Consider the following 57,419-nt stretch of genomic DNA (forward strand, 5'->3'; position numbering starts at 1 on the left):
ACGCCCGCAAGCTCACCAAGCAGGACCTTCTCGATTGGAAAGATGCGAGCCTGAAAACTCTCGCCAGCAAGACTGTCTCTGACGTGTATTTGGCGTCGGTGCGGACCGTCTTGAAATGGGCAGTCAACAATGATCGGCTCGAGACGAACGTGGCCGAAAACGTTCGCATCAAGGTCTCGAAAAAGCAGCGTTCGCGCGAACAGGGCTTTACCCTGGACGAGGCCGTTGAGGTTTTGAAGGTCGCTCGCGATCATCAGCCGAAACACTCTGCCAATCCGCAGACGCGGGAAGCACCCGAAACGACTGCTGCGAAACGATGGTCGCCGATCTTGTGCGCCCATACGGGAGCGCGAATTGCCGAGATCACTCAGCTTCGGAAGCAGGACTTTCGCTATGAGAACGATGTGCCGGTAGTTCGCATCCGGCCCGATGCGGGTTCCGTGAAGGCGGGCAACTATCGCGATGTTCCATTGCACCAGCAGTTAATCGACCTGGGCTTTATGGATTTTGTGAATCGCGCGGCCGGCGGCCCGCTCTTCTACCCGGCTTCCAAAAAAAAAGACGGGACGCTGCCGGCGCGAACCGTGGCAGGCAGGGTAAGTGACTGGTTGCAGGATAAGGAGGTCATCCCTGAAGGTGTGAGCCCTAGCCATGGTTGGCGCCATCGGTTCAAGACGGTTGGTCGTGAGATCGGCATTGCCGATCGGACGCTTGACGCGATCCAGGGCCATGCAGGACGGACCTCAGGCGACGACTATGGGGACGTGACGATCGCCGCGAGGGCGTCCGCCATTGCGCGGATGCCGCGGTATGAGTTTTGAGAACTATCTCACACCGAATTGTAAGACGGCCGCTGTCCCTCATTTTGTAGCAACACGCGACAGAGAACTCGCGCCAGTCGAGGCAATTTCCACTGCTGCTCATTCAACGACCGTTATCTAAGCGGCGCACTAGTCTCTTGATCGGAGTGAGCTTACCCCATAGACCTCGGTTGGGGACCTCAATTTTGGACAAACGAAGCCTCACCGAACGCGATATCTGCACGAAATACATCCTGCCGGCCGTCAGGCAGGCTGGCTGGGACGAGATGTTGCAGGTTCGGGAGGAGGTCTATTTCACCAAGGGCCGGATCATCGTGCGCGGCAAGCTGGTGACACGAGGCAAGGCGAAGAAGGCCGACTTCATTCTCTACTACAAGCCGAACATCCCGATCGCGCTGATCGAGGCCAAGGACAATTCCCACAGCGTTGGCCACGGCATCCAGCAGGGCCTCGACTACGCCGCGACGCTTGATATCCCCTTCGTGTTTTCCTCGAACGGCGACGGTTTCGTGTTCCACGACCGCACCGGCCGGAGCGTTCCGATCGAGACGAATCTCGGGCTCGACGCATTCCCGTCGCCCGCCGATCTGTGGGCGCGCTATCGCGCCTGGAAGGGCCTGGACGGCGAGGCCGAACAGATCGTGCTTCAGGACTATTTCGACGACGGAAGCGGCAAGGCCCCACGCTACTATCAGGTGAACGCCGTCAACGCTGCGATCGAGGCGATCGCCAAGGGCCGCGACCGCGTGCTGCTGGTCATGGCGACCGGCACGGGCAAGACCTACACGGCGTTTCAGATCATTTGGCGCCTGTGGAAGGCGGGCCGCAAGAGGCGCATTCTGTTCCTTGCCGACCGTAATGTGCTGATCGACCAGACGATGGTGAACGATTTTCGCCCGTTCGGCGCGGCAATGGCGAAACTTTCGACCAACGCCAAGACCATCGAGCGGCAGGACGGCACCACGGTCGATCTGACGCTGGCGCTCGACAGGAAGCGGCGGATCGACACTGCCTTCGAGGTCTATCTCGGGCTCTATCAGGCGATCACCGGGCCGGAGGAGCGCCAGAAGCTCTATCGCGAGTTCTCGCCCGGCTTCTTCGACCTGATCGTTATCGACGAATGCCACCGCGGCAGCGCGGCCGAGGATTCGGCATGGCGCGAAATCCTGACGCATTTTTCCGGCGCGACGCAGATCGGCCTGACCGCCACGCCTAAGGAAACCGAATACGTCTCTAACACCGACTATTTCGGCGAGCCCGTTTTCACCTATTCGTTGAAGCAGGGGATCAGCGACGGCTTCCTGGCCCCATACAAGGTCATCAAGGTTCACATCGACCGCGACGTGGAAGGCTATCGTCCGGAACTCGGGCAGCGCGACCGAGATGGCAACGAGGTCGAGGACCGCATTTACAACGCCAAGGATTTCGACCGGAACATCGTGCTCGACGACCGCACGGTGCTCACCGCGAAGAAGATCACCGAGTTCCTCAAGGAAAGCGGTGACCGTTTCCAGAAGACCATCGTGTTCTGCGTCGATGAGGAGCACGCTGCGCGGATGCGGCAGGAGCTTGTCAACGAGAACGCCGATTTGGTCGCCGACAACCAGCGATATGTCATGCGCATCACCGGCAGCGACAAGGAAGGCCAGGATCAGCTCGGCAACTTCATCGACCCGGAGTCGAAATATCCCGTGCTGGTGACAACCTCGCGGCTTTTGTCCACCGGCGTCGATGCGCAGACCTGCCGGCTGATCGTGCTCGACCGCGCAGTGGGCTCGATGACGGAGTTCAAGCAGATCGTCGGGCGCGGCACCCGCGTCCACGAGGACACGAAGAAATTCTTCTTTACGCTGATCGACTTTCGCGGCGCGACCAGCCATTTCGCCGACCCGGATTTCGACGGCGATCCGGTGCAGATTTACGAGCCGCGCGACGGCGACCCGATCACGCCGCCCGATGACGCGCCGCAGGGCGACGATACGATCCCGCCGACACCTGGCGCGGACGAAACCGTGGTTGATCAGCCGGGCCTGCCGCTGCCGCCCGGTGGCCCGATCCGCAAGATTTACGTCGATGGCGTCGGAGCCCGCATCCTCGCCGAGCGCGTCGAATATCTCGACGAGAACGGCAAGCTCGTCACCGAATCCCTGCGCGATTTCACCAAGACGGCGCTGAAATTGCGCTTCGCCAGCCTCGACGACTTCCTCAAGCGTTGGAAATCGGCCGAACGCAAGCAGGCGATCATCGAGGAACTGGAAGCCGAGGGCCTTCCACTTGACGTCATTGCGGAAGAACTCAGCAAGGACCTCGATCCATTCGATCTGATCTGCCATGTCGCCTTCGACAAGAAGCCTCTCACCCGCCGCGAGCGCGCCGAGAACGTCAGGAAGCGTGACGTATTCACCAAATACGGGCCACAGGCCCGTGCCGTGCTCGATGCGCTCTTGGAAAAGTATCGTGACGAGGGCGTGCTCAATCTCGATGACGCCAACGTGCTGAAGGTGACGCCCTTCACCGCAATGGGCAGCGTCGTGCAACTCATCAAGGCGTTCGGCGGCATGGAGGGCTTCGAGAAGGCCGTCCACGAGATGCAGGACGCGCTCTACGAAGCTGTAAGCTAGCTAATGGAGACAATTGGTAGCCAGACAGTCTGGGGCTTGTTCGATACGAACTCCGAGCCGGAAGTGGCCTCAAACACGCTCGTTCGACGTAGTCCTGGACACAAGGTGAGTTCCTACGTTGATCTGGCGCAGAAGGTCGCAGCGCTTCAATTTCTAAACCGAGAACACGTTTTGCTTTTTAGAGGACAGAGCGCCGACCATCTGACCAGCGCTGGCCTGTCGACGATGAAACCGACAATCTTCCGGTCGCGCAATCCCGGAAAGGTGCCATCGCGTGATACGCTCCGAGGCCGATTTGCGACCTTGCGGGAAGCCGAGGAGAAACTCCTTTCTCGCTATACTGAAGAAGGTCTTTTGGGCGCAGATCGACTAGCTCGACACCGACTCCTGCGCTGGTCAATCTTGCAGCACTACGACGTATGCGCGACCCCATTGCTTGATGTATCCCAGTCCTTACGAGTCGCGGCGTCGTTTGCGACAACCAATTTGCTCCGTGAGGCCTTCGTCTTCGTGCTTGGCGCGCCAAACCTGAGCGGTGCAGTCACTGCGAGTTCGGAAGCGTCGATGCAGATCGTCCGGCTCTCAAGCGCATGCCCACCGTCAGCTATGCGGCCGCATTTTCAGGAAGGCTACTTGCTCGGGGAATACCCCGAGATTGCGGATGTTTCACCACCAGGTCGATATCAGCACTCGGAAATGGATTTTGGGCGAAGGCTGGTCGCAAAATTTAGGTTCGATCCGGCCAAGTTTTGGAGAAGCGACACCTTCCCGAAACTGGCGGACAAGGCCCTATATCCCACCGGCAGCAGAGATCCGCTAGAGCGGACAATGCTCGAACTAAAAGCAGAACTTGAGGAGCACCTCGTTTGATCATCCGCACCACCGTCAAATCTATTCAGGACATCATGCGCCAGGACGTGGGCGTCGATGGCGATGCCCAGCGCATCAGCCAGCTCACCTGGCTGTTCTTCCTCAAGATCATCGACGATCAGGATCAGGAACTCGAACTGACCAAGGACGGCTACCGCTCGCCGATCCCGGAGAAATTCCAGTGGCGGAACTGGGCGGCGGACCCGGAGGGCATCACCGGGCAGGCCCTGCTCGATTTCATCAACGACGAGCTGTTCCCGGCTCTGAAGCGCTTGCAGCTTTCCGCCACGCCCGGCGACCGCCGCCGCGTCGTGCGAGACGTGTTCGAGGACGCCTACAACTACATGAAATCCGGCCAGTTGCTGCGGCAGGTGGTCAATAAGATCAATCAGGTCGATTTCAACAATCTAGACGAGCGGCGGCACTTCGGCGAGTTCTACGAGCAGTTGCTCAACGATCTTCAATCTGCCGGCAATGCGGGAGAATATTACACGCCGCGCGCCGTGACCGCCTTCATGGTCGATCGTATCGACCCGCATCCCGGTGAAATCCTGTTCGATCCGGCCTGCGGCACAGGCGGGTTTCTGACCTGCGCCATCCGCCACATGGAGGCCAAAGGCTACATCCGCACGCCGAAGCAGCGCGAGACGATGCAGGCGAGCTTGCGCGCCGTGGAGAAGAAGCAGCTTCCGCACATGCTCTGCGTCACCAACATGCTGCTGCACGGCATCGAGGACCCGAGTTTCGTGCGCCACGACAACACGCTGGCCCGCCCGTTGATTTCATGGAGCAAGGACGAGCGCGTCGATATCGTCGTCACCAATCCGCCCTTCGGCGGAAAGGAGGAAGACGGCATCGAGAACAATTTCCCGACCTTCCGCACCAAGGAAACCGCCGACCTGTTCCTCGCCCTGATCGTGCGCCTGCTGAAACAGGACGGCCGCGCCGCCGTTGTTCTGCCGGACGGCACGCTGTTTGGCGAGGGCGTGAAGACGCGGCTCAAGGAACATTTGATGGAGGAATGCAACCTCCACACCATCGTCCGTCTGCCCAATTCGGTGTTCAAGCCCTATGCCTCTATTGGCACGAACCTGCTGTTTTTCGAGAAGGGCACGCCGACGAAAGACATCTGGTTCTACGACCACCGCGTGCCCGAAGGCCAGAAAGCCTATTCGATGACGAGGCCGATTCGGCTGGAGCATTTTCAGGGCTGCATTGACTGGTGGGGCGGCAAGGACCGGCAGGGCCGCGAGGAGACGCCGCAGGCGTGGCGCGTCACCGCCGAGGAGGTGAAGGCGCGCGGCTACAATCTCGACATCAAGAACCCGCACACGATCGCCGACGACCACGGTGACCCGGAAACACTGCTGGCCGATTTGGCCGCCGCCGAGGCCGAGACGGGCGCCTTGCGCAATCAGCTTAAGGCGATCCTCGCCGAGGCTCTGGCGCGATGAACGCCGATCGCCTGCTGGCGCACTATCACGAAATCGACGACGCGCCCGACGCGATTGCCCGCCTGCGCCGGTTCATTCTTGAACTAGCTCTGCGCGGCAAACTCGTGCCGCAGGATGCGAACGACGAACCGGCGTCTGAACTCTTGAAGCGGATCGGACTCGAGAAGGCGCGGTTGGTGACGTCGGGTGGGATTAAGAAGTCACAACCGATCGCCGACCTTACCTCTTCGGAACATGATATTCCAACGCCTCGCGGATGGGCCGTTACAGATCTCCAGTCGATTTGCAACTCTGTTACGGACGGGGACCACCTTCCGCCGCCGAAAGCCGAAACAGGCGTTCCTTTTTTGGTGATTGGGAATGTTCGTAGCCAACGGATCGACTTCGAAGGAACAAGGTTTGTTCCATCATCATATTATCACGCTCTCGATCCAATTCGTCGCCCAAGGAGCGGCGATCTGCTTTACACGCTAGTCGGATCGTATGGGATACCGGTCATTGTTCGCGACGATCAGCCATTTTGCGTTCAACGGCATATTGGCATCTTACGACCGTCGGAATTGATTGACGTGAACTTCCTAGCGCGGGCCATGGAAAGCAAACCGGCGTTTGACCAAGCAACGGCGTGCGCCACGGGCATCGCTCAAAAAACCGTTCCGTTATCTGGTCTTCGAAGACTTTTAGTTCCTCTCCCGCCCCTTGCCGAGCAGCACCGCATCGTCGCCAAGGTCGAGGAGTTAATCGGCCTGTGCGACCGGCTGGAGGCGGCCAGAGCGAACAGGGAGGCCACGCGCGACCGTTTGGCGGCGGCGAGCCTCGCCCGCCTCAAGGCGCCCGATCCCGAAGCATTCCAGGCCGATGCCCGTTTCGCCCTCGACGCGCTGCCGGCGCTGACCACGCGCCCCGACCAGATCAAGGAACTTCGTCAAACCATCCTCAACCTCGCCGTGCGCGGCATGCTTATAGAAGGCACGACGGCTAAGGCCGCTTCGATCGGCGAGTATCGAACGCTTCAAAACGGCTACGCCTTTAAGAGCAGTTGGTTCTCAAAATCGGGCGTGCGTCTTCTCCGCAATGCGAACATTGGACATGACGAAATTCGATGGAATGACGTTGTTCATCTGCCGGAAGATCGCCGTTCCGAGTTCGAGCGCTTTCAACTGAACGAAGGCGACATCGTGCTTACACTCGACCGCCCCTTCATTGTGACTGGAACAAAGGTGGCCCGTGTAACTGCGGCCGATCTACCTGCGCTGCTGCTCCAACGCGTGGGCAGGTTCGTCGAAACATCACCGGGCCTTGATGACGACTACTTGTTTCTCTGGATCAACTCCCCGCACTTCAACGACCAAATAGACCCTGGCCGCAGCAATGGCGTTCCGCATATTTCCTCAAAGCAGGTGGAGGCCGCTGAAATCTTCATTCCACCCCTCGCCGAACAACGCCGCATCGTCGCCAGGGTCGATGCACTGATGGCGCTGTGCGACCGGCTGGAGGCGAGCCTCACCGCTACCGCCACCACCCGCCGCCGCCTGCTCGACGCCCTCCTGGCCGAGGCGCTGGCGCCGGTCGAGGATCGCCAACTGGAAGCGGCGGAATGAGGTGCTCCCTGACTGACTGCCGCGCTGGGAATTGAGATGGCAAACCTGACCAAAAAGACAGATACCGAAATCGACCAATGGATACGCAACCACGAGCAAAAGGGTGCGACAAGCGCGCTGCTTTACCTGCAATTGCTAGAGGAGCGCGCACGCCGGAGTCAGGGGAAAGGTCACCTCAGTATCGACATGTCTCTGGAACTGCTCGCCCAGGCGGCAATCGAACAGCGGTGCGTCACCTATGGCGATCTGGCAAAGGCAAGTAACGTCGAATGGAGCCAGGCCCGGCATCGAATGAGCGGTGCGAATGGGCACCTGGATCGGCTCCTTGATGTATGTCATGCACGCGGCTTGCCCATGCTGCCAGCAATCTGCGTCAATGAGAGCGGTCGCGTCACCGGAGAGCTAGAGGCAAGCGCATTGGGTGGCTTTGCCGCTGGCGCCCGGCGGCTCTGAGTCGCAGTCGCAGAAGAGCGTTCCTTTCATCGCCAGGCGCGCGATGCCTGTTGGCATTGGGGTAGAGAGCAAATCGCGAACGGGGTGAGGTGATGCCGTGGGAACTTCATTCGCACAGCGAAGGGACCCCCAAATGCCGCCCGCACGACCATGGCGAATGGGGTCCGGGAATGAGCCGGCAGTCACGCGCCGGCAACGCCCTATAGCTCTTTTCAACAAAGGTGGGCGGTGTTGCGCGGAATTGGAACTTGGCAGGTTTTTCCCACCAGAAATTCTATCCGTAGGCTTATGTGGCTGCGAGGAGTCGCTTTCGGAGCAAGGGTCCGGCGCAATCGGAGGTTTCGGCGACCTAATAATTTGGTCAGTCTGGATACGCCTCTAACCCCTCACTCACCCTCCCGATGCCCCAGCTTCTCCAGCGCCATTGCCGCACGCCTGTTCAAAGCCTCGTAGGCGAGGAAGCTACCTGAAGCCCCGCTGCCGACCCTAGTCGTGGGCCGGACCTTCTGCCCCTTAGCTCGCAGGAACTTCTTGAGCGCAGGCCTGGCATCGTCTCGGAACAACTTCCTCGCCCCCTTCATGGCAATTACACCGACGATGCCGGCGTTGACGAACCTCTTCCATCGGTCTGCCTCTAGTGCCCGGTGGCCTGGGTGCTTGCCTGCGAACCGGTTCTCGAACGTCGGGACCATGAACTGGAAGTATCTGCCTTGGAGCCTGGCGAAATTGAATCGTCGCAGATCGTCTAGGAAGTTGATCCCGAGGTCGATCAGCTCCCGCCGAGCTAGGGTCACTTCGATCCTGGCCCGGTGCTCGCTGACTGGCAGATCATCCCTGGTGCCGGCTTCGACGTTCTGGTTGTCGATGAGTTTCTCCATCACTCGCCACCTGACTTGCCCATCCCTTCGGCCAACGTAGAACGTCGCGTCGATGGGGCCAAGCTTATCAGCATCCGAGGACATCAGGCTTCCAGCTGCCATCAGAAAAGTAGACTCATCTCGACTCCATAGGAAACGTGGTCGGTCGAGACCGACGGTCATAAAGTCCCGTTCGGATGCAGATGCCGAGCCAGCACGCCTACCATTCGTCCGATCTTTTCGGATGAAGGCGCCTTCGGTTTGAAGTCCACGCTGATCTCGATCGACTGGATTACCCCCTGCAGTTCACGGATGAACTTCTTGTCCAGCTCTTCCTCGCACTTGGCCAGAAGGTCCAGTTCAGGGTCCTGGAACCTAACACGAAACATAGTGCTTTCATCTCCCATGCCCGGTTCGATGGGATCCACGCGTGGTTGTCGACCAATGATCGGGCGCAGCACGTCTTGGACGAATCGGAACTGTGTCGTGTGCGCGAACCAGAAGTTGATGTCGACCCAATCAATGACCGCTCGGCAGGTGTAGTCATTGAGATCGATCACCGGGTGAACGACTGTCTTTCCAGCTAGCCGCCGCTGCACCGCTGCCGTTGGAGCTGCGCTGTATTCTAGCACGACCTGGCGCTTCGGATCTTTGACGCCCTTGAGGACGACGTTGGTCGAGTAGTTCATCTGTGGCGGCCGCCCTTCGAGCAGCCGGTCGACCACACCGGATGGCCTTTATCCGAGTCGCGTCAGCCTAGCGACAGACACTTCCGCTCAAGGCCATTTCCACCTCGCTACCTTTGAAGCCAGCGGACTTCAGGTGCTCACCGCTATATCCCTGAAAGCAGTAAGTCATACATTACTTAGGTATCTGCAAAAGACCACACATTGTAAGCTTAAAATGATGCGTATTGAGTGGTATTCGTAATAAATATATTACGGTCGCCTAAACGGTTCTCGTAACAGTCGATGGGAAGCCAAAATCCCCTACAATATTCTGATATATATTAAACAAGATCATAGATTCATAGAAAGAGACCCGCATGAGCAACGATAGCAGGGATGCACCTGGTAAATCCGAAATCGCCAAATTCCTCGACAAGCGCATCTCCGAACTAAGGCACCGAAAGAGCCAAAGAGACATGGCCAGGGAGATCGGCTTCGCTAACGACAACGTCATCACAATGCTGAAGTCCGGCAGAACCAAAGTGCCGCTTGATCGCGTCGTGAGCATTGCGAGGACGCTAGAAACCGATGCACGCCAGCTGTTCATCTTGGCACTCATGCAGGACGGCCATGAAAAGGATCGGGCAGCCTTTGAGGAAATCGTCGGCGAGCCCGTTTCAGCCAATGAGAAAGAGTTCATCGGCGTGCTGCGCAAGATGTCGAACGGAACGGATCCGAAGCTATCGGTTGTGTTTAGAAAAGTCCTACGCGCTCTCTTTGGTGGCGCGAACGGCAAGAAGGAGGAAGAATATACTGAGCGCCATATGGCGGTCCAATCCGGATCAGCGTGGCCTTCGTGCGTGGAAGATGGCCCCACAACCTAGCACCGCCCCCGCCAAACCAAGGGGGGTGCGATCATCCTCCAGAAGCGTGACTATTTTATGGACGGAGTTCAGAGTAAGTTGGTAGGGGCGCCACTTGATTATGGACACAACCGATGAGGATCTGGGCCGTCATTGTCTGGTTGCTTTTGCTGAGCGCAGCCGACTTGCGGACAACGGTCTTGGCCGCCGACGGCAATCGGGTTGCCCTGGTAATCGGCAACAGCAAATATGTCTATGCGCCCACGCTCACCAACCCTGCCAGCGACGCACGGCTGATGGCCGAAACACTGCGCAAGGCCGGGTTCAAGGTCGTCGAAGGCATCGACCTCGACTATTTAGGGATGCATGACCGGTTGAACCGCTTTACCGAAGCCTCATATGACGCGGAACTGGCGGTGATCTACTATGCCGGCCACGGCATGCAGGTGAACGGCAAGAATTATCTGATTCCGGTCGATTCCGAATTGAGGGCTCCGGCTCATCTCAGGACCCGCACCATTCAGATCGATGAACTACTTGCCGCCCTTCCTCCCGATCCGGGGGTCGGCGTCGTCATCCTGGATGCCTGCCGCGACAATCCTCTCGCCAGGACTATCGCGACTTCGCTGCCGAAGAGCCGTTCGACCGCCGCGCCTGGGCTGGCACCTGTCGATATCGCCTCGACGGATATCGGCACTGGCGGCGTGCTGATCGCCTACGCCACCGACCCCGGTGCAGTCTCCTATGACGGCACCGGCGCCAACAGTCCCTATACGACCTCTCTTGCAAAACACCTGGCCGAGCCCGGCGTCAATATCCAGAGTGCGCTGACCCGTGTGCGGGGTGAGGTGACGGCCGAGACCAATGGGCGCCAGCGGCCCTGGTATAATGCCTCGCTCGGCCGCGAGGTCTTTATCGGGCCGGCAACGGCTGAAACGGCGGCTGCGCCCGCGCACGCTCCGACCAGTAGCTCGGCGAACCAGTCCACTGAGCCGGACTCGCGAGAATGGGAAGTCGAACAGCGCGTTTGGGACGAAGCCTCGAAACGCAATACGGTCGCACACTACGAAGCATATCTGCAGCAGTTTCCAAGTGGCGCGTTCGCTGCTCTGGCCCGTCTCAACCTGAATCAACTCAAGAAGACCCCGCCCGTTGTCGCGGAGGTGGTAAACGATGCGTCGAGACTCGGCACCGCGGCCGAATCTTCGGCAGCGACTGCCGATCGCGACAATGAAGCCGGCACGGAATTGACCGAAAGCGCCATTGGGCTCGACCGTCAGAAAAAAGTCGACCTGCAGGAGAGGCTGCTGGCGATCGGCTATGACCTGGGCGATGCCGATGGAACTTTGGGGGCCGCGACGCGCCGGGCTATTGGCCTTTGGCAAAAGGAAAACGGTCTGTCCTCGACCACCTTCCTTACACCCAACCAGTATGTTCGCCTAAAGCTCGATTCCGACCTCGCCGTGAAAGGCTATCGTGCCCAGCGAGCGTCGGAAAAGCAGAAAAGCGCTACGTCCCTAAAGACACACAAGTCTGCGCCGGTAGTCCGCGCGAAGCCGAGACGTGAACAACGACGCGAAGCGGTAAAGCCACAGCCGGCAGCTAAGTCAAAGGAGGTCTCGCAGGCGCCGGCGGCGCGTCAGCCCAAGTTCCGCACCTGCAGCAACCACTTCGGCAACTTCTCGGTTCCCGCATCGCAGAAATGTCCGGTGAGCGGGAACGTGGGCGGGAACTATTGAGATTCTGTTCGATAGCGAGGGAAGGCGGGATGCGGACGCATCGGCACCAGCTGCTAGCAGTTTATCTCGACCGATAAGTCGATATGACTTACCGAAGGATGACATGGTCAAACACACAGTTCTCCCATCTAGGTGATCTAACTGTTGGCGAGCTCGATCGTCCACCTGCCATAACCGTAGGTCTGGAGACGGCGCTATCATCGACGAGACGAATAGCAACACTCCACACATCTGAACCGTTGGCGGCCAACTAACTTCAACCCTACTGCCCTCAAGCTCAAGTGCGGACCGCCAGCATGGAGCGCATGTTCGGTCAGTCCCGCTAATCGAGCGGAGTCGGGAGAAAGTGTAGTTAGCTAGGATCCTAATACGCCTACGCGGCTCTCGATTTTGCATGACAGCAATCGAAGATGACAATGCTCACGGGGTTCCTAGGAACCAATGGACATTATTTGCGAGAGGGGATGAACCCGATAGATGGAAGTCCTAGGATTTCCGTGATGAGCGGTGGGGATGCCTTTTGTTGCGGCAGACAAAATTTCGCCAATGCTCCGCTTCTTGTGGGAGGGGCAGGTGGGTGCAGCACGAATCCTTCACTGGCTAAGGTCGCCTTTTGACCCTCTTCCACGCCGCGAATGGCAGCTTGCTGCTTCAAATAAATCAGTCGGCGACAAATTAGCGGAAATCTCGGATTTTGACTTTGATAGTATTACTACGATGAAGGTAGGGGATATAGATGTCGACCGTCCTGAGAAGAAGGGGGCAGCGGGGGAATGCTGAACAGGGGATCGGAATGGCGGCGGTGGGAACCGCATATCCACGCGCCGGGCACAGCGATGAACAACCAATTCACCGGCCCGACCGCATGGGACGACTATCTGCGCGCGCTGGAGCAGGCGACACCGTCGATCGAGGCGATCGCAGTGACCGACTATTATGTGACGGACACTTATCAGGAGATCCTTCGCCAGAAGGCGTTGGGGCGCCTTCCGGCTGCTAATCTCATCTTTCCAAATGTCGAGCTGCGGTTGGACGTCGCCACCGCCAAGGGCGGCTTCGTCAACCTTCACCTGTTCGTCAGCCCGGAAGATCCCAATCACATCGATGAGCTGCACCGGCTGTTGTCGCGCCTTCAGTTCAATGTGATGCAGGACCGTTTCGATTGCACGCGGGCGGATCTGATCCGTCTTGGAAAGAAGGCCGATCCGAACATCGCGGACGATCGTGCCGCGCTCGCCTACGGGGCAAACCAGTTCAAGGTGAATTTCCAGAAGCTGCGCGAGGTGTTCGGCGAGAGCGCATGGGCAAAGAAGAACATCCTCATTGCTGTTGCTGGGGGCGCGAATGACGGAACCTCCGGCGTGCGCGAAGCCGCAGACAAGACCATCCGGCGTGAGATCGAGGGCTTCGCTCATGTGATCTTCGCCAGCAGCGCGGCCCAGCGTGAGTTCTGGCTTGGCCAATTGCAGTTGAGCCCGGCGGAAGTGCGCTCGCTCTACGGTGGCATCAAGCCGTGCCTGCATGGCAGCGATGCCCACAAGCTGGAGGATGTCGCTAGCCCGTTCGGCGATCGTTTTTCATGGATCAAGGGCGGGCTCGAGTTCGACGCATTGCGCCAGGCTTGCATCGACCCGGAGGGGCGCGCCCATGTCGGCGCCGAGCCTCCTGCCTCGGCGACGCCCTCCCAGGTGATCTCGCAGATCGAGATTTTCGACGCGCCTTGGGCTACCACGCCGGTAATTCCGCTGAACCCCGGGCTTGTTGCCATCATTGGGGCGCGAGGCTCTGGCAAGACCGCGCTGGCCGACATGATCGCGGCAGGATGCGACTCCATCACGGACGAGGCATGGAACGCCGATGAGTGGGCGAACCCTTCGTTTCTCGTGCGGGCTCGACCGCTGATCGGTGATGGCAAGGTCAAGATCGATTGGGCTGCGGGTGAACCGAGTGTGCGCTCGCTGGATGGCTCAGACGCGAACGGCCCATATGCCTATGAGCGCGTGCGCTACCTGTCTCAGCAATTCGTCGAGGAGCTATGCTCTTCCAGCGGGCTTACCGATGGGCTGCTACGTGAAATCGAGCGGGTGATCTTCGAGGCGCATCCCGATGATGAGCGGGACGGTGCCTTGGACTTCGAGGAGTTGCTCGAACAGCGTGCGACCCGACATCGTCTTGCGCGTGAGCGCGAGGCCGAAGCCGTCGCGCAGATCTCGGATCGGATCAGCACCGAGTTGGAAAAGGAGAAGTTGGCGGCGACCTATGAGTCGCAGGCAGCGCAGAAAAAGAAGTTGGTCGACGCCTATACTGCCGACCGCGCCAAGTTGGTGTCCGCCGGAAGCGAAAAGCGCGCTGAGCGTCACACCGAACTAGCTGGCGCGGCGAACACGCTCCGAGCGAAGCTGCGGAGGTTCACCGGGCAACGGCAGACCTTCCTCGCGCTCCAGGATGAGGTGAAGGATCAGCGGCGCAATCAGGCGCCGGAGACGCTGAGGCAGGCACAGGCAAGGCACTCCAACAGTGGAATGTCGGATGAGCAATGGGCGGCCTTCCTGCTGGACTACAAGGGGTCCGTCGACAACGATCTCGCCGCCTATGTCACATTGGCTGACGGCAAGATTGCGGAGTTGAAGGGGACGCCGCCCGTTCCGTGCGATCCCAACACGCCGCATTTCGCCGACGACACCGACTTGAGCACGTTATCCCAAGCGATGCTCGACGCGGAAATGGCGCGGCTCGAGAAGCTGGTGAGTGCCGACAAGGAAACCCAGCGTCGCTACACGGCGCTGTCGGGAAACATCGCGACGGAAACGGCAGCGCTGCAAACGCTGACGGACAAGCACAAGGATGCCCAGGGCGCCAAGGATCGGGCTATGGAGTTGCAGGCCGACCGCGAGGAAGCCTATGGCCGTGCGTTCGACGCGCTCGTAGCCGAGCAGTCGGTGTTGGAGGCGCTGTATGCTCCGTTAATGGCGCGGCTGTCGGCGGCGTCAGGCACCCTGAAGAAGTTGTCCTTCTCCGTGGCGCGCGTCGCGAACATCGAGCAATGGGCTTCTGACGCGGAAGATGGGCTGATCGATCTTCGAAAGGCCGGCGCGTTCCGTGGCAAGGGGACCCTGGTGCAAAAGGCAACTGAAGTCCTCAAGGGAGCTTGGGAGATCGGCGACGCGGCTGCGGTGCGTGCGGCGATGGTGGAATTTCGGCGGCTCTATCAAAAGGATTTGCTGTATCACTCGCCGGTAGCACACACGGACCAAGCCGAATTTCGTGCGTGGTCGAAGCGGTTCGCGCAGTGGCTTTTCAGCACTGATCACATCTCGATCCGCTATGGTATCGACTATGATGGGGTCGACATCAGGAAGCTGTCGCCCGGCACGCGCGGCATCGTCCTCTTGTTGCTCTATTTGGCGCTAGATGACAGCGACAACCGCCCGCTGGTCATCGACCAGCCCGAGGAGAATTTGGACCCGAAGTCGGTGTTCGACGAGTTGGTCCATCTCTTTATCGAGGCGAAGGCTCATCGGCAGGTGATCATGGTCACGCACAACGCAAACCTCGTGATCAACACCGATGCAGACCAGATCATCATCGCTGAATCAGGGCCACATCCACATGGGGCGTTGCCGCCGATAACCTACAAATCTGGAGGGCTAGAAAACGCCGAAATACGCAAGGCGGTTTGCGATATTCTCGAAGGTGGCGAAGGCGCGTTTCAAGAGAGGGCCCGCCGACTTCGGGTCCGGCTGGAGCGTTGATGGTCGCCGACTTGGCGCTGGTGGGCAAGTCTTAGGGGTAATCTCCTGCTTCGTCCCCTGGTGATGCCGCTTCGCCTGGAAAATCGACACCTGACACGTAAAGCTTCACGGTGTTGCCCTCGATGAAGATGCAGTCGGCGCCATTGGTGATGAAGCCGGTCGCAGCATCACGGCTTCCTTTGATCCGGCCGTGCGCTGTGTTGAAGGCGATGGACTCGCAGATGACGTAGCCGTAACGGACGAAGTCAGAGCCGTAGAGGCCGTCCGCGCCTCTGGGATAGTTCGCGAACTTCACCACGTTGTATTCAGGCTTTAAGAGGCTTACGAACGCCTTTTCGGCGTCGGCGACGATGCGCTTCTGATCGTAGGCGCCGCTGAAATCTTCGTCCTCGAAATCATGATCTAGCTCGAAAGTTTTCATGATCAGCGGTTGGACGTTGAAAAGGAAGAGATAGATCTCGTCCGTGACTCGGGCGCCGGGATAGCGCTGCGGCTCGTTACCGAGTATTCCCATGCGAGCCTTGTGGCCGTTGTTGATGAGGCGGTCGAAGCTATCCCCAACCTTGGCGATGCCGACATAGAGAAGATCGTAGGTGGCGGCTTCGCGATGGCGATCGAAGCGCTCGATCCCGGCACGCCCCCGCGAACGCTCCCAGATTAGCTTTTCGGTCGTGAACCACTCCAGCACGTTGGAGCCCGGTTCGCCGATCGGGCCGTCCCACACGCGGATGACCTTTTCGCCCGCCTCGATCCAGAACGATGATACATCTGATTCCTCAACTGCCGGCAGGTCGCGGATGTGGATTTCAACGGGGTCGCGGAAGTCATCACCGATCGCGAAGTCGAATGTCGCAACGGAGGTCTCGGGGTCGATGACCAGGTTGAGATACTTCGCCTCGGTGCGGCCTCCGATCATGTAGAAGTCGCTTTGCCGGAGTAGCGCCTCAACCTGCGGATCATTTTGAAGCCAGACGGCCTCCTGGTTGGAAATCGGCGGATAGACCGTTTCCAGAAAAGTGAGCTTGGACTTCGTGCTGGTGGCGCTTGCGGACATGGTCAACGGCATAGAGACGGCGGGGGAAGGTCAGACGGTGGCTGTTGTTGGCTCCATTCATCTCGGCTAACCGAATGACCGCCTTTTGCCAATTGTTTTTTCGGAAAGCTGAGGGTGCGCTTCCGGCCCCTGACCGTGAGAGTATCGCCAACGTCGGGTCGGACCCGAATCGGCGTAAGCCGATGAAAATCACCTATAGCGTTCGCGCCATCCAGTGCAGCACTCCAAGCGCAATCCGAAAGGTGCGCTCGTCCCGACAGTAGATCAGCGGCGGACGTCCGTCGAGCTTGCCATCTACCGGCTGCCTCACAACACGTGCAGCGGTTTCCCCGAAGAGCTTCGTGGCTTCATCGCCCAACTTTGACCTCCACTCCCTGGCGACGCGCTCCGCACGCCGCGACTGCGCGAACGTTCTCAATGCCTCTTCGGCCTGCTCAAGGCCGGCGGAGTTCCTCTCGGCGAGATCCAGCGGGAGGATTCCGTCCTGATCGGCGAGCGGGGTGCGAAGGAAATCGATACGATTTTGCCCGTCCAGCGCCTCTTCCGAAAGCCTGATTATCGATTGCCGGCGACTGTCCGCTTCTTCCACTGCACGTTTGGCTTTGGCTTTCGCATCATTCTCGGCTTTCCGGGAGATCGCCTCCTTGATGGCGCGTGCCGCAGGCAGGTCGTGTAACGTGCGTGGTGATGTGCTGCTTCGCAAACGCAGCACATCGAGTAGGCCTTCCAAGTCGCTGTCGATCGAGGAGTCTGCGTCGAACGCCGGCTGGCGCAGCCTGCCTCTCTTCGTCATCTGCCACCAGGATTCGACCGTCATCGATCCGCGATCCTCTGCTGGAATCAGATCCAGGATTCGCGAGACGAGGCTCGAAACATGATTCCGGTGACCAATTCTCTTCCGGTCAGCTGCCTCCCAGTCGTGCCATCGGCCTGACAAGCCGGTGTTGAGCGCGAAGGAGAGGTGTTTCTGTTCGGTTAGCCGCACCTCGGCCAAGGCCTGAAGAAACCGGTGGACGGCCTCCCACGGTGTAAGGAACTCATGGTCGAGATGGCGCATCGCATCGGCAAGCTCTTTCGTCAGCGTGACAAAGTCGCTGTGGACATACCCCTCCTCGACGAGGCGGGAGATGATGTGGTCTGTCGATAGGAAACGATGATGATAGAGCCTTGGTCGCAGGATTGTTGCAAGGACCACCGACCGCCACGTCTCGCTTCGGACCGTGAAGCAACCTGTTCCTCCGAACTGGATCCCGAGATGTTGGCGCATTCCGAGAGCACGCATTGCGGCCAGATCTTTGATGCGAAGCTTCTGCTCGCCAGCACTCCGACGGGTCTCGCGATATGCCTCGATCTTCTGCCCCGCAATGGATGCCAGTCGTTCATCGTAGGCATCGGCGTCCTGTCGCGCGCGGAGGCGCATCTCCTCAACCGCGAGCTCGATCCTTGGACTGAACAGCCAAGTGCGTGGCGCGGCCGAGATAACGGCGCGTCGCACTTCTTCGGGCAGAGCGTTGCGGGGCACAGAGGACATGTCGATCTCTAAGGCCGCCGTCCCCAACTTCTTCAAACGGGAAATCTTCTCCTCTCCGCACGGGTGAGTCACGGCAATCTCAACGAAGAGACTCGACTCTCCGACTTCGAGGCGGAGGTCCGGTATCACTTCGATATGATCGCGGAATTCTAGCGTCGCATGATCGACGGTGATCTCGCGTTCTTCGGCGATTAATTGTTCATAGTCGCCATATGCTGCGTGCTCACGGGGAATGGTAAGCCGCAACTCATCCCGGATGATTTCCTTGCAGAGGAGATGAAGTGCGGTCTCTGGTCCGCCCCTGCAAGCAGGGCCGTGGTGGGCGAAGTGCGCGGCCTTCAGGTCATCCTTGAGGTTGGCGACCAGCGCTGCGTTGCAACGCGGGCAGACTAGGCGACAGGCTAGACCGCGGCTCGCCCTCGAGATGTGGTATAGCTTCCCGGTTTCGGGGTTCCGGCCGTAAACCAGCCGCGCGCTGTCGCTGCCAAAGTGCCGGCGAATCTCAAGGTCGTCGTGGCCCTGATTGATTAACATAGGTGGACAGTAGCCGCCGGCATGGGACGGCGGCTAGTCCTTCTCGCAGAGGCTGGCCCGTAGGAGGATCTAGCGGCGTCATCCTCTCGATGCTGACCCGACCTGATCCCGGTTGACAATGTCAACTTGCCGCCTGAATGGCGACGTTTTTACGCTCAGTTCTGTCAACCCGAAACGTGCGTTCTCTTAGCTCGGTAAGAAAACGCTTTACATTAAGTTTACACTAAGTTGACAAAGACGGGCAAAAATCGCCTTTTCGAAATCCTGTCAACTTACGGCTTTAGTCGCGGCGGAGCTGCCCCGAGGGTAGGCGCGGACCAGAGCGCGCCGGATCATTTGTCCCAAGCCTCGGCGTCTACCAAGACTGAAAAGACTATTTCATTTTGCGATTCAATCGCCCTCGCGGCTGTCTCTCAACCCGCTGAAGGGACAGGGTTAAATAGTGGTGCCGTGGGGACTGGGAGAGGCCGGCGAAGGTGATGATCCAGCTCGGCTCCGTTCTTTTCACTAGCCTCCCTTACTTGGGGAGATTATTCAGCCGCTGCATCCTGGTTTCACGCTTCCCGACATGAGTTCCGCCTCCGATGGCCAAACATGCGCGGCCTGTTGCCCGATGCAGCATGCGCGCCGCTTCCCCCAGCACCTGCCCCTGTGAGCGCCGGAAGCCGTCCTTCGGCTGATTGGCCTTCAGGGTGCGGTCCGCATGCTCCGCGATTTGGCTGGCAAGGTGCGCGTCCTGTCGGGGTTTGCCGGAACCGCTGACGTTGATGGCGAGGTTCGGCGCATAGGTGTTGGCGAAGTTGTTCCTGCCGACGATGCCGCCCGTGGCGAAGGCCGGTGCCTTGCCGATCTCTGAATTCCATCGGCCGGCGAATGGCGATCACTGGCAAGGCTAGTTAGCCACTCGCGGAGTGCCGGAGGTGGCACAGGCGCACGCGGAAACGAGACCCTGTGTATCACCCCTTCGGAGCAACATTTTTCCGGCCTGCTTCGTCACTCGCATTCTGACACGCCCAGCAGAATCGCGTGGCCCATCGACGACAAACGGACGTTTGAGTGCAACAAGCAGATCTCTCAATCGAACATGTCCGTAAGTTCGCGTATCGAAATCGGTGCTTCGGCGCTCAAGTTCGCGCTCGAGAAGGTCAATCGCCACCCAGTCTGCGGGATGATCAACAAGGCTGGCCATTGCACTCTTCACGATAAAATGGGCCTCGCCGAGCGGGCGTAGCGGCTTCATTTTGGAATGAGGTGCATGCAGCAGATCGAACCTCAGGTTCTCCAGATACACGAAGCGGCTACAAGCTCGCCTTAGCCGTTCCGGCGTGCTTTCACCGCCGAAAACATAGCATTCAAGATTCTGCTCCCGAATGCGGATCGCGAGGTGGGCGAAATCGCTGTCGCTCGATACGATGCAAAGTCCGCCGAAGGCGCCACCGTGCAGAAGATCCATCGCGTCAATTACTAGCGCGATGTCGGCAGCATTCTTGCCCCTGCCGGAAATCGCCAGATGACGCGGCACGATTGCGTGCCGGACCAACGTCTCCTCCCACACAACGCCTTGTGGTCCGGAAAAATCCCCATAAGCTCGCCTCACTACTAGCTGACCGTGTTTTTCCATCTCTTTGATGACTCGCCCGATCATCTTCGCCGGGACATTATCCGCGTCGATCAAGATAGCGAGGCGAGCGGAGCGCGGTTCTGTGGGCATCATGGTCTCCAATGCATCGACGCTTGCTAAACGCCAGCCCTTACAGAGAGGGATCGCATCTTCGGCGATCAGAAAAACAATCGAGCAGGCACCCCTGCCAACAGCGGCGTTCGACAAATGGCAGGGCCCAGGACCATCCTGGGGCCGTTCAAAGTGTCCATAGTCTGGAGTGATGCAGTGGTTACGCTACAGACAGGGGTAACATGTTTCAACTGCCGGTCAATTGCAAAATCTCCTGAGATCATTCAGTCATAGGAATGTCATCAATAGGGAGAATGCACGATGGACGATGAACCTGATCGCGTTAGCGAACGGACGATAGCCGACATGAGCTTCAAGATGAGTAAGGAGTGGCGCTATGGATTTAAGCTCAGGGCGCTCAAGGAGGGTATTTCGATGACAGAACTTCTAAAGAAATCGTTCGCCGAATATGTCCTAAATAATCCTTTGTAAGACAGGATCGGCTAGGGTCATGCTAGGTCGTGCTGGATAAAAGATCGTGTATGTTCAGTAATCGATGACTTATTTGTCTATATTCCAGACAGACGCAAGGCTTGTTCGCGAGAAGTCCAAGCCTAACCTAGTCGCAGATAGTTCACTGCGCCGGCATCAGTAAGGTCGCCCAACCCTCCCTGTAATCCGACCGGAACGACCATCAAAATCGACCTGCGCCCCCAGGCCGTCAGCGACGCTCCTGGAAATTTCATTCGAGGCTGATGATCGGCGCAGGCGCGAAGGTCGTCATCTTCTTGAGACCGCTGATCATGCCATCGGCGTATCTGGGGGTGCCGACTGCACCTTTGAGCCAGCACTGGCTCTTGCGCTTCATGTAAGTGAAACCGATGCAACGATCGTTTGCGACGCAGGCCATCCTGCACTGTTGCGCGGTCACGTTCCGCCCATAGGGCCTACGTGACAGATCTCCCCCAGGGAGGTCGACATTTTCGAACAAGGCCGTCTTTGGGTCGATCACTCCCATCGAGAATGCATTGGGATCGGGATCAACGCTGCTGAGAAATTTCCCAGAGATCGCAGCCGAGTTGCCGTCCGCTCTACCTTGGCTGGCCTTCAGAAAGCAGTTTGGGCCCGTCCCGACGTGCGGGTCGACGTTGAATGTGAATGCCTTGCACTGACCACCCATGGATAGACATGCTCTCGCGCAGTTCGCAGCGTCGGCGGTTCGCTGAGAGCTGATGTCATCGCCGTAAAGATCCAGGCCGGTAAAGACCGCCATTCGTGTTGGGCGGCGGGTGTATTCCTCGATCGACGAAAGTTTGGACAGTGACGGGCCGTCGACTGTATCCGGATCAGGGGCGGGGGCTGCTGCCGGTGCGGCCGCAGCCGAAAGCGGTTCCGCCGATCCTGCTGACGGGGTTACCTCTTTCGAAGCTGCGGTTGTGTGGTCGTTCTGCTTGCGATCAAGCCCATAGCGCGCGACTTCGTCGGGAGTGAAGATATGCATGTCCTTCGGAGGTGTCTTGAACATCACCGTCAGCACTTCGACCGGCGTATTGAAGCGGTTGAGAACGTCGATGATGTCCGAGATAGAAAGCTGAGCGCTGACCAGATCAGTGAGTCAGACGAGATCTGATGGACACCGAGTTCGCCATCGACCTAGCGTTCCACACCCGCAAGGAAGATGAATGCACATGCGGAGTAGCAACCTGCCTTTTTCGGGATGTAGGTCGCGAGCTTCCGCTCATGCACGTCGTCTGCGATCAAAAGGGCGATCTGAACCACACCGCCAGGGCTATTGAGAACGACCAGCTTGGCATTGGAGGCAGCCTCGGCCGCGCGGCGGAAGTTGAGCGCCGCCCCTGCATCAATCTCACCATTGAGAGAGATGATGTCCGAATGGGCGTCATCGACCGTAAAGGGGCCAAACGACTTCACAGCAGCATGGGCGGAACACAACTGAACCGCCAACATCCAAACGACCGGGAGCAACCGGCTCACGCAATACGAAAACGAACTCAGCACTTTTCGCCCCCCATGGCGAGCTTCAATATATGAAACACTCCGCGGCCTAGGGAGCAAGTGCGCGCGATAGATCTCTGCTAACCATCGGCTAACACTGCACCCTCGGCGAGGGTCTCGGTCTCATCCAGTCGAGACAATGCCACGATCGAAGATGCTGCCGTGGGGAAAAATCAGTCCGGCGGGCCACTTTCCATCTGGTGCAGCCAGCGAACCGCGTCGTCGAGGCGATCGTCCCCCCAGAATAACTCGCCATCGACGACGAAACTCGGGGAGCCGAAGATGCCGAGGGCCTTGGCTTGCTGAGTGGCGTGGACAAGATCGGCTTTCCCTTTGTCGGAATCAGCGAGCCGCAGCACACGCTCCGCGTCCTGCCCGGCAGCACTAATGCTGGCGGAAAGGTTGGGCTCGCTGCCCGCAGGCTCCCCCGCTTCGAACCACCGCCGGTAGGTCTCCCGCGCATAGGCCGGGCACCAGCCCTCGGCGGCCCCGATGAGAGCGACGCGATTAGCACGTTCCAGTTCGGCGAGCGGGTATGGCGCAGGCAGCCTCGGCAGTAAACCGTAGAGCGCTGCCCGCCGTTCAACATCCCGCCACATATAGGCGGCCTTCACAGGCTTCGTGCGGAAAGGAATGTTATCCATCTCAATCATGATGGTGCGGACATTGAAGGGCCGCCAGCTGAAGCGCACCCGGGTCGCCGCCTCTACCTGGGCCAGGCGCATTACCGATAAGTAGCTGTAAGTGCTGCCAATGCAAAACCAGAACTCGATCATGGGATGCGTCGTCGCCCCAATCAGATAATGCTCCAACCCCGTCAAATGACCTTACCATATTTCAAGGATGGGGGGGTCGAGTTCCAACGCACATGAACCGTCCGCATGACCGGCCCGTTCGGTAGGATAATGCATAGGGTTGAGGTGCGTTGGTGGTGTCTGCACACTGGCCGCGTAGACCATCAGGGTGAAGTCCCCCGACGGCATTGTGCCGAGCTGGTCGGCGCTGAGTGGCTCGCCGTCTATCCGTAGCCAAGGGTCTCAAGTCGTGTGGCGACGGCGGGGCGTGCTACCCGCCGAGCCCGCAAGAGTGTGGGACATTGATCGGGATCGATCCTAGCCGTTTGCCATCGTAGCCTTCCGCGACCGTAGCTATCACCGCGGGATTCCAGCCGTAACCGCAGTGGGCGGTGTCCGGGCGCTCCAACAGACCGAGGTATGTCTGATCGTTTGAGACAATCACGTTGGTAATTTTCATGTCCTCCGGCAGATACGCTTTGGGGAAGAGCCGATAGCTCAATAAATCATTTGGATCCGTGAAGGCGACAAAGCGGATGGGGCCGGACGGCTCCGCCACAAACGTCTTGTTTTTTCGAACTCGCGCGCTGGCGAACACGTCGAGGAGCGATCCGCTGGCGCGATCCACCGATCTGTCAGCTGCAATCTTGGCTGTGCCTGGAGAGTAGGTTGCGGCGTTCAGGAGAGGGATCTGGTTTGCCAGCAGGAACACCATCTGGACATCGCCGAGGCGCTGGGCAATCCGCGGCTGTTCCCATGCCGGGGTGGTTTGCCATATCGATACGATCGCGTCGGAGAGTATTTTGCTGCCCAAGCTTTCGGCGACCAGGATGGTCTTTCGCCGCGGCTTGCTATCATCGATCAGGCAGCGGCCGGCGGCTGAAATATTGCCGCCCAGAGCGTCACAGACTTCGGATCGCATCCAGGATCTGATCGGGTTGCCAGCAATGCCCGTGTAGATGACGGCGTCGGAAAAGCAGTCGTCGATTAGACCTTTCTTGAGATCCCTGTTCAGGCTGGCACGCTTCAATTCATCATTGTGATCGAGCCCAATCGCGATTTTTGCGCCGGCCGCGAGCGGTGACCAGACGAGAAAACGGAGTTCGAGTGCATGCCCGTTCACATCATGGTCGAACGTGACGCGCGCGGCGCGCTCTGGGCCATACATAGTGTTTCGACTAGACGACCCAATTGCGATTGCCTGTTGGAGAAGCGCGTGACGATTACCTGCCCAGTCTTCTTCGTGAGTGCACATCCCATGCACCCATACAACCCGTAGGTCTTGTTGCTTGGCAAAGCTCATTATGCCGCCAAAGCTAGACGCGTTGTTCTGGCCAGGCTCTTCAATCTTCGGGGGGATGTAAGGAGTAGCGCACCCGGAAATCAGCAGTGCAGCGCCGAAGAGGAATGCAGAAAATAGCTCGCACAAAGGGCGCTTTAATATTGGTGCCATTTCTCTTCCCCCACTCACTCATCAGTGAAGCTGAGAACGGGACAAAAAGCGAGTCGTTCAACGTGCAAGGACTATCTGGTGGAAGACGCTTTGGGCCGCGCTCCTGGCAGCGGAATGCGCAACCCGCTAAGCCTAGCGTCGATTATCGCGCCAAGCCTGGCGTCACATCGGTGCGAGTCGCCGTCGATGTGCTTCTCTGGCCTTCAATTCCGAGGCAGCTTGTGAATTTCCAGCCTTACCGGTCCACCTCTGTCACAACTGGTGCAGAAAAGCGCTCTCTCGACCGTGCTAAACAGCGCATTCTTGCCATAGCGCCGAACAAGCGCGGTTGGCTTTACCTCGGCGTGATGCGAGCAGTTTTTGCACCAGGCACGCAGCTTATGCCACTCGCGCAGGTCGCCAAGGGCGACATCGAGGCCTGCGTGCACGCTGCCATCGACGATGGTCTGCGGGTCGGCCTTGGCCTCGCCTGGTGTCAGGATCCTCTCCATCACATGTCTACTGTTGTAGTGGATCAAAAGCATCCCCGGGCGGCGCCGGATTGCGGCCTGCCAGGCGGCCTGGCTGACCATGGAATCGGGGGACCGACAGATCGTCTCGACAAGTTGCTTTTCGTCGCGATCCCAAACTTCAATCCGAAAATTGTCTTCTGCCCTTTTTGCCATCGCTTCGCCGGTCGATGCTTTTCAGCAGCGCACTTGTCCCTTTTTTCAATCTCCGATACGTGACGAATAAGGAACATATTCCTGTTCCGTCAAGGGCGCGCTTGACTCTTTTGTTCTCATTTCGTTCACTGGCGGTATGAGCGACGAAAGTAGGCATCCCATGCAAGAGCACGTGACGGCGCCCGGCATCCAGCATCATTTCTGCGAACAACCAGGCTGCGGCAAGGATGCGGGATGGGGCTTTGCCAAGCCGAAGCAGGCACCACGTTGGTTTTGCTTCGAACACCGTGCGGAGGGCGAACTCTTCCTTCGACAGGAGACCAGCAATGACCCGCTTGAGCATCGCAGAAGAGCTTGAAATTGCTGCCGATCAGATTGCGGACGTTTCGCGAGCTGATCTTCAGGTCATGCTTCGCAGGGCAGCGCTCGTGCTCAGGAACGTCACAGGCATTGTCTTGGAACCGAATGTTGATGAATCACTTGTTGGCCTCGCGGCCGAAATGGGGGCCTCAAAATCGGATCTGATCAAGACGATTGTGGGCGATTGGCTCGTGACCAATGCCTATCTGCCAGTCCCCTGCGCTCTGGATGAGGAGAGCAGCGTGGATGGAAATGCATGATCAACCGTCCCAGGCACCCAAGCGTGACAAAAGAACGGCCGAATGATCTGGTTGGGATTGTTCTGAATCGCGCGCCAATGCTGCAGCAGCCGCCGGGTGGTCGGCATGAGCTTCCATTGCGACGGGTTGGGCAGGCTGCGCCCGGTCTCAAGCTTCTGCCGAAGTTCATTGACGATCGGAGATGGGTTGAAAGCCGTTGCCTCGGTCGCAAGGTCGGCGTTGAACACCATACTCGTCTGCGCTGAACGACCCGTGACGGATGACGCCCGGCAGTGCGGTCCAGAGCGCTGAGCGGCGGCGTGCCTCAATGATCACGTCCGTGGGTCGCCCCTCGCTCTGCCTGATGTCTCCGTGCCGGGCCGGCGACACAGTCGAGTTCAAGAAAGCGTCCAGGGCGCTCTTTCTTTCATGCGTGGTGTATCTCGCAGGGAATGTGGCGCATGGCGTTGGTGAGGCTCCCAGACCGGGTTAGAGGCATTACGATTACGGCATGTCGGCGCCGATCTGCTGGCCCGCCGGGACCACATCGAAATAAGCTCTATGAACCAACACCAATTGCGCCTATGGGCGCGGACTTATCCTCGACATTCCGCTTGATTCAGTTATGGGCATGACCTCGCATTCCATCGTTCTGCCGGCCGTCAAGTCTTCTGCGGCCCACCGTCTCTCCTACGTGGAGCAGCAGGTAGAGAAGAAGCAGAAGCGGTTTCAGGACCGGGTCGTCCTGCAACCGCAGATCGACCTGAAGGCCTACACATGCCGAGCGATCATCGACTGGGCCGATATCCGCTTCCAGACAGTGAAGCATACCCAGTGGAGATGGATTAAACACTATATCGACAGAGCAATCGGGGAGAGGGTCTACGTCGAGAAAAAGGCGCTTGGCGATGACGGAAAATACCGGGATTTCCGGGTGCGCATCCAGGAACCGACCACCAAGGATCTGCTGCTTGCGGAAGAAGTCGTCAGGGCGAAATGGAACCTGTGCGAGCCGGTCACAATCGTTGGCCTCGAAGTCAGTGTCGATTTCAAGCCGCGAAGACCGTCCGACGAGGCACTTGCGCTGATGTTCGGTGTCCTGGTGCGCAGCCACCTACCCAGCCGGGATGTCATTGACGAGCCGGCCGACCGCCCGAGGTTCGCTTGGGACAAAGGCGACGACGCCACCAGCTACGTGCTCGGTTATGATCCGAGACATCCCGACCGCAGCGACGTTTTCCTGCTCGATCCAACGAAGGACAAACCGGCAACAATCGACTCCACCTACTACGCCGGCGCCAAAGGATCGCAATGTGCGTGGCGAACCATGATCAAGCTGCTCGACAAACAGAACATCGCCACTGGTGCCAGGGAGGTTCTGCCGGAAGCGGAGCGAAGGGTTCGTATCGAGGTCACCGTGGACAAGGGCGAACTCAACGAGATGAGCATCCGCTCGATCGAGGATCTTGCAGGCTTCAAGTTCCAGCGCTTCCACGGCCGATACTTCAAATTCGTCCTGCCTACCTTCCCGGACGTAGCCTACGAGCCGGAAGAGAAAAGGCGACTGCCCTTGGAGCTGCTCCGGAAGACGCGGCTGCAGCGGTTTCTGAACGCGGGTGTCGTGGGACTGGAAGCCTGGGACGAGGCATGGCGAAGGAAGAAGAAGCAGACTCGGAAGGAGACCCTCAAGAGCGACCTACCTTTGGCGCTGACATCCATCATGGCCGGAAGCTCCAGCTCGTTGAAAGATTACAACGAGATCACAAGAAAGGTGATACAGGCCCTCCGTCATATCGATGACCGGATGCGGCTGAAAGGTCCATCCCCGAGCTCGGGCGCCGGCAATTCTTGAGGACCTGGAGTCCTCTCACTCTCTTTGTATGTTGTATGCTTATGGTGGTGAAGAAGGGTGGCTCGTCTATGCCCTCATGTCATGAAACAAGTTATTAGAGCCGAAACGTGAGCCACGATGCCCGTGTCAGCGTCGGCAAGCAGTTCAGCGCTTGCACGAGAGTCGGTAGACGCACATTTCCGTGGAGAAAAGCTGAAAGTGCGTTCTACCCGTCGGCCCGCGGCGATCGCGCCGGTTGGGGCATCAGGGCCGATCCGGGGGTCATCGCCGAACAGCGCCACGCTGCCGGCCCCACGATATGACCCACGCGCTCTAGGTAAGACCCAAGTGGCTTTTCACATTACTGACGATCGCGCGATACAACAGCGACATTGCTGTTCGTTTCAGATACGTGCCCTTGTCACAGGGGCGCTCAGGGGTTGGTGCCGACGCTGTCAATGCATCAATGACGCATCGGGCGCGCGGAACCAGCCAGTGACGCGCCCCCGCAAGAATCTATTTCATTCTCATCCGCATTGAGAACACTCGACAGGGTTTAGAAAAGTCAATGAATGAAGCTTGCCCGCTTGTCGCCTACAGTTTTGCGTATGTGAGACGACAGCTTCGATCCGCGGTCGAGGTCCATGCCAACGTCACGCTCATGCGCCAGCTCGCAGCCCAGCTGGACTTCGAGAGAAGAAGCGGCAGGCGCATCCTGGAGAAGGCGCCCGATTGGAGCACTTGCCGGACGACTCCTTTCGTTTCGCGAGAGAAGTTTCGGCATGCGGTCCAGGTAGCACGTAGCGCAGGCGCCGACCTGCTTTTGGCTGACATCCGCGAACTCATTGGACGCACGAGATGTGACCGGATGATCAAGTGCGTCGATGTCTTAAATGCTCTCGATGTTGAAGTCTGGGATGCATCCTTGAATCGCACATGGAAATCGATGTCGGAGGACGAACGACGCCCTCTCATCACTGACGCCATGCGGATGAATATATCGCGGTCGGAATCGGTGAAAGCCGGAATTCGGCTATCCCGGACTGAGAAGTCTGGGCTTCCGAACGCCAACTACAAGCGCGGCAACCGCGCCAACCGCCGTAACGCCAATCAGCGTGCGCATCGCCTTCAGGATTTCGTCCTGGAGGAGATGGCCAAGCTGCCGGCTGGCAAGAAGCTCTCTCCATCGGCCCTGGCCGCGGCGCTGAACGCGGCTGACGTTTCCTCCGCTCGAGGTGGGCGCTGGACCCATAACACTGCAAAGGACCTTTTGGCCCGCATTGGCACTTTGGCGGAGAACCCGACGTCAGCGAGTGGAGCCCGCCGGAAGCTGCGCGATTCTTAGTGACGGAGCAGCCATCACTCGGAATAGGCATGTGCAGGTATTGACCGTCATGCAGATAGCTACACGTGTCCCTGAAAGCGTCGAGCCAATTCGTGTCTTGCTCTGGCCCGATCTGTGCCGCAGGCGCATTGTCACCAAGCGTGGGTAATCGCGACGCCGCTTTCCCGCTCCACGGGCGCGGCGATGATTTTTCCAGCATGGCAACACCAGACCCACGCTGCCTGTCGAAGGGACCGAAGCCTCGCCACATCGTCGATCCTTATGATCACATCGACCAAATCAAGGTCAGGACGCGGGATTTTCGGTAACTAGGGACCGTTATCCACCGGTTGCATTGTCAGGACGTGACCCGATGCGGACGCTTGATCATTAGGAGCGTATCGTCCGCTTTGCTGCCAGAAGCTGTCACCGCCGCGGTAAGCATGTCGGACTACAGCATTTCCCTGGCATCTGAGTTAATATGGCGGCTGAGGGACCCGAATTCAGCCTTGGGAGAGCTGTGTGGACGTTGCCGCTTGGTTGCGAGGCCTCGGCCTCCAGCAATACGAGCAGGCATTTCGCGACAACGCGATCGACGCGGAAGTCCTGCCGGAGCTGACCGATGCCGACCTCGAGGAGCTCGGTATGCTCCTCGGTCATCGCAAGCGATTCCGCAAGGCGGTAGTGGGGCTGGGGCCGTCGTCAAGCCATCCCGACGCGAGCACCGATGACATCGCGGCTCAGAGCCGCACCCGGCAGCAAAGCGCGGAGCGTCGACAGCTGACCGTCATGTTCGTAGATCTCGTCGGCTCGACGGCGCTGGCGACGCGTCTGGATCCCGAGGACCTGCGTGAGATCATCGGAGCGTATCACCGCTGTGTCGCTAATACGGTCGCCCACTTCGGCGGCTTTGTCGCCAAGCACATGGGCGACGGAGTCTTGGTGTATTTCGGCTACCCGCAGGCGCACGAGAACGCCGCCGAGCAGGCGGTGCGCGCTGGCCTTGCTCTCGTCGATGCCGTTAGGCGACTCCCAAAGCCCGAGCCATTGCGGGTTCGTATCGGCATCGGCACCGGACAGGTCGTCGTCGGCGATCTGATCACCGCCGGCGACGGGCACGAGCGCGGCGTGGTGGGCGAGACGCCGAACCTCGCCGCCCGCCTGCAAGCTCTTGCCGAACCCGACGCGGTCGTGATCGGGCCGCAAACGCGGCAGCTGGTCGGCCATCTTTTCGAATATCGCGATCTTGGCGCCGTCGAGGTGAAAGGCTTTCCGGAGCCGATCCATCCCTATCAAGTGGTTCGTGAGAGCGCTGTCGAAAGCCGGTTCGAGGCGCTGCATGGGACGACGCCGACGCCGCTGGTCGGGCGTGAGGAGGAGGTCGACCTGCTGCAGCGCCACTGGCATCGCGCGAAAAGTGGTGAAGGTCGTGTGGTGCTGCTCTCAGGCGAGCCCGGCATCGGAAAGTCGCGCCTCACCGTCACCTTGCAGGAGCGGATCCAGAATGAGCCACACACCCGCTTGCGCTATTTCTGTTCGCCGCACCATCAAGATAGCGCGCTCCACCCGACCATTGCGCAGCTAGAGCGTGCCGCCGGGTTGGAGCGCGACGACCCGCCTGAGAGGAAGCTGGATAAGCTTGCGGCCCTGCTTGCCCCGGCCTCGCCGGAGGACGGGGCGCTGCTGGCCGAGCTGCTGTCGTTGCCGACCGAAGGCCGCTTCCCGCCTCTCCAACTGACGCCCCAGCGTAAGAAAGAGAAAACCTTCGATGCGCTGCTCCGGCAGCTCGAAGACTTGGCGCGACAAGGTCCGGTGCTGATGCTCTTCGAGGATGTGCACTGGATCGACCCCAGCTCGCGCGAGCTGCTCGACCTTGTCATCGAGCGGGTGCCGCTCCTGCCAGTGCTGCTTCTCCTCACGTTCCGCCCCGAGTTTCAACCGCCGTGGACCGGGCAGGCGCACGTCACGGTTCTTGTCCTCAACCGGCTCGACCGTCGTGAAGGCGCCGCGCTGGTCCAGCGGGTCGTCGGCACCGGGGAGCTGCCGAGCGACGTTGTCGCGGAGATCATCGAGCGCACTGATGGGGTGCCACTGTTCGTCGAGGAGCTGACCAAGGCGGTGTTGGAGGGCGGCAACACCAGGACAGTGCTCTCAAGAGCTGCTGCGACGGCCTTGAATGTCCCCGCCACGCTGCATGCCTCGTTGATGGCGCGGCTCGATCGCCTCGGCTCAACCGTTAAGGAGGTCGCACAGGTCGGCGCGGTTCTCGGTCGGGAGTTCTCCTACGAATTGCTGGCAGCGGTCGCACAGCGAAATGCCGCTGATCTAAATGGCGCACTGGATCAACTCGTCGGCGCCGGTCTGGTGTTCTGCCGCGGGACGCGGCCACTGGCCACTTACCTCTTCAAGCATGCGCTCGTTCAGGACGCAGCGTATGGCACGCTGCTGCGCGCTAAGCGCCAGGAGCTACATAAGCGTGTCGCAGATGTGTTGGAGGAAAAGTGGACCGAAATCACTGAAGCGCAACCTGAGCTCCTCGCGCACCACCTTCAGAAAGCTGGGGATTGGGCGAACGCGCTCGATCACTGGCAAAAGGCGGGAGGGGCCGCCGTGGCGAGAGCTGCCACTCGGGAAGCCGTGTCGCACTTTGCCAGTGCGATCGACTGCAGCAGGAGACTTGGCGATGTGTCCGGCGGTGCCGAACGGATGACACGTCTCCACCTTGCGATGGCCAATGCCTTGATGCAGGCTGAAGGGTATCGTTCTGAGCGCCTTGGGAAGACGCTTGAAGATGCACGTCTTGCTGCCGCGAACACTGCGTTGGTCGAATTGCAATGTGACGTTGCGCTGTCACTCGCTCCATTTTTTTATGCCACTGGGCGCAATCACGATTACCTGACCCTGGCCGAAGAGCAGCTCGCAAACTGTGCCGATCTCCTTCCAACGGCCTATCTGAGTGGTCTTTGGGCAACCAAAGGGATTGCTCATTTCAACCGGGGAGAACAACCGCAGGCAGCGGAGGCGTTGCGGAATGCCTTAGATCTGATTGATCGTGTTGACCCAAGTCGTCGTATTTTGTTCGCTGGTGCGGATCAACGTGTCTCTACCCAGGACTATCTTAGTGGTTCGCTGATCATTTTGGGCTTCATCGATGCTGCAGTCAAAGAGAACGAGCGCTTGGTTCGAAATGTTGACCAATTCGACAAGCCCTTCGACTTAGCCTGGCGTCTTCTCGCTCAGTGCCTTTTGTGTGCGCTAATCGGTCAATACGAGGAACTCCTTGAGAACGCTACGAAGATCGTCGAGATTTGCGAACGGCATGGCTACACGGCACGTCGAAGCAGCGCCATTAGATGGCGTGGCCATGCCCGCTCGCATTTAGGTGAACTGGATGCCGGCATCGATGACGTCCGGGAGAGTATGCTTCTTTGGCGTGGGCAGGGCGTTGTATTTCATACCCCTGAGAAAGCATGCGAACTTTGTGATCTACTCCTGCGGGCCGGTCGCATCGAAGACGCATCGCAAATGCTTGATGATGTCGATACCCTCGTTTTCGATACGGACGAGGCGAGCTACCTAGCAGAATGTATTCGCCTTCGTGGCCAAATCGCCGCGGGCAGAGATGACCTGATGGGTGCCGCGCACCTATTCGAAACAGCAATTGCCACTGCCCGTCGGCAGCAAGCGAGACTCTTCGAGCTTCGCGCCGCAACGCAACTAGCACCAGTTCTGGCACGTCAAGGTCGTGTCCATGAGGCCGCGACGCGCCTGCAAGCGGTGGTCCACACATTTAACACTAGGTATCCAATCGTCGACCTCATCGCGGCGCAAAGGGCGCTGGACGCCCTGAGTCGTTGAGGTCGCATCATCTGCGTCGGTTCCGACAACGTAGTTTCGTCGATTTGATGCAAGCTTGTGCTCATTGCGCACCCGAGACGCGCGTTCGCCCGTTTGGACTGGAATGTAACGGAATGGTTGAGATAAGACGTTCACGCTTGTCCCCGCGTAGGTCCGAATTATTGGCTCCCTTGCCGCACCGTCTCGACCCCGAGTGACCCTCTCGGCAACGGTCGCAAAAGTTCAGCTTCGGGCTTTGTTAGGTGGATCCAGGCTGCCCAGTCCGCCGGCTGGAGCACAACGACTTGTCGGTTGTGGTAAGGAGCCACGTCCGGCCCCGGCTCAGTCGTCAGCATGGTGAACGTAGGCGGCTTGTTGCCGGCGCCTTCTTTCCACAACGCGGCGATCGCCATCAACGGAGAGCCATTAAGCGCGAACCTGTGTTTCGCCTTGGGATACTTCGTTCCCGTGAATTCGAAGAACGCAGATGCCGGAACAAGGCAACGCTTGCTGCCGCCGAATTGACGGCCCTCAGAACGGAAGTTGAATCCGGGTCCGCCCTTTGGTCCCGTTGGCGGAAATCCGAACGTCATCGAAACCAGTTCGATAGTGTCGCCGGCGGCGCGCATTACAGGGCCGGGATCGTTGATCCGGATGTCATCCGCCTGCGGCAGATCAAGCTCGGTCTGATGGCTGGGGATGCTGAGCGCCAGCGATTGCATCATCCGGCAGTATTCCGTCCAGGCGATATGCTGCTCGTAGTCGTTGCACATAAATGGCTCCGCACGTCGTTTCGGGTGTTCGATTCAAGATAGCGTATAACTCTCGTGCCGACGGGTCACTTGACTCAATGTTCTCTTTTCGTTCACTATAACGCGAAAGGAGCCGATCTTTGAAAGGCACGCAAGAACCGGTCGTTCCAGTCGAGTTCGCTGGCGTCTTTTTCTCTGTTCATGAGATGCCAAACGGTCGATTTCGAATTGATTTCGAGGGGCAGGCAATACCGTCACTGCCCGGTGCTACCTACGGTTTGGCTATTAGGGCTGGCGCCAGCAAAGAGCGGGTGGAGAAGCTCCGTGAGTTACTCGAAGAGCTCTGCCCCGAATACTACGCTGGGTTCCTGGATCGAGTGAATGATGAGGAGTTCCAGGACTGGATGATGGAAGGCTATGACATCGCCGGCTATTTGAATCCGGGCCGCGTGCTGGGTCCAGGCGATGAACTGGGCCGCGACCCATTCGCATACGATCGAAAGTGATGAGCGACGAGATCAGACTCCCAAGGCCAGAACACGTAACAGCGCCCGGCGTTCAGCATCACCGATGCGAGCATCCTGCCTGTGGCAAGGATGCAGGATGGGGGTTCGCCAAGCCTAGGCAGCCTTCTCATTGGTTCTGTTTCGAGCACCGCTCCGACGGCGAGCGGTTCCTCTGATTCCCAGAGATGTAGTGATCAGTGAGTGATTCCATCTCGCCGCGATCGATGAGAGGTGCTTTACGTCGATGATGAGCCGTTTGACACGATTCATCGCCCTTGCCGCTGGCGCGGGGTGTTTACCCTCGGCATTCTATGCGGAGCTGCGCAAGAATCCGCTGGTTGAAGAGCCAGCCTGCCGTCCCATGACTGCGGCTAACGAAGCGCTCGCCAGGATGCCCGGCTTTCAGGCGATGTAACGCGCGATGGGGATCCATCGCGCGTGCTCCCGCTTCGCTCGAGACAACATAGTCGGGAGACCCAACATACCAGCGCCAACGGGTGCCTGCTGGTGGGCGCTTAAATGTGAATTTCCATAAGTTAACCGGGGCCGTGCTGCTATACCGGCAGTCAGATAGTTGCGGGCATGAAGCCGCCCTTCATTGCCATCTCATTGGTGAGCTTGGTGGCGCCCCGCTCGGTGAGCCACCCGTCTTTTCCGCTAGTTGGACCATGGATAGCCTGGCTGGGATTGTCATTATATTAGCGTAAGCGCATATTGGCCCTGCAAGCGGTCTGCTGTAAAGACGTTCGTTGGGCGCCGATGTCCGACAACCCGGCAATTACTCGCCCTCGTTGTCTGCATCTGCACATGGACTTCGCTGGTCGGCATTCAAAGGGAGGACTTCGATGCGCTACTTTCCAGCCACTTTTTGTTTCGTCGCACTAGTTATCGGCGGTGGCGAATCTGCAGGTGCCCAGACAGCCCAATCAAGCATAGAGGCGAACAATGCGGACTTTGTTGCGAAGTTTGCCGCTAAGGATACGGCAGGCTTGGCTCAACACTATACCGAAGACGCGGTAGCGTTTCCTCCTAACGAAGAGCGGGTCGCCGGCCGCGAAAGCGTTCAGAAGATGTGGCAGAGCTGGATCGATGCAGGAGTGACCGATCTGACCCTGAAAGCGGCGCAGGTCGAGGAGAGTGGCAATCTCGCGTATGAGGAGGGCACCTACTCTATCAAGATTCCCGGTAGTGACGGCAAAACCAGTGAGGAAATCGGCAAATACATTGTCGTTTGGAAGAAGGGCGCCGACGGCGATTGGCGACAGCATCGGGATATTTGGAATACGAACCCTACTAAGAAGTAGAGTTCCCCAATCACTCCCGGTCACCGGCTCGATATCCCGGTCGATGAGCTCCATAAGGGTTTTGCGGTTTCAGCGTCCCGCTCGTCGCGTCTGAGAAACTCGCTGGTGACCGTGCCGAATTGGCAATGCCCAAATACGCCGCGCAAGCCAACTAATGATTACCCCGCCAAGACGACAGAGCGAATACCCCGATCGCGAATTCGATTGCCAAGAGGCCACGGAGCCTGGCTTTTCAGGCGATTGTCGCGTGCGTGATCAAGGCCGGCTGGACGCGCGGGAGATTATGCGCTTCGCTGAGGCGGCTGATCGCCGCCGATAACATGACCCAGAGGGAAATGCTAAAGTTGAGGCACGGCTCGCAGTGGCTTGCGCCGTGATCCCCTGGCAGGGCGTTCTAGGCCGCGCGGCGACCTTGACGACCCTTAACGCCGCTCCAGAATCAAGGAATGGCTTGGGAACTTGCGGAAATCAACGTCGGTGATGAAGTGTCGATCACCGTGACCGTCCTGAAACTGCTGGACGACGGCCGAGCTAGCGTCAGCATCCCGTCATACGGCTTTCCCTATTCGATCCCCGCTCCCAAGAAGGCCAAACCTGGTGACGAGCTACAGCTTACAGGCGAGGTCACCCGCATCGATGAGGACAACCGCAAAGTCACCGTCAAAGCCGGTGGATTGGTTACGGTTGACGTTGATGCGATTTCCGATTGGACGCCTGTTCCTCGAAAGAAGACAACTCTCGGAGACGAACCGGATTAGACCGCGAAGGCCGTTCCAGGCCTTGGGTCGAAACGGGTTTACCAATGCTAACGCATACGGCGCGATATGAGGCAGTTTGGGCATAGACAGCTGCCGGGCCGCTCCAACCGGCCTGAGCTAAGCCGCCCCTTCTGCCCTTTCTCCTCTCGATGGCGGAGTCGAGCAGCGGACCAGTCCCGCCGGGCGAGGCCTGTCAGCGTTCAAGGTCACGAGGGCGGTATCACCTCACAGCAGGTCTTCGGCAACCCCGTCGAATTTCCTGAGACCTACGCTTGGAGGCTTTTGCTTAAGAAGCCCCGTTCAGATGCAGCCGCCTCGAATGCAGCGAACGCAGCCTGGTGACTGCAATGTCCGGCCAGGCATTCCTCAACCATTCGGATTGCCTCAAGTCGGGACGGCTTGTCCATGAATGGCCATGGTTGCTGAAGCGCGGTCTCAGCATCAGGTATCGACGCAACCAGCATCGATTTGTGATTCAGGTAAATCGTAATCGGTATAAACGCCGGCATCTTTGTCGCTTCTCCAGAATTGAAGTGGCTAAACGCGAAGACATGGCGGTGGTTGCATGGACGTGCATCATCGCGAACTTATTAACACTGCCCGATGGCGTCGAGGCCGAGGCCGCGTTGCTCGGTCCAAGGGGCGGGACGTTCGAAGAGCCTGAATCGTTACCTGAACGATGAAGCCCGCGCCTCACGGAGGGAGGACGCGGGCTGATCGGAGCATCGCCCGACCGGCAGCAATCTTGAGAGGGATCCAAGACGATGCTGCACGTCCCGAACTTCCGGCTTAAACCAATGTTCCGGCGAGGGTCGAAAAAAGGCGATGAAGCAGGGCCTATTTGCGTTGCATCTACCGACCCAACGGCAGTTTTGACGCTGAGACAAGTTCGTCCTCGTCAGTGATTCCGGCCGCATAATTTGCAAGGATCCGGGATGCGAGAGCCTCACGTAGGTGTTCGGAGTCGCCCTCCCGCTTGAGCCGGTCGAACACACGGCCCAGCATAGCTACTTCGGATGCACTGAAGACGCCAAATTCTTTAGCCTTTCGATAGATCGGCATACCACCCCTCCGGCTAAACCATTCTACGCAACAATACGATTCAGGACATCTCGGACAACAAAAAAGCACCTTTCAGCACGGCGGGCGAGACGCCTCACCGAGCGCCGATTATATCTGAAAAGAGCCACCTACCGCTTGGCAGCTAGGGCCTTTGCTTCCCGGAGCAGCGACGCCCATTGGAGCCCGAGGATTAAGATAAGCTCTCGGGCCTGCTCTTCGGTAATGCCGGTTTCTTTGACCAGGCGTCGAACGACCATTTCAGGGCTGTTCGGCGCTCTATCCTGTTCGTCAGCCATGGGAGAAACTCCTTACGCCAAACTTCCTATCTGGCGCTAGTTCCCGAGCGCGTGACGAAAAAGCACCGAGTCCCGAGCGCGTGGACGAAAAAGCACCGAGCTAGCCCTACCCAGCCGTATTCGGCAATTGGCAGCTTCGGCATGGCGACGTCAGTCCTGAGACGTCAGCCGGCCGGCTACTCGGGCGTCAGCGGCTCAAGCGGGGCAGGCGCTGGCGTGATGATGAATTCCACGGCGCCTGCTATTCGCTGGGCTTCAGCAAAGCGTTGCGTTCGGCCGCTCGCTGGACGGATTCGACAACAAGGACCAATGAAGGCATGATCTGTCGATGGTGTCGGGGGATACCTCAATGCGTTTAAATCGAAATGCTAGGCGGTCGGCCTTTCGACAGCCGCAAAGGCTGTTGGCGGTTGTGACGGCGCTGGGGGTCGCAGGTTATTTCGTGTCTGGCGGCGGGCCCGCGGCATCCTTGACGCCTTTGCTGGGTTCGATGCTTGGGGCGGATCCGATTGCCGGCATCGCAACTGTGATCGACGGCGACACGATCGAAATTCACGGCCAGCGGATCCGCTTCAATGGCATTGATGCGCCCGAGTCCTCCCAACAATGCGACGACGCGAGGGGCTTCCGATATCAATGCGGCGCGAAGGCAGCCGCGGCTCTTGACGGCTTTCTTTCAGAAGCCCGCTCGGTGCACTGCGAGTTCGCCAGTTGGGATAGCTATGGCCGTTACGTCGGCAACTGCTCGCGTGGCGACGGGCTCAACATCGCCGGCTGGTTGGTCGAGAACGGCCATGCGCTCGATTGGCCGAAATATAGCAGCGGCGCCTATGCAGGTCAGCAGGCGCTCGCCAAGGCAGCGGCGCGCGGAATCTGGTCGGGATCGTTCCAGGTGCCGTGGGAGTGGCGGGCTGAGCACATTGCCAACGAGAAGTCGACGAGCGCTCCGCTCTTCGCCACCGGCAACATCGGGTGCAAGATCAAAGGCAACATTTCAGCCGAAGGCGAGCGCATCTATCACTTGCCAGGACAGAAATTCTACGACGTAACCCGGATCTCGGAATCAAAAGACGAACGGTGGTTTTGCTCAGAAGCAGATGCCCGTGCGGCGGGGTGGCGACGATCAAAGCGATAGGAATCTGGGGCAGGAGAAGCCGCTTTGCGTAGGTCCATAGTCGTGTGGGCGATATGCGAAGGGCGAGGCGTGGGGGAACTATGAAGCATTCAGTGATTATCCTGGTGACGGCGCTGTCAGTGTTGTCCGTGAATAGCTCGTCGTTACGCGGGGAACAGACGAACGAACTGCGGAACGTTGTTTCGAGCACCGGGACTCAATTCTCGCGAATGACGACCCTGCCGAGGGTGCTCGCGCAGAGTTGGTCTTGCCAGCCGCGGTTAACGTGTTCTCGAATCAGCTCTTGCGGTGAGGCACGGTGGTATCTTGAGAATTGCTCTTGGGGCGGCAAGCTCGATCGGGACAGCGATGGAATACCGTGTGAATCGTTGTGCTGATCTTACTGCCGCCCAGTGATGTGAACCGACGGATTTGGAGACGTTTAATGCGTTCTGTTGGCTTTCTCGTCGGTGTCGCGATGGCATGTTTGCCAGGCATTGCTCGAAGCGAACAGCTTTTTTCATATTTTTCCCAAGGAGGTGACCCACTACAAGCCAACGTCACCATCAGTCCCTGCCAGGGCGAAGAGGTGGCTGAGTGTGTATCCCACAGCCTCTCATGCAGCGCCGCATCTTGGATCGGCCCCGAGTTCACGATTATCACCGGGAATGTCGAAAAAATTGCCGCCGCACTGATCGTTGGCACCGAAGGACGCGCAAAGGCGGTTCTGAAATTGGCTGGCGGCGTTACCACAGTCGACCTGACTATTCCTTCTATTCACGTTGATGCAAACGAAATGGGATGGGGGTGGTCAGCCACTTTGGGGATTGGAAACAACGATGCGTTCTTCGACGCGCTAACAAAGAAAAGCAGCGAAGGCGCAACATTCGTTGTAGGCGGTGAAACCTTTCTCCTTGCGCCGCAGGATGGTGACGGCGAAAATCTTCTAGAGTGGAAGATAGCGTGCGCCGCTATTCATCCCTAACGGCCGTTTAGGTTCAAGGACGTAACCGTGAAGAACACGCCGAGTTCTCCCAGTGGCGTGTCTGGCCATGAGTATGGCGATCACGCTTGGGACCAGGGGCAAGAACGGTGCGGGTGGTGCTCATCGCAATGGTGGCTTTGCTAGGACGAAGACTCATAACCGCTTATCCAGATGCGGATTGCGATGAGCTGGAGGGCGGCGAGGTAGTTCTCAGCCGGCGTGTCGTAGCGTGTCGCGATGCGACGGAACTGCTTGGCCTTGCTGAAGAAGCGCTCGACGAGGTTGCGTGCCTTGTAGGGGAAGGGGCCGAAGCAGATAGGGTCCTTGCGGTTGGTCTTTGGCGGGATGTTGGCCATTCCTTTCGCTCCCTGACCGCCATGCAGTGCGCATTGGCGTCGTAGCCCTTATCGGCCAGAAGCATGGCTCCTCAGGCAAGTCGGCGATCATGTCCGGTGCCGAGGCGATGTCGCTCTTCTGGCCGCCTGCGGTGAGCCTCAGCTGGATCGGCCTGCCTTTGGCGCCGACAAGGGCGTGGACCTTGGTTGTTAATCCGCCTCGGGAGCGACCGAGACAATGATCTCGGTCCCCTTTTTGCTGTCGCGCCCTGCTGATGGACGCGAACAATACAGTGCCGATCATCTGCACCTTACCGTCATGGACTTTGGCGATGGCGTCCATGAGGCGGTCCATTCGAAGTCGGTCAGGTCATATCGGCCCATGCTGAGCCTGAATCAGATTCCGCTGCAATTTGAAACCCGCCAGCGACAAACGACCGCATTGCGGTCATTGTGACCTGTTTGCCATGCGCCCAGAACCGGATGTTGGCTATATGCTCATGGTCAGCGGATTATAGCCTCAGCCGACTGTGGGCCTATCTCGCGAAATCGGGCTCTCAGCGCGAACTGGCGTAAAACGACGAGACGGGAGTTGTAGCCAACATCGCAATGAAGCTAGGTGGCAATAAGATCAGCGAGCTTATCAGCCACAACCGCTAACGTGTCCTCCCCAGTGCTCAGGCCGTTTCGCGAGGCCAGCAGCGGACTGACGTTGCGAAGAGCATCATAAGTCGTATTATGAATAACGGGCACGAGTTGGTCAGTCGCGAGAAGGGCCGAAAGCTCTCGGTCTGCAACGCCCCCTGTTGGAAGGCGAAGCAACAGCGCGGGTGTCACCAGCACGATCCCGATGCGCGACTTTGCCAATCCCCTATCAATTTCGCGAAGGAACGACGATCCAAGAGGAATGTCCTTTTCGCTAAACCAGACGGAGACACCGCGCGCTTTGAGCAGATCGTAGAGTTCCGTGGCATCTTCCAGCCGGTCAGCCCACGCATGACATAGGAAGACATCACGAAGATCAGGTAGTTCCGCTCGCTTCTCGACGGTTTCGCGGATCGGCGTGAGTGCCCTAACTTCCACGGGCGTATACAAAACTGTGGAACCGGCTTTCGACCACTTCGCTCTTACACTGCCGGACCCGCCGCCGCTACGCCCCGACGAAGAGGAGTAAGACGGGGACGGGGGCGAATACGGCCCATTGCCGTAACCGCCATATCGGCTAGAACGACCACCGCAAGCAGGACACTCTGCTCTGCCACTCGCTGTGCGGTGGCCCCGTGACGGTGCTGTGCATCGAGCCATTTTGAAACCTTCCCCTTCTTCATTAAAAATGGATATGGGCGTCTGCAATACTCATTTGAATTGTGCGCTGGCGAGACTGACCCCTATACCAACAGGGTGCCCGCCCGACGACTGGCATGAATGCCGAACTTGCTTCCGCCCGGGTCATCGGCAGGTTTCTAACAACGCGTCGCCGAAAGCTGCCCTTCGGCTAACCACCCATCCCGGTCTTTCCGCATTTAAGAGTTCACGGCCTAGCGGCGGGTGCCGGTGTGCGACAGGCGGACTTAGGTTTTAGGCGCGCCACAGCGCCCTTTGAGAATTGCGATCTCGGTTTCGTGGTCGCCTCCTGACATAGAGGAGACGGGCACGCCTATAAGAAATACGCCCAAGGCGTCACCGCTCACAGCCTTGTTTTGCTGATTTGATACGATGGCCAAACGCTCTCGGTCCGCCTGTGTGCAAGGGCCGGCATTCGGAACACCTGCGATTTTGTCAGGGGGTGTGGCACACCCTGCCACGCCAGCGAACATCGACATCAACAAAACAAATCGCTTCACGGTTTTCCATCCCCCATTTATTGCGTGCCCAGCAGAAACATCGCCTAGACTAGTGTAAGAATGCAAGCAAGCGCCGACGGCCCGTTCCCAAAACTAATTCTCAGATGATATTGCACTTACATTAGCTTGCGTGCATGTTTGTTTGCCGACACCTATTGGAATCGGCGCGCAAAGCAGGATGCAGTAGCCGCGGCGCTAGAGTCAGACCCAAGAGGAAGGCAACGAGACGATGTCGAACAAACACGATGAGCCTTTGTTCTGTTGCAAAATCACACAGGCGCTGGAGTGGTCGATTGAGTTGAAGGCGAAAGATGCGAACGGCGAACGGACACTTGGCTACAGAGCGTCGGTGACGGTGGACAGGCGGAAGGTGCCAAGTGGATATGGCATCCAAGTTCACGATGCAGACAGGGCCGTCTGGACGACTATGCCCATCAATGATCGGAAAGATATTCGCCAGCAGTTTGACGCAATGCTCACGCAGGCCATGGAATCCCTGGCAAGTCACGGGCATTTAGAAGGGCTTCCGGCAGGACATATGAAGACAAAGCCGAAAGCGATGACCAAATATACCGTTGAACAGATTGACGACGCGCTCTGCAAGTTGGCACTTCTGATGCAGGCGCAGGGCGAGCGCGGTCTTGCCTACCTGCCTATCTTCGAGCGCCTGGAGCGGGAGCGGGAGCAGATGGCCAGCCTGGATGATCGCCTGGCCCGCGCCGCCGCCCGCGCTCAAGAGCTTTTACCGGGCTCGGTTTGGGCTCGCGCCGCTCGGCGCTCGATCTGATGCCGAGGTCATTTTGATGAACGTCACAGTGTTACAAGTTGCCTCGTAAGCTATTGATTTATGGTAGCTCAGAGTTCAGCGACTCCGGCAAGTGTTCCAGAAGCCGAGCAGCTGACCGATGAGCAAGAAGCCTTACTTCAATCCACGGTGGCTCGGCGCTTCCATCCCTAAAAAGCATTGGCATTTTCATAGGCAGCTCTGGCGCCGATACAGCATTGTCCTCCAGCCTGGCGAGTTCTCCGACGTGGTTCGGGATATCAAATCCGGCTACGCCAAGGAGATCGAAAAGCGATCGAAAACGACGTCCATCTACTCCGTCAGAATCGATCGCCTCGGCGAACGGATCTATTTCTGTCGGACGGCAAGCACATCATCACGGCATGGCCGCCGGAGAAGCGGCTGAATGAGAAGCGACGTCGAATGCGTGAGCGAGATGACTGACGAATCGAGCGATTGGGCACTCATCGATGGCGATGAGAAGATGTCCGTTCCCGCGCGAGACCTCGGACATCGCCTGCCCCCCTCGTCGCAGATGCGCCATAAGCGGTCACCCGTGTCGCGTGCTCAAATTGAGAATTATGGGAATAAGCGGACGCGTGTCGCGATGTCAAACCGAGTTGCAGACGCGACACCGCATCGCTGACGCGGAGCCTTGTCCCGTGTTGACAAGTAAACCTGCGTCATGGTCTACTTTAAATAGTTCTGGGGAACACGGGTTTATTGGGGGGAATCTTTGCTTCAGTGGGCAGCGCTGCGGCGCTCGGCATTTTGTTTAGCGGTCCTTCCAGGCTTATCTAGCTGCGCTGGACGGCCGACAACACAACAGGTGACGCCTCTTGACACCAGCCATATCGCGGAGGCGATCAGGTGTGAGATGCGCGATGCTTTCATTACGCTGTTGCATGATGCAATAATCCGAGATGATTACAATAAAATCGAAGCCGCGAAGCTGACTCGACAGTATTTCTTCAATGCGATACCAGCCACTGCGCTGCCGAATGATCAAAACGTTTGGATATGGAGAGCGCGGAACGAATCCGATGCACTTCTGAAGTTTATCACCTCGGGATACTTGCGTTTGCCCGTCAAAGACCCCGAGATAAAGCAGGTCGTTGAGACCTATTCCCAAGCATTCATTGCCTACAAATTTATCTTCGACATGACCCAGACTGATGGTCTGGAAGCGAGCCTCGACCTTACGAGTATAGTCACGCGTGGCACGGTGAAAACATCCGTTGGCGGGTCTTTTGAAGGCAAACGTCGAGCGAGGCGCGAGTTTGTGTTAGCCGACCGGGTCGACGGCTTGCTAACGGACCTGCCAACAGTTCGGAAATGCAACCAGATCAGGCGGGAGCAGCATGGGGAACGGCCCCCAAATGGGGCATATCCGATTGCTGGAAAGCTCAATCTTATCGAGGTTGTTAGAAACTTTGTCGCGGCAAATCAGACCAATAATCTGATTGGTCAATTGTCGGACGCTGATTTGCTCGTTGCATCCAACAAGCCGCCTCTGCCGACCATGAGTGAGACCATGATATTCACTACAACACTCAAAGGTGGCGTCGTCCCTACGCTTGAGTTGAGTGACCCGACGCGAGGAACGAAGGTGACAGGAACGCTTCTGAACGCACACCGAGAGAGGCTTGATGTCCATAGCCTCACGCTGGTGATGCAATTGCCTGACCTGAAAGGCCCGACGGTAGCGCGCGCGCGAAGCGAAGCGGAAAGAAAACAGTATAGGCGCCAAGCAAATGAAAGCGCGCGCGAATTGAACCGTCTTGAGGATAGCCGCAACAGGAAATTGAGAGGGGATATCATAGACCTAATAACGGCAGAATAGATCGTCGTCGCAAGATACGTTCACCGGAGGCAATCAGAATGGCAAGGACACCCAAACCATCGACTAACGAGTTCGCGAGCACGACAGCCGCTAAGCGTCAACGCTACACAAAAGAGCTGTCCATCAAAGGAATATTCTTGCGCGTCCGCGCGATAGTCGAGCAGGGTCGCGTCGAAGAGTTTTTTGAGGCGTGCGAGAAGGCAGGGTTTACGAGTCTTAAGGGGCCTCCAGGGCTCGTGGATTTCACCCGCAATTTCATAGCCGATGGTTCGCCCGAACGGGCCCATGAGAAAGGGGGTGATCCCGCGAAAGCTGATCGCTTCACCAAGGCAGTCCTGGCCGTTTCGCCTATCGATTGTTAAATCGGAAAATAGCCCGAAACTGGGCCGGCGAGGCCAGCAAGAATTGGTCCGGCAGCCGCGATGGCAGCTCCTCACTGCCCATTTCGCCAAGTCGTGTCGGCGCGCAGACATTGCGATATTCCCGTGAGGGGGTGCTGCGGCGAAGTGACCAGTATTGCAGCCCACTTCGGTAACCATTTCAACCTGGTGTCCGGCAGCGATAGAGCAGAACTTGCTCGGGTATCCGCAATTGTTCACAAACGGCTAGATGGATGTCTCGAAAAGGACCATCTTGCTGCCCGACAGGACCGCCGACATCAGCCCCTCCGCAGACCTTCGACATTGCGCACCAGTTCGGCTCGACGTGCGATCTCCTCGAGCCCAAGTAAGTATCCAGAAGGTTGTGCGTCGGCCAGTTCGATCGGCATGAACAACGGAGGCACATTGAGCTTTTGGCGAGGAGACCGGCCCCGGCTTCGTGGAGAAATGTGCCGTAAGTTCTTAGGAGAGAGGAGCCCTGGATCTTGCCTAGGTCGAGCGTGAAGAGCCCGCTCGAGTTGTCGGGATTGGTCCCGAGTGTTGTCACCAATGGTAGAGCAGAGGCCAAATTGCAGGCGTGCCATGGACACTGGGTTCACCTCGACAAATTGGGTCGTCAAGGCCTCCGAGCGGTAAGCCATGGCAGAATCCAGACCGTCGGCGCACGTCCCTTTATAAGGCGGGCGATATGGATGGCGGCATGAACGTCGACCAGCGTCGTGGGCCTTCCTGTATGCGAAGCCATTGGCAGGGCCAGACGTCAAGCTTGACTCTTGCCCATCTCTTTTCATTGATAGGCCAATTAAAGCCCTCGGGCGCGAAAGTGCGCGCCGCTATGGCAAGCGGCAAAACGTCCAATCGTGAATTGCCGCGCGTGTCGGTCAAATAGTTAGGAAGGGGCGTCGAATAGATTGCCCGTCGGAGCACTTCCTCATCGAGCTGATCGAATTGTAGCCGACCACAGTTGCGCGAGACCGGGCGGTCAAGGCCTCATGAATTCGCGTGCACATCTTGTAGTGCGACGGGAGTTGCAAATCGAAGAGCTAGTCAATGCGCACGCCTGTGACCCCCATTCCGTCCGGTGAGGGAACAATGTGCGGGAGCAGCCGCGAACTTATCTCAAAGCTGTCGACGACATCAGATCGTCGTCAGTGAAAGCTGCCGCGAACTGCAGAATCTGAACGAAGCTCCGATCAGCTTCCGTCGTTTCGCCTGTAGAAGATGAAAGCCTTGAGTCGCCCGTCCTGATGAATCATGCACGACGCTTGTCACCGGAAGCAAGCTCGTCCGCGTGAACGAGCAAACTCATCGAAGCTTTGGGACGGGTAATTCGCACTTCCGCAGGCTCGACATTCATGGAGTGTCGCTTCCCTTCCGCGCCCGAACTCAGCCACGATCAATATGCTTGCCTATCTGCTAGGTTCAGCAGATTAGACTCTGGCTCGTCTGATTCGGTCACAAAGACGCACCTCAGACTACAATGCGGGGAAAAATGCCGCATCAAGAAGCGGGAATGCCGGTCTCCATCGGTGGATGGGCAGAAGATGAAGACTTCGGCGTTCACCCGAAGGGTTCTCAGCCAAAGCAGACCTTGATTTGCCCTGTGGCGGCTCCGGAGCCCTTCCTGATCCCCGGCCACAAATACCTGTTCAAAACTGTGAAGCGCCCGTGGCAGGCGCAACAAATTTGGTCGGAAATCATTGCATATCGCTTAGCGGATCTCGTGGGCATTCCCGTCCCCCGCGCGGTCCTTGCACAAAACGAACTGTCAGGCGAAGTAGGTGTGCTGATAGAGTTTTTTTTTGGATACCCCGGGGAACAGCAGGCCAGCAGAATCGTCCATGGCGGTGACCTGCTGACCCGCATCCTGCAAGATCGAAAGCGTGGACGCCCCCATGGCATCCGGCAGAATGTCACTATTTGCAGAAGGGCTGGGGTTGTGGATGCCAGCAGCTGGTGGGCCAGGGTTCTCTTTTTCGACGCGTTGATTGCAAACGTAGATCGGCACCCGGACAACTGGGGCTTTCTTGTCTCCTTCACGCTACAGACAGGAGAAAGGGCTGAAATGACACCTGCTTTCGACAACGGAACGAGCCTCGGCTACGGCATCCGCGAGCAAGATTTAGCGGAGTTCGATAATCCGAAGCGGATGCAGGAATTCCTGGCTCGTGGACGACATCACTGCAGCTGGGACGCCGCGCTGGACGACCAGATGCCGCACTTGGGTTTGTGTGGGCAGTTCTTAGATACATATCCGGAGTCTAGCGCGGCGGCTCGAACTGTGATTCAATTTAATAGGGCTGATTTGGCCGCCATTCTCGCAGAGTGCGTCGAGTTCGACGTTTCACCACGCTTCACGGTGGATCGCGCTAGGTTTACCAAGCGCCTAATTACCGCAAGGCAAGACCAATTAGCGGGACTATTTGATTAACAGGCTATGGAGAATAGGATCACTCATATCGTGGAGCCCAAGAAGCTCTATCTGGCTTGGCAGGCACCGGACCATCTCAACAACCGCTTCAGGTGGGCCGTTGGGGTCCTTTCGCCCCGTCCGTCAGGGGCGTTCACGCTGCGGTATTTCCGTCCAGGTGAGGAATTCGCAAGCCTCAACCAAGAGAAGCCCTACGAAGAACTCTTGATGCTTGGGTTCTCCGGCTACCCTGCTTTTGGTATCAAGCATGAGGTTCATGGAGTGGGAGTGGCAGAAGCCTTTCTCCGCCGTCTGCCCCCGAGGGACCGTCCGGACTTTAACGCGTATTTACGACAGTTCCGGTTGCCTACGTCAGTTAAGCTCTCGAACGCCGGCCTGCTAGGTTACACCGAGGCGAAGCTCCCGAGCGACGGCTTCTCGATCGTCGATCCTTTGGATGAAACCTCGAACATGTATGATCTCATGCTTGAGATAGCAGGTTATCGCTACTACGCGATAAAGGCGGGGCCTCTTCCCCTGGGCACGGCGGTGCATGTATTGCCAGAGCCGACTAACCAACATGATCAAGGTGCTGTTCGCTTTGTCGTCGGAGATCACACCATTGGCTACGTGAACCGATTGCAGGCACCGCGCTTCCTACATTGGCTTCGGACGGCAAGCGTGACCGCGACGATCGAGCGAATGAATGGACGACCGGACCGCCCGCGTGCGTTTGTCTTCGTGACGATCCGACCGCACTCCGAGCGGTCAGCAGCTTAGTTTCTAGTGCGATCCTGTGACGCTGCCTAATTAAAGCAGCGCTTTTCCGTCTCCTGCAAATCGGGATTGTCTCTGGCGGTGTGAGCTAGAACTCTGCAGGGTCCAAACGCTGGCTCACCCATGATCACATGACGCGGTGGAAACGTCCTTGGCGTCTAGGGTAAGGTTTGAGAGCGTCTCTCACCGCACGACGGGAGTTCCAGCATTGAGCGCGTAGCCTTTAGCCCAAAGATCCGCTGTTCGGCTTCTGTTTCGTGTCGTCGGCAAAAAACGTCGGTGACGAAGTGGACAATTGATGCCTCTCTTGCCAGACATAAAAAAAGCCGTCACGGCTCATCTCGCCAGACCACTCGCCACTCCCATCTGACTTCGACCAGTCGCCGGAAACGGATGGTCTCCAGTTCCTGCCCGACAGGGTGGAACAGTTCCGCTCGCATCGATTCCTTGCGGCCGCATTTTCGCAACGGACCTTTGCCCGCACCTCATCGATGGTGACGTTGCCGATCACTTCGCGCAATTCCAGCGGCTTGTAGAAACGGGTGATATTGCAGAGGCCACAGCTAAGGCGGGCCACTTGCCCAGCGTTATGGGCGTGCATCAACGTCCATGGGGCGCCTCTCGGCCACTTTTCGGGTTGTTCCGGCATGCCTGGAAATGAGGAACATTTTCCTCGGCCGTCAAGGCGCTCTTGATAATTTTGTTCTCTTTTCGTTCAACGCTATCAACAGCAGCAGGAGGCAGCGATGGACCTGCTTTTGCGCTCCGATGGACATGCGCTCCAAGGGCGCATCGCCTGAGGTGGTTTCGCGCGGGATAGCAGCGGCCGAAGCGGTGTTGGAGCGCGCCGGGATAACAGCAGAGGAAGCGGCAGAAGTCATGTTCGGCGCCTTGAATTACCACCCCTTCTATAATCGGACCCCGGACGTCAAGCCTCCGTCGTCCTGATTAGCGGCGGTTTTGGCAAGGCCTTAAAATTTGAACTTTGCTTACGAACCCAGTGTGGCCATTGCCCGGTTCTGCAGCACGGTGTGTCCGTGACCCACTCCGGACGTTCGCCGCGACTGGCGCAAAGGCCTGATGCGCGGCCGAAGTGATGTTCCATCAGCGGCCGCTTTGCGATATCATTCTTTGTGCATTTCTTAAGATTGTTACTCGCTCTAGAGGATCTTATGTCAAGCAGAATAGAAAATAGTTGCTGGAGATAGAGTTTAGGTAAAATGGATCTAGTCGCGCACACCCTAAAGGATGTATTTGAGAATATCGGATACAAGAAGGGGAAACGGTCTTTCAGTGCGTTCATGTTTGTATTGATCACACCTGCAGACGGTGATATGTTTCTCGATTTCCTTTCGAGCGTGAGAGACATAAATTATTTAAGCGGCAACGAAGTTCTGGTCATTGCGCCCTCGATTGCGTGGCACAATAATAGCAAACTAACAGTAGAGGAGCTAGCCTCCCTCCGAACCCGCCCCGAGCCATGGATTCAACAGAAATATAACGAGTTCATGGAACGTCAAACCCAAGAGACCTACGACTTATGTAAGCATATAGGACTACCGGCCTCCGAGCTGCCTTGTCTGGTCATATTCGATACACTCGATTCGCCGGATCATTTCGTAAGCATTCGGCTATTGAAACAGAATGGATCTTCGCTCGGCTCAAATCTTCGGCACGCGATCGCCCTTATGGACGATAGTTGTCTCTGGAGTAAGAGACGTTACCTAGACTTAATTAGGCAGGATCTACATGCTGAGGTGCCGTCGACAATCAAAAACCGCGGCACCTACGAGCAGGTAAATCGTCAAAGAAATGAGCTCGAAGCGATGCGCCGCAGGATTTCGAGGGCCAAAGTAGCCCGCGAACCTGGGCTGGATCGTCGTTACAGAGCCGCCGCCGCAGATCTAAAGAGTGCCATCGAATTAGAGATATCGCCAAGTTTTCTAAACGAAAGAAGCCCGCAGTTTCTCGGCAGGTTGGTCGACGGTTTGTATGACCCTAAAGCGCTCGACCATGTAAGGGTGATTAAAAAAAACGCAGGTAAGAGAATTAGTCAAGAGTGCCTACAGGCGTTCGACAATTTTTTCTTGGCAGCAGATGATTACTTTCGGAAAGAAAGACTTGAGGATCGAAGGCGCGAGTGTGAAGCACGCCTACGCATTAGCGGAACGCAACTTGAGCTCGAAATTCTCAAGATGCGCGAACAGTTAGAAAATGAAGCCTACGAGATTGAAAAGGAATTATCGAATGCGCCCCGTCAACCGACGAGAGTTTTGGCGGAACTACCATCCGCTAGGCTTTGGCGGATATCCAATTATCATCCATCATCGTGGCTGACCCTTGAGGAGATTTCGCAGTGCAATGAATCAACCACGCCCTTGGCAAGAGGAGATGAATTGATCGAGAATATACTATTTGCAGCGGCAAATCCCAAGGGTATTGGTCAACTGAGACTGGATGAAGAAGCGCGTGAAATTGAAGAGGGGCTGCGACGGGCAAAAAAGAGAGATCGTTTCCGTTTGAATCAGAGGTGGGCACTGCGCCCGACTGATTTGCGGCGTGCCCTCTTGGACGTTGAGCCTACGATTCTCCATTTTTCTGGGCACGGAAGTGGACAAGATGGCCTTGTTCTTGAAGATGAAAGCGGCGCTCCTCACTTCGTTTCTTCGAGCGCCCTGGAAGAGTTATTCTCACTTTTCCAAGATCGCATTCGCTGCGTCGTGCTTAACGCCTGCTACTCAGAAGAGCAGGCAAAGGCAATTTCCAAGCATATACCCGTCGTCATCGGAATGAGCACGGAAATTGGTGACAAGGCAGCGATAGCGTTTGCATTAGGCTTTTATGACGCATTGGGAGGCGGTCGATCGTATCAGGATGCGTTTAGATTCGGACGGAATGCAATAAGTATGATGAATATCCCGGAGCACCTTACGCCGCAAATTCGTCTGTCCAAAATGACCGCCTCTGGCGATATCGCGGAGTAAAAACCACATGAGGATAGGTGGGTGATGCAAATCCTCTCCTTTACTGTGTTGAGCGCAGGATTGTCGCCGCATACTCTAAGGTGTCCACAGACGCGGCTCTGCGGAAGGACTGGCTGATGGCCAAGTATCGGGTCAAGATCTTTTTCATGCACGAGAGCGAAGAAGCCGCCGCCCGAACCGCTGAAGCGGCAGCGACGCTCACGGAGACGGAATGGACCGATGGTTACGTCCTCGGCGTGATCGATTCGAAGGATATCGGCGGGCTCGCGCGCGAGGGTCTCGTCGTCAAGCCGGTTGAGAGAATAGAACGGCAGTCCGGTGCCGGCTCCCAGCGGACCGCAGTTCGCTCGATGGGCGTGCGGGGCGGCGAACTGGCTGGTGGCGCGACCCGCGGGCCCGCGGGCACACGGGGCCCTCGCCCCTTGGCCACCACGATTGCCGGGAAGGGAGCGGATGAGAAGATTGTATCGGAGGATGCCCATCGTCCTGCGTTCTACATCCTTCGGCTAAGCGGTCCTCTGACCGAGGAGCGGCGAGCCAAACTGGATGGTATCCGGCTGATCGAGCGATTGAGCAGTAACAGGTATACGTGTCGTCTTGAGCCGTCAGAGGTGCGCGTCTGCGCGCAATTGCCTTTCGTTGACAGTATCGAGCTTTACTCAGAGACGGACACGCTGCGCATTGCTGGCGCCGCGCGCGGTAGTGAACCGTCTTCCGCAGGGCGCGCGCTGCGCGGTCTGGGGACAGTCTCGGCGTCGCCAAGATTCACGCTGCCGCATGCGGTCCGGGTGCACCGTGCCGAAGACTTGCCGAAGGTAGAGAAATGGTTGAAGAAGCGAGGTGCCAAACCGGTAGTTACCCATCCGGACGCTTTGCGGGTGGCATTGGCGCAGGATAGCGATGACCTGATCGAGCTTGCCCGCCTGCCGGAGGTCGCGGTTGTGGAAGAGCTACAGCCCCCGCGGCTTCTCGACCGCATGGCGCGCGAAATCTTGGGGATCGAGCGATCGGGCAAGCCGCAACACAAATTTGAGGGGGAGGGCCAGATCATCGGGGTGGCCGACACAGGCCTCGACGATTCCCATCCCGATTTCAAAGGTCGCGTGATCGGCATTAGCGCGTTGGGTCGGCCCGGCGACCACAGCGACCCTGAAGGCCATGGAACTCACGTTGCAGGGTGCGCGGTCGGCGACGGCGTTAACGCGAACGGCGACGTTTGCGGCGCGGCGCCGAAGGCAAAGCTCTTCTTCCAGTCGGTTCTCGATGCCAGTGGCGGCCTCGGCGGGCTTCCACACAACCTCGAGACGCTCTTCGCTGAGGCATATCGGAGGGGCGTCCGCATCCACAACAACAGCTGGGGCGCATTTGCCTACGCGCGATACTCTGAGATGTCGCTGGACGTCGATCGTTTCGTGGCGGCTCACCCGGATATGCTCATCGTCATTGCGGCAGGAAACGATGGGATTGCGGTGCCTCGCAATCCGGGAGCAAAGATTAATGCCAACTCGGGCTTTGTCGACTGGCCCTCTGTTGCTGCGCCAGCCACAGCGAAGAACGGCCTTACAGTCGGAGCGAGCCGCAACAGCCGCACCAGCGGCGGCTATGCGACGCTCACTTGGGGCGAGGCCTGGCGGGACAATTATCCAAAACGTCCTATCTCCGGCCAAAAAATTTCCGGCGATCCAGAGTGCGTGGCCGCGTTCAGCAGCCGCGGACCTTCCGACGACCAGAGGATCAAGCCCGACATCGTTGCCCCCGGGACCGACATCGCGGCGGCGAAATCGAGCCAGGCGGCGCTCTATAAGTTTTGGGGTGCCTACCCCAACAACCCTCTCTACGCTTTCATGGGAGGCACCAGTATGGCTGCGCCCTATGTCGCAGGATGCGCGGCGCTGGTGAGGGAGTGCTTTCAGAAAGAGGGCAAGTGGAAGGCGCCGAGTGCAGCTCTTCTAAAGGCTACTCTAATTAACGGAACAAGGCGGCTCACCGGCGTCTGCGCTGTCGCTCCGCTCGCGGGGGAGCCGAACTTCCACCAGGGTTTCGGCAGGATTGATATGGCGGCGAGCATTCCCGGCCCGGCTGCTCCCGGATTGCAGCTAGCCTTCGTCGATTCCTGGAAGAGGCCGGCTCGAATATTTGAGCGAACCGGGCAGACATTTCGTTATGAGATCATGGTGGGCGACAGGCTGCCCTTGCGAATATGCCTCGCCTGGACGGACGCGGCGGCGCGCGGCCTGCAAAACAGTCTGCTCCTGCTCGTCGACAACGCTGCCAGCCAAAAGTTCGTCGGCAACGGCAACGCCGCATCCGTGCTCAATATCGCCGGCATGACGTGCGATCCCAACAACAATGTGCAAATTGTGCGCCTCGACAAACCGAAGCCCGGCCGCCACACCATCGTTGTGTCGGCCGAAAGCCTACTGGAACCGCCACAGACCTTTGCGCTGGTAGTGACCGGCGATCTGAAATCGCGCCCTTCGACTGTCTCCGAGCTCTGAGGTCCAACATGTTCAAGTTGCACGTCGTCCAGGCGCAGTTCGGCGACAGCCTGATCCTTGAGTTCGGAAGCCGGGCTAAGCCGCGCTATCTACTCATTGATGGTGGTCCGCCGGGCAATTTTGTAGCCGACCTTGATGCGGCGCTCGAAGACATCGTCGGAAAAGGCGGTAAGCTCGATCGCGTGGTGCTTAGCCATATCGACAATGATCATGTGATCGGTCTGCTCGACCTCTTCGCCGCCATGGAGGATGATGCAGTCAGTGGCCGCCCGCCGCGCGTGCGGGTCGGCGGTCTGTGGCACAACTCTTTTACGAAGAGCATCGACCCGACCGGCGTAATCGCACAGACGCTCCAGTCGCTGATGACGACAGCAGGCGCGATGAACGCTATGCCGTTCGCCGCTAATGCGCTCTACGGAGTGAAGGAGGGACATCGGCTGCGGCTGATGGCGCAAAAGTTGAAGATCACCGCAAACAAGGGTTTCAAGGACGACCTCATCTTAGCGGATGCTGGGAGCGAGGCAATCAAGCTGGGCCCCCTGAAGCTTACGATAGCCGGCCCGACCAGCGCCAACCTTGAGGTGCTACGCGCCGAATGGTTGAAATGGCTCGAGGAAACCACTGAAAGGGTTGCCAGAAACCCGAAGGCTGCCGCGATGGCCGATAAGAGCGTGCCCAATCTCAGCAGCATCGTCATGCTGGCCGAGTGCGATGGGAAGAGGCTGCTTCTGACCGGCGACGCGCGCGGTGACCACATCTGTCAGGGCCTGAAGACCGCGAAGCTCACCGACGACGGTCGACTTCATGTCAACGTTCTCAAGGTGCAGCACCACGGAAGCGATCGAAACACCACACGAGATTTTTTCGACGCCGTCACCGCCGATATCTATGTGATCTCGGCAAATGGCAAGCATGGCAACCCGGACTTCCCAACGCTGGAGTGGATCGTGGGAAGCGCGCACGATGCGGGTCGCCCGATCACGCTCGTGTTGACCAATGAAACCGAGACCACCGAGAAGCTGCGTCGGAAGCTGAAGCCTTCTACCTTCGGCTATTCATTGCAGACCCTGCAGAGCGGCAAGCACAGCTTCGAGATAGCGCTGAGCCCATAGGAGGCCTCTTCGTGGGCCAGGACGCGCGGGCCTCCGGATGGCGTTCCATGCGACTGGGCCTACACCAAAGGCGTGCTGTGGTCAGCCGTGGGCTCGTCGACGGCTGCGCGCATGCCTCGGGCCGCCGCATCGTGGCGGCGCGTGCGAGCCGGCGGGCGAAGAACCCCCTCGACCTGCATCCAATTCTCCGGTTGGGTGACCAGCACCGGCGAGGCCCAAATGGAATCGGCGTCTTCGTAGTCTCCCTTGAGCTGGGATCGTGCCTGGCGGAAGGAGTGGCACACCTTAAAATCCGACGACAATAGCGACTTGTAGAAGGCCCTTGCGAAGTCGACCGCTTTGGCATCGTCAAGATTCCATTCGAACCCGATGGTCATGGGGACTTTATTGCTGGCGAGTTCGATGGCGGCTTTCGGAGCGCTGCTTCGGCAGCAGCTGAGATACACGAGCTGCACGCTTGTCCCCGCCAGCCAACCTGCGACCTTGGCAATCGGCACGACGCGCGGGTTAGGCGAGCCGGAGAAAACGAGATAGCCCCTTTGGTCCCCCCTTGTGTCCGAAGCGAAGATCGCGTGCCCGGCAAAGTGCATGACATCGTAGCGACGCGGATGCTTTTTGAGCTCTTGCTCAAGCGTTTCGGCGAGCGACCAAGTGTCGGCATCTGCCACTGATGATAAAATCTTGACGTCGACCCCCGAGCTTTCGGGTGCGTCGCCAACCTTGCTTTGCCGCCTGCCCTTGGTGCGGAGCATTTTCAGCATCCGCATCTCGACTTCAACATGGTCAAGAGGTTCGAGCGGGCGACCGAATTTGTTCCAATAGTTGTTCCAGGTATCATCCTGCGGTCCGACCAGCTTTGAATGGGAAGACACTTTGGATCCCACACCCAAAATGCTCAGGTTGCCGACGTCGCCTTCAAAAGACAACTGAATGTTGTCGTAGCGTCGCGCCCTGCGAGTTACGCTGTTTGTGAGCATCAGGAAACCGTCACTGCTCCTAGTGCGTATTGATTCCCAAAGGCCATCGAACACAGCAGGCTCGAGATTAAACCGCAAGCGAATATTCGATCCCACGGCTCCCTCCGCGAGGAGATAATATTCAGAAAACTTTGTCCGCCAAAGCATGTGGTGGACTCTTTCACCCAGTGAAGCATAATGGTCATACCAACGCTTGCGGAAAGCTTGCAGTCGAACGTTGGAAACGTTCTTTCTGAACCGACGGGAATCCTCCAGAAATTTCGTGACTTCGTCCTTGTCGAGGTAGAGCGGAGCTATCGGGCGATCTTCCTGTGGACGTTGGCGATCGTTGATTTGAAGTCGCACCATGGAATGCTCCACGTCTTCCAGCACGTCGACTTCAATCAGCGCATACGGCAGCGGCAATTCCAGTCGAACTTCGGATAGTGCTGCGTTCGATGTTGCGCTCGTCTCGTCGGTGGAAAGCGCACTTGTCGGTTGAGCGCTCACCACGCCGAGGCTGCGGGCAAGCCGCACGGATAGGCTAATGTATTCCGTCCCGGGGTCGACCAGAAGCATTTCGGAGCGCTTCATGCGCTGGACATCCAATAAATGCTCGCCATGGTTTGTAACTAGAATCGATGCTGGGGGGGATCCGGTCCCCTGTATTTCCTTCAGCAGATCAAGACCGGATTGGGCGCCGCCGTCGCGCCTCGGTCGGTCTGATTGAAGATCGGCTTCGACAATGATTAGCTCTCTCTCCGGTGCGGCAATCTGCCCGTGCAGTTCTTTGACGTCTTCAAGTGATCTTGCTGTGAAGATTCGACCGCGATCCGCCGGACTCATGAGCTCTCTAATCCTTTCCGCGCAGTCGAGAAGCTGACCCAACTGATCCGTGTCCCCGGTTGCGACAATGATCGTCCATTTCATCGCTTAATTCCTTCCGTTCCGGCCGAAGGGAACTGGATCAGCAGCTCTTCACGATCTTGCGGTTGTCGCCGGCGGCGAAATGCGCCTTTATAGTCGGCGGCAATCCGGCTTAGCGCATCGTCGCCGAGAGCGATATCTGCTCGGGTCGCCTCGACCAGAGTAGCAAGTTCACCGTTTGCATCAATCTGCTGAACTGGACCCGACATGGAAACCTGCACCGAGTCGCCGACATCACTGACGGTGACTGTTATCAGGCCTGGTCCACAGCGCGCGCGCAGGAGATAGGTCAGCATGGATTCAAGCGCGAACACGAGACGGTATTCGTCGGCAGAAACCCACCGTTCTTGCTTGGAGGCAGAGAACTTGATGAGTTCGCGGCTCAGTTGCGGAAGTTGGCCGATAAGGTAATTGAGGATGCGGTTGACCTCGGCTTTGCCGGATTTCACGGGCAGTTTGTTGCCATAGGAGGCCATCACTCGATCGTAGGTCAGCTCGATACGTCCAAGTTGGCGGACTGCCTTCTTCGCCAGGTCAACCAGACCTTTGTCAGTGGCTTTCTGCTCAAGTTGCTGGACGAAACTTGACACCAGAGAGAGAGGCACGCGAACTTGGCTGGTCGCCTCTGCAAGCGCGGCCTTCAATCGCTCGAGGTCGGTCTCCCATTGCAGCTTCGTCACATCCTGCAGACGGACGACAATGTGATCGAATTCTTCCGGCAAGGTAAAAACGGACATCAAAACCGTTGTCTTCTTCCGGCGAGACCCAACAATAGTGGTCAAT

The 57,419-nt window shown here is 58.1% G+C and carries 51 protein-coding genes (2 of these 51 only partly in view); 33 read left to right on the top strand and 18 right to left on the bottom strand.

What is annotated here, in order from left to right; genetic code table 11:
- The 6 genes from AC0L2B_RS09255 to AC0L2B_RS09280 all read left to right on the top strand — a co-directional run.
- On the top strand, positions 1 to 821 hold the 3' portion of the coding sequence (locus AC0L2B_RS09255) for a site-specific integrase (RefSeq protein WP_473745030.1). Its footprint begins 751 nt before the window's first position; only the last 821 of its 1,572 coding nucleotides appear in the window; its start codon lies off the left edge, out of view; the stop codon is at positions 819 to 821.
- 185 nt (positions 822 to 1,006) lie between these two features.
- A complete protein-coding gene (gene hsdR, locus AC0L2B_RS09260) occupies positions 1,007 to 3,442 on the top strand; it encodes an EcoAI/FtnUII family type I restriction enzme subunit R (protein WP_473745032.1) in 2,436 nt (811 codons plus the stop codon).
- A gap of 105 nt (positions 3,443 to 3,547) precedes the next feature.
- A complete protein-coding gene (locus AC0L2B_RS09265) occupies positions 3,548 to 4,312 on the top strand; it encodes an FRG domain-containing protein (RefSeq protein ID WP_473745034.1) in 765 nt (254 codons plus the stop codon).
- Entirely contained in the window at positions 4,309 to 5,766 is a 1,458-nt protein-coding gene (locus AC0L2B_RS09270) for a type I restriction-modification system subunit M (RefSeq protein ID WP_473745036.1), read from the top strand. Before AC0L2B_RS09265 ends, AC0L2B_RS09270 begins: the two co-directional genes overlap by 4 nt.
- Positions 5,763 to 7,367, top strand: coding sequence for a restriction endonuclease subunit S (locus AC0L2B_RS09275; RefSeq protein WP_473745037.1), 1,605 nt, complete (start codon positions 5,763 to 5,765; stop codon positions 7,365 to 7,367). Before AC0L2B_RS09270 ends, AC0L2B_RS09275 begins: the two co-directional genes overlap by 4 nt.
- A 36-nt stretch (positions 7,368 to 7,403) precedes the next feature.
- Entirely contained in the window at positions 7,404 to 7,820 is a 417-nt protein-coding gene (locus AC0L2B_RS09280; RefSeq protein ID WP_473745038.1) for a hypothetical protein, read from the top strand.
- Between the two features lie 386 nt (positions 7,821 to 8,206).
- On the opposite strand, the gene AC0L2B_RS09285 is transcribed toward AC0L2B_RS09280, so the two are convergent.
- Together AC0L2B_RS09285 and AC0L2B_RS09290 are read right to left on the bottom strand one after the other, a co-directional pair.
- Positions 8,207 to 8,698 carry a hypothetical protein gene (locus AC0L2B_RS09285; RefSeq protein ID WP_473745040.1) on the bottom strand — a complete coding sequence of 164 codons (492 nt, stop codon included), beginning with the start codon at positions 8,696 to 8,698 and terminating at the stop codon, positions 8,207 to 8,209.
- A gap of 158 nt (positions 8,699 to 8,856) precedes the next feature.
- Positions 8,857 to 9,402, bottom strand: a complete 546-nt coding sequence (locus AC0L2B_RS09290; RefSeq protein WP_473745042.1) for a hypothetical protein — start codon at positions 9,400 to 9,402, stop codon at positions 8,857 to 8,859.
- A 320-nt stretch (positions 9,403 to 9,722) separates the two neighbouring features.
- Between AC0L2B_RS09290 and AC0L2B_RS09295 the strand changes: the two genes are divergently transcribed.
- The 4 genes from AC0L2B_RS09295 to AC0L2B_RS09310 all read left to right on the top strand — a co-directional run bounded on the left by AC0L2B_RS09295 (position 9,723) and on the right by AC0L2B_RS09310 (position 15,699).
- Positions 9,723 to 10,229 carry a helix-turn-helix domain-containing protein gene (locus tag AC0L2B_RS09295; protein ID WP_473745043.1) on the top strand — a complete coding sequence of 169 codons (507 nt, stop codon included), beginning with the start codon at positions 9,723 to 9,725 and terminating at the stop codon, positions 10,227 to 10,229.
- Between the two features lie 113 nt (positions 10,230 to 10,342).
- Positions 10,343 to 11,947 (top strand): caspase family protein, encoded by a 1,605-nt coding sequence (locus AC0L2B_RS09300; protein WP_473745044.1) that lies wholly within the window; start codon positions 10,343 to 10,345, stop codon positions 11,945 to 11,947.
- A gap of 513 nt (positions 11,948 to 12,460) precedes the next feature.
- Positions 12,461 to 12,727, top strand: a complete 267-nt coding sequence (locus AC0L2B_RS09305; protein ID WP_473745045.1) for a hypothetical protein — start codon at positions 12,461 to 12,463, stop codon at positions 12,725 to 12,727.
- Positions 12,721 to 15,699, top strand: coding sequence for a TrlF family AAA-like ATPase (locus AC0L2B_RS09310; protein WP_473745046.1), 2,979 nt, complete (start codon positions 12,721 to 12,723; stop codon positions 15,697 to 15,699). Before AC0L2B_RS09305 ends, AC0L2B_RS09310 begins: the two co-directional genes overlap by 7 nt.
- 31 nt (positions 15,700 to 15,730) lie before the next feature.
- On the opposite strand, the gene AC0L2B_RS09315 is transcribed toward AC0L2B_RS09310, so the two are convergent.
- Entirely contained in the window at positions 15,731 to 16,753 is a 1,023-nt protein-coding gene (locus tag AC0L2B_RS09315; RefSeq protein WP_473745048.1) for a hypothetical protein, read from the bottom strand.
- Positions 16,754 to 16,946: 193 nt separating this feature from the next.
- Complete coding sequence (locus AC0L2B_RS09320; protein ID WP_473745050.1) at positions 16,947 to 18,818, bottom strand: competence protein CoiA family protein; 1,872 nt, start codon at positions 18,816 to 18,818, stop codon at positions 16,947 to 16,949.
- A 703-nt stretch (positions 18,819 to 19,521) separates the two neighbouring features.
- On the opposite strand from AC0L2B_RS09320, the gene AC0L2B_RS09325 reads away from it, so the two are divergent.
- A complete protein-coding gene (locus AC0L2B_RS09325) occupies positions 19,522 to 19,674 on the top strand; it encodes a hypothetical protein (protein WP_473745051.1) in 153 nt (50 codons plus the stop codon).
- 36 nt (positions 19,675 to 19,710) lie between these two features.
- On the opposite strand, the gene AC0L2B_RS09330 is transcribed toward AC0L2B_RS09325, so the two are convergent.
- Positions 19,711 to 20,646, bottom strand: a complete 936-nt coding sequence (locus AC0L2B_RS09330) for an NYN domain-containing protein (RefSeq protein ID WP_473745053.1) — start codon at positions 20,644 to 20,646, stop codon at positions 19,711 to 19,713.
- 165 nt (positions 20,647 to 20,811) lie between these two features.
- Here AC0L2B_RS09330 and AC0L2B_RS09335 point away from each other — a divergent pair, with 165 nt between their 5' ends.
- Positions 20,812 to 20,982 (top strand): hypothetical protein, encoded by a 171-nt coding sequence (locus AC0L2B_RS09335; RefSeq protein WP_287375270.1) that lies wholly within the window; start codon positions 20,812 to 20,814, stop codon positions 20,980 to 20,982.
- Between the two features lie 250 nt (positions 20,983 to 21,232).
- Here the strand turns inward: AC0L2B_RS09335 and AC0L2B_RS09340 are convergent, their stop codons facing one another.
- Positions 21,233 to 22,015 (bottom strand): PAN/Apple domain-containing protein, encoded by a 783-nt coding sequence (locus AC0L2B_RS09340; RefSeq protein WP_473745055.1) that lies wholly within the window; start codon positions 22,013 to 22,015, stop codon positions 21,233 to 21,235.
- A gap of 104 nt (positions 22,016 to 22,119) precedes the next feature.
- Here AC0L2B_RS09340 and AC0L2B_RS09345 point away from each other — a divergent pair, with 104 nt between their 5' ends.
- Positions 22,120 to 22,542 (top strand): hypothetical protein, encoded by a 423-nt coding sequence (locus tag AC0L2B_RS09345; protein WP_473745056.1) that lies wholly within the window; start codon positions 22,120 to 22,122, stop codon positions 22,540 to 22,542.
- 137 nt (positions 22,543 to 22,679) lie between these two features.
- Here the strand turns inward: AC0L2B_RS09345 and AC0L2B_RS09350 are convergent, their stop codons facing one another.
- The 4 genes from AC0L2B_RS09350 to AC0L2B_RS09365 all read right to left on the bottom strand — a co-directional run bounded on the left by AC0L2B_RS09350 (position 22,680) and on the right by AC0L2B_RS09365 (position 25,761).
- The gene (locus AC0L2B_RS09350) at positions 22,680 to 23,282 is read right to left on the bottom strand and encodes a DsbA family protein (RefSeq protein WP_473745057.1); all 603 of its coding nucleotides are present in this window, start codon (positions 23,280 to 23,282) and stop codon (positions 22,680 to 22,682) included.
- A gap of 289 nt (positions 23,283 to 23,571) precedes the next feature.
- Positions 23,572 to 24,753, bottom strand: a complete 1,182-nt coding sequence (locus AC0L2B_RS09355) for a hypothetical protein (RefSeq protein ID WP_473745058.1) — start codon at positions 24,751 to 24,753, stop codon at positions 23,572 to 23,574.
- Positions 24,754 to 24,956: 203 nt separating this feature from the next.
- Positions 24,957 to 25,418, bottom strand: coding sequence for a hypothetical protein (locus AC0L2B_RS09360; protein ID WP_473745059.1), 462 nt, complete (start codon positions 25,416 to 25,418; stop codon positions 24,957 to 24,959).
- On the bottom strand, positions 25,384 to 25,761 hold the full coding sequence (locus AC0L2B_RS09365; RefSeq protein WP_473745061.1) for a hypothetical protein: 378 nt from the start codon (positions 25,759 to 25,761) through the stop codon (positions 25,384 to 25,386). Before AC0L2B_RS09365 ends, AC0L2B_RS09360 begins: the two co-directional genes overlap by 35 nt.
- On the opposite strand from AC0L2B_RS09365, the gene AC0L2B_RS09370 reads away from it, so the two are divergent.
- The 4 genes from AC0L2B_RS09370 (at position 25,745) to AC0L2B_RS09385 (ending at position 33,030) form a co-directional block, all read left to right on the top strand.
- The gene (locus tag AC0L2B_RS09370; protein ID WP_287375254.1) at positions 25,745 to 26,038 is read left to right on the top strand and encodes a ribbon-helix-helix domain-containing protein; all 294 of its coding nucleotides are present in this window, start codon (positions 25,745 to 25,747) and stop codon (positions 26,036 to 26,038) included. The two genes, AC0L2B_RS09365 and AC0L2B_RS09370, sit on opposite strands and share 17 nt — an antisense overlap.
- Before the next feature lie 604 nt (positions 26,039 to 26,642).
- Positions 26,643 to 27,869 (top strand): hypothetical protein, encoded by a 1,227-nt coding sequence (locus tag AC0L2B_RS09375; RefSeq protein WP_473745063.1) that lies wholly within the window; start codon positions 26,643 to 26,645, stop codon positions 27,867 to 27,869.
- 547 nt (positions 27,870 to 28,416) lie between these two features.
- On the top strand, positions 28,417 to 29,193 hold the full coding sequence (locus AC0L2B_RS09380) for a hypothetical protein (RefSeq protein WP_473745064.1): 777 nt from the start codon (positions 28,417 to 28,419) through the stop codon (positions 29,191 to 29,193).
- A gap of 501 nt (positions 29,194 to 29,694) precedes the next feature.
- A complete protein-coding gene (locus tag AC0L2B_RS09385; RefSeq protein WP_473745065.1) occupies positions 29,695 to 33,030 on the top strand; it encodes an AAA family ATPase in 3,336 nt (1,111 codons plus the stop codon).
- A 158-nt stretch (positions 33,031 to 33,188) separates the two neighbouring features.
- Here AC0L2B_RS09385 and AC0L2B_RS09390 read toward each other — a convergent pair whose 3' ends face one another.
- Positions 33,189 to 33,782 (bottom strand): SOS response-associated peptidase family protein, encoded by a 594-nt coding sequence (locus tag AC0L2B_RS09390; protein ID WP_473745066.1) that lies wholly within the window; start codon positions 33,780 to 33,782, stop codon positions 33,189 to 33,191.
- 119 nt (positions 33,783 to 33,901) lie between these two features.
- On the opposite strand from AC0L2B_RS09390, the gene AC0L2B_RS09395 reads away from it, so the two are divergent.
- From AC0L2B_RS09395 to AC0L2B_RS09405, 3 genes are all read left to right on the top strand, one after another.
- Positions 33,902 to 34,267, top strand: coding sequence for a hypothetical protein (locus tag AC0L2B_RS09395; protein ID WP_473745067.1), 366 nt, complete (start codon positions 33,902 to 33,904; stop codon positions 34,265 to 34,267).
- Between the two features lie 845 nt (positions 34,268 to 35,112).
- Positions 35,113 to 35,571: a YybH family protein gene (locus AC0L2B_RS09400; RefSeq protein WP_473745068.1), complete on the top strand. Its 459-nt coding sequence runs from the start codon at positions 35,113 to 35,115 to the stop codon at positions 35,569 to 35,571.
- Between the two features lie 446 nt (positions 35,572 to 36,017).
- Positions 36,018 to 36,329: a hypothetical protein gene (locus AC0L2B_RS09405; RefSeq protein WP_473745069.1), complete on the top strand. Its 312-nt coding sequence runs from the start codon at positions 36,018 to 36,020 to the stop codon at positions 36,327 to 36,329.
- Between the two features lie 266 nt (positions 36,330 to 36,595).
- On the opposite strand, the gene AC0L2B_RS09410 is transcribed toward AC0L2B_RS09405, so the two are convergent.
- Both AC0L2B_RS09410 and AC0L2B_RS09415 read right to left on the bottom strand, forming a co-directional pair.
- On the bottom strand, positions 36,596 to 36,838 hold the full coding sequence (locus AC0L2B_RS09410) for a DUF982 domain-containing protein (RefSeq protein ID WP_473745070.1): 243 nt from the start codon (positions 36,836 to 36,838) through the stop codon (positions 36,596 to 36,598).
- Between the two features lie 681 nt (positions 36,839 to 37,519).
- Positions 37,520 to 37,687: a hypothetical protein gene (locus AC0L2B_RS09415; RefSeq protein WP_473745071.1), complete on the bottom strand. Its 168-nt coding sequence runs from the start codon at positions 37,685 to 37,687 to the stop codon at positions 37,520 to 37,522.
- 412 nt (positions 37,688 to 38,099) lie between these two features.
- Here AC0L2B_RS09415 and AC0L2B_RS09420 point away from each other — a divergent pair, with 412 nt between their 5' ends.
- The 3 genes from AC0L2B_RS09420 to AC0L2B_RS09430 all read left to right on the top strand — a co-directional run bounded on the left by AC0L2B_RS09420 (position 38,100) and on the right by AC0L2B_RS09430 (position 39,786).
- On the top strand, positions 38,100 to 38,822 hold the full coding sequence (locus AC0L2B_RS09420; RefSeq protein ID WP_473745105.1) for a thermonuclease family protein: 723 nt from the start codon (positions 38,100 to 38,102) through the stop codon (positions 38,820 to 38,822).
- Positions 38,823 to 39,031: 209 nt separating this feature from the next.
- Complete coding sequence (locus AC0L2B_RS09425; protein WP_473745106.1) at positions 39,032 to 39,199, top strand: excalibur calcium-binding domain-containing protein; 168 nt, start codon at positions 39,032 to 39,034, stop codon at positions 39,197 to 39,199.
- A 47-nt stretch (positions 39,200 to 39,246) separates the two neighbouring features.
- Complete coding sequence (locus AC0L2B_RS09430; RefSeq protein WP_473745072.1) at positions 39,247 to 39,786, top strand: hypothetical protein; 540 nt, start codon at positions 39,247 to 39,249, stop codon at positions 39,784 to 39,786.
- Positions 39,787 to 39,926: 140 nt separating this feature from the next.
- Here the strand turns inward: AC0L2B_RS09430 and AC0L2B_RS09435 are convergent, their stop codons facing one another.
- Complete coding sequence (locus AC0L2B_RS09435; protein WP_473745073.1) at positions 39,927 to 40,142, bottom strand: hypothetical protein; 216 nt, start codon at positions 40,140 to 40,142, stop codon at positions 39,927 to 39,929.
- Between the two features lie 217 nt (positions 40,143 to 40,359).
- Between AC0L2B_RS09435 and AC0L2B_RS09440 the strand changes: the two genes are divergently transcribed.
- Positions 40,360 to 40,578 carry a hypothetical protein gene (locus tag AC0L2B_RS09440; RefSeq protein WP_473745075.1) on the top strand — a complete coding sequence of 73 codons (219 nt, stop codon included), beginning with the start codon at positions 40,360 to 40,362 and terminating at the stop codon, positions 40,576 to 40,578.
- A gap of 158 nt (positions 40,579 to 40,736) precedes the next feature.
- Here the strand turns inward: AC0L2B_RS09440 and AC0L2B_RS09445 are convergent, their stop codons facing one another.
- The gene (locus AC0L2B_RS09445; protein ID WP_473745076.1) at positions 40,737 to 41,216 is read right to left on the bottom strand and encodes a toll/interleukin-1 receptor domain-containing protein; all 480 of its coding nucleotides are present in this window, start codon (positions 41,214 to 41,216) and stop codon (positions 40,737 to 40,739) included.
- A gap of 978 nt (positions 41,217 to 42,194) precedes the next feature.
- Here AC0L2B_RS09445 and AC0L2B_RS09450 point away from each other — a divergent pair.
- The 5 genes from AC0L2B_RS09450 to AC0L2B_RS09470 all read left to right on the top strand — a co-directional run bounded on the left by AC0L2B_RS09450 (position 42,195) and on the right by AC0L2B_RS09470 (position 48,162).
- Positions 42,195 to 42,752 carry a hypothetical protein gene (locus AC0L2B_RS09450; RefSeq protein WP_473745078.1) on the top strand — a complete coding sequence of 186 codons (558 nt, stop codon included), beginning with the start codon at positions 42,195 to 42,197 and terminating at the stop codon, positions 42,750 to 42,752.
- 118 nt (positions 42,753 to 42,870) lie between these two features.
- Positions 42,871 to 43,155 carry a hypothetical protein gene (locus AC0L2B_RS09455; RefSeq protein ID WP_473745079.1) on the top strand — a complete coding sequence of 95 codons (285 nt, stop codon included), beginning with the start codon at positions 42,871 to 42,873 and terminating at the stop codon, positions 43,153 to 43,155.
- 471 nt (positions 43,156 to 43,626) lie between these two features.
- Positions 43,627 to 44,592 (top strand): hypothetical protein, encoded by a 966-nt coding sequence (locus AC0L2B_RS09460; RefSeq protein ID WP_473745080.1) that lies wholly within the window; start codon positions 43,627 to 43,629, stop codon positions 44,590 to 44,592.
- A gap of 1,893 nt (positions 44,593 to 46,485) precedes the next feature.
- The gene (locus tag AC0L2B_RS09465) at positions 46,486 to 47,403 is read left to right on the top strand and encodes a HipA domain-containing protein (RefSeq protein ID WP_473745081.1); all 918 of its coding nucleotides are present in this window, start codon (positions 46,486 to 46,488) and stop codon (positions 47,401 to 47,403) included.
- Between the two features lie 30 nt (positions 47,404 to 47,433).
- Positions 47,434 to 48,162, top strand: a complete 729-nt coding sequence (locus AC0L2B_RS09470) for an HIRAN domain-containing protein (protein WP_473745082.1) — start codon at positions 47,434 to 47,436, stop codon at positions 48,160 to 48,162.
- 220 nt (positions 48,163 to 48,382) lie between these two features.
- Here the strand turns inward: AC0L2B_RS09470 and AC0L2B_RS09475 are convergent, their stop codons facing one another.
- Positions 48,383 to 48,736, bottom strand: a complete 354-nt coding sequence (locus AC0L2B_RS09475; RefSeq protein ID WP_473745083.1) for a hypothetical protein — start codon at positions 48,734 to 48,736, stop codon at positions 48,383 to 48,385.
- An 80-nt stretch (positions 48,737 to 48,816) separates the two neighbouring features.
- Here AC0L2B_RS09475 and AC0L2B_RS09480 point away from each other — a divergent pair, with 80 nt between their 5' ends.
- The 4 genes from AC0L2B_RS09480 (at position 48,817) to AC0L2B_RS09495 (ending at position 54,753) form a co-directional block, all read left to right on the top strand.
- On the top strand, positions 48,817 to 49,107 hold the full coding sequence (locus AC0L2B_RS09480; RefSeq protein ID WP_473745084.1) for a hypothetical protein: 291 nt from the start codon (positions 48,817 to 48,819) through the stop codon (positions 49,105 to 49,107).
- Between the two features lie 353 nt (positions 49,108 to 49,460).
- On the top strand, positions 49,461 to 51,143 hold the full coding sequence (locus tag AC0L2B_RS09485) for a CHAT domain-containing protein (RefSeq protein WP_473745085.1): 1,683 nt from the start codon (positions 49,461 to 49,463) through the stop codon (positions 51,141 to 51,143).
- A 116-nt stretch (positions 51,144 to 51,259) separates the two neighbouring features.
- Complete coding sequence (locus AC0L2B_RS09490; RefSeq protein ID WP_473745086.1) at positions 51,260 to 53,641, top strand: S8 family serine peptidase; 2,382 nt, start codon at positions 51,260 to 51,262, stop codon at positions 53,639 to 53,641.
- A gap of 8 nt (positions 53,642 to 53,649) precedes the next feature.
- Positions 53,650 to 54,753 carry an MBL fold metallo-hydrolase gene (locus AC0L2B_RS09495; RefSeq protein ID WP_473745087.1) on the top strand — a complete coding sequence of 368 codons (1,104 nt, stop codon included), beginning with the start codon at positions 53,650 to 53,652 and terminating at the stop codon, positions 54,751 to 54,753.
- Between the two features lie 59 nt (positions 54,754 to 54,812).
- On the opposite strand, the gene AC0L2B_RS09500 is transcribed toward AC0L2B_RS09495, so the two are convergent.
- On the bottom strand, positions 54,813 to 56,639 hold the full coding sequence (locus AC0L2B_RS09500) for a CHAT domain-containing protein (protein WP_473745088.1): 1,827 nt from the start codon (positions 56,637 to 56,639) through the stop codon (positions 54,813 to 54,815).
- Positions 56,636 to 57,419, bottom strand: partial view of a PAS domain S-box protein gene (locus AC0L2B_RS09505; protein ID WP_473745089.1) — the final stretch only. The gene runs 2,147 nt beyond the window's last position; the window shows 784 of its 2,931 coding nt (coding positions 2,148–2,931); the start codon falls outside the window, past its right edge; its stop codon occupies positions 56,636 to 56,638. The genes AC0L2B_RS09500 and AC0L2B_RS09505 overlap by 4 nt, the downstream gene beginning before the upstream one ends.

Source organism: Mesorhizobium sp. WSM4815 (genome assembly GCF_055811575.1).

Excerpts from the sequence above, each read along its gene's own strand:
- AC0L2B_RS09350 (WP_473745057.1), bottom strand. The coding sequence starts at position 23,282 with ATGATCGAGTTCTGGTTTTGCATTGGCAGCACTTACAGCTACTTATCG.
- AC0L2B_RS09400 (WP_473745068.1), top strand. The coding sequence starts at position 35,113 with ATGCGCTACTTTCCAGCCACTTTTTGTTTCGTCGCACTAGTTATCGGC.
- AC0L2B_RS09355 (WP_473745058.1), bottom strand. The coding sequence starts at position 24,753 with ATGGCACCAATATTAAAGCGCCCTTTGTGCGAGCTATTTTCTGCATTC.
- AC0L2B_RS09425 (WP_473745106.1), top strand. The coding sequence starts at position 39,032 with ATGACGACCCTGCCGAGGGTGCTCGCGCAGAGTTGGTCTTGCCAGCCG.
- AC0L2B_RS09300 (WP_473745044.1), top strand. The coding sequence starts at position 10,343 with ATGAGGATCTGGGCCGTCATTGTCTGGTTGCTTTTGCTGAGCGCAGCC.
- AC0L2B_RS09310 (WP_473745046.1), top strand. The coding sequence starts at position 12,721 with ATGCTGAACAGGGGATCGGAATGGCGGCGGTGGGAACCGCATATCCAC.
- AC0L2B_RS09405 (WP_473745069.1), top strand. The coding sequence starts at position 36,018 with ATGGCTTGGGAACTTGCGGAAATCAACGTCGGTGATGAAGTGTCGATC.
- AC0L2B_RS09325 (WP_473745051.1), top strand. The coding sequence starts at position 19,522 with ATGCTCCGCGATTTGGCTGGCAAGGTGCGCGTCCTGTCGGGGTTTGCC.
- AC0L2B_RS09340 (WP_473745055.1), bottom strand. The coding sequence starts at position 22,015 with ATGTTCAAGACACCTCCGAAGGACATGCATATCTTCACTCCCGACGAA.
- AC0L2B_RS09315 (WP_473745048.1), bottom strand. The coding sequence starts at position 16,753 with ATGTCCGCAAGCGCCACCAGCACGAAGTCCAAGCTCACTTTTCTGGAA.
- AC0L2B_RS09305 (WP_473745045.1), top strand. The coding sequence starts at position 12,461 with ATGCCTTTTGTTGCGGCAGACAAAATTTCGCCAATGCTCCGCTTCTTG.
- AC0L2B_RS09365 (WP_473745061.1), bottom strand. The coding sequence starts at position 25,761 with ATGCTCAAGCGGGTCATTGCTGGTCTCCTGTCGAAGGAAGAGTTCGCC.
- AC0L2B_RS09450 (WP_473745078.1), top strand. The coding sequence starts at position 42,195 with ATGTCGAACAAACACGATGAGCCTTTGTTCTGTTGCAAAATCACACAG.
- AC0L2B_RS09370 (WP_287375254.1), top strand. The coding sequence starts at position 25,745 with ATGACCCGCTTGAGCATCGCAGAAGAGCTTGAAATTGCTGCCGATCAG.
- AC0L2B_RS09360 (WP_473745059.1), bottom strand. The coding sequence starts at position 25,418 with ATGGCAAAAAGGGCAGAAGACAATTTTCGGATTGAAGTTTGGGATCGC.
- AC0L2B_RS09295 (WP_473745043.1), top strand. The coding sequence starts at position 9,723 with ATGAGCAACGATAGCAGGGATGCACCTGGTAAATCCGAAATCGCCAAA.
- AC0L2B_RS09485 (WP_473745085.1), top strand. The coding sequence starts at position 49,461 with ATGTTTGTATTGATCACACCTGCAGACGGTGATATGTTTCTCGATTTC.
- AC0L2B_RS09430 (WP_473745072.1), top strand. The coding sequence starts at position 39,247 with ATGCGTTCTGTTGGCTTTCTCGTCGGTGTCGCGATGGCATGTTTGCCA.
- AC0L2B_RS09500 (WP_473745088.1), bottom strand. The coding sequence starts at position 56,639 with ATGAAATGGACGATCATTGTCGCAACCGGGGACACGGATCAGTTGGGT.
- AC0L2B_RS09380 (WP_473745064.1), top strand. The coding sequence starts at position 28,417 with ATGAATGAAGCTTGCCCGCTTGTCGCCTACAGTTTTGCGTATGTGAGA.
- AC0L2B_RS09390 (WP_473745066.1), bottom strand. The coding sequence starts at position 33,782 with ATGTGCAACGACTACGAGCAGCATATCGCCTGGACGGAATACTGCCGG.
- AC0L2B_RS09410 (WP_473745070.1), bottom strand. The coding sequence starts at position 36,838 with ATGCCGGCGTTTATACCGATTACGATTTACCTGAATCACAAATCGATG.
- AC0L2B_RS09320 (WP_473745050.1), bottom strand. The coding sequence starts at position 18,818 with ATGTTAATCAATCAGGGCCACGACGACCTTGAGATTCGCCGGCACTTT.
- AC0L2B_RS09335 (WP_287375270.1), top strand. The coding sequence starts at position 20,812 with ATGGACGATGAACCTGATCGCGTTAGCGAACGGACGATAGCCGACATG.
- AC0L2B_RS09460 (WP_473745080.1), top strand. The coding sequence starts at position 43,627 with ATGCGCGATGCTTTCATTACGCTGTTGCATGATGCAATAATCCGAGAT.
- AC0L2B_RS09275 (WP_473745037.1), top strand. The coding sequence starts at position 5,763 with ATGAACGCCGATCGCCTGCTGGCGCACTATCACGAAATCGACGACGCG.
- AC0L2B_RS09375 (WP_473745063.1), top strand. The coding sequence starts at position 26,643 with ATGGGCATGACCTCGCATTCCATCGTTCTGCCGGCCGTCAAGTCTTCT.
- AC0L2B_RS09435 (WP_473745073.1), bottom strand. The coding sequence starts at position 40,142 with ATGGCCAACATCCCGCCAAAGACCAACCGCAAGGACCCTATCTGCTTC.
- AC0L2B_RS09480 (WP_473745084.1), top strand. The coding sequence starts at position 48,817 with ATGAGGAACATTTTCCTCGGCCGTCAAGGCGCTCTTGATAATTTTGTT.
- AC0L2B_RS09415 (WP_473745071.1), bottom strand. The coding sequence starts at position 37,687 with ATGGCTGACGAACAGGATAGAGCGCCGAACAGCCCTGAAATGGTCGTT.
- AC0L2B_RS09465 (WP_473745081.1), top strand. The coding sequence starts at position 46,486 with ATGCCGGTCTCCATCGGTGGATGGGCAGAAGATGAAGACTTCGGCGTT.
- AC0L2B_RS09495 (WP_473745087.1), top strand. The coding sequence starts at position 53,650 with ATGTTCAAGTTGCACGTCGTCCAGGCGCAGTTCGGCGACAGCCTGATC.
- AC0L2B_RS09345 (WP_473745056.1), top strand. The coding sequence starts at position 22,120 with ATGGACACCGAGTTCGCCATCGACCTAGCGTTCCACACCCGCAAGGAA.
- AC0L2B_RS09280 (WP_473745038.1), top strand. The coding sequence starts at position 7,404 with ATGGCAAACCTGACCAAAAAGACAGATACCGAAATCGACCAATGGATA.
- AC0L2B_RS09455 (WP_473745079.1), top strand. The coding sequence starts at position 42,871 with ATGAGCAAGAAGCCTTACTTCAATCCACGGTGGCTCGGCGCTTCCATC.
- AC0L2B_RS09440 (WP_473745075.1), top strand. The coding sequence starts at position 40,360 with ATGATCTCGGTCCCCTTTTTGCTGTCGCGCCCTGCTGATGGACGCGAA.
- AC0L2B_RS09490 (WP_473745086.1), top strand. The coding sequence starts at position 51,260 with ATGGCCAAGTATCGGGTCAAGATCTTTTTCATGCACGAGAGCGAAGAA.
- AC0L2B_RS09285 (WP_473745040.1), bottom strand. The coding sequence starts at position 8,698 with ATGGAGAAACTCATCGACAACCAGAACGTCGAAGCCGGCACCAGGGAT.